Below are 49,815 nucleotides of genomic sequence, written 5' to 3' on the forward strand. Positions count from 1 at the left end.
CGGCCGTCGCGCACGCGGTCAACGCTGTACTCGATGGGCGCATGCTCGCCCGGCAGCAGGAAATAGGCGTGCATGGAATGCACCGGCCGCTCGGCACCCACGGTGAGGCTCGCGGCCATCAGCGACTGGCCGAGCACCTGGCCGCCGAACACGGCGGGCGTGCCGATATCTTCGCTCTGGGCCAGGAAGCGGTCGCCGCCCAGCGGCTCGAGCTGCATGAGCGAGACGAGTTCATCGACGAGGCGGGAGGCGGTGGCGGGATCGGTGGTCATCGGGAAGGCAGGCAAATCGTTCGAAAAGGCAACCCTCGAACATAGCAAAGCCTGCGCCTGACGCCTGTCGCGGGGCTGTCAGCAGCAGCCCGGGGCCGCTACCTGAAGAAGCAGACGTCCATGAAGCGCGCGCGGCAGCTGTAGTCGGTGCCGCCCTGCACCACGGCCAGCGGGGCCCCGCCGAGCACCAGCGAGCCGTCGGCGGCGCGGCCCAGCGGCGTGGGCGCTGCCTTCTCGGCGGGGCCGGTGGCGGTTTCCTCCTCGACGTACTTCAGGTAGTGGGTGCGCGAGAAGTCGACGCCCTCGCCTTCCTTCAGCACGCCGGCCTCGTAGCGCTTGCCCCTGGCGGTGCCGATGTAGCGCAGCGCCGGGCCGGTGCGGTCGCCGTACTTCACCTCGGTCTTCGCGAAGCCGGTCTGCGTGAGAAAGACCTGGTCCTCGGGCGTGAGGTCGGCGTCGAAGGCCATCAGCACGTACTGGCCCTCGAAGCTCTGGTTGCGCGCCACCTTGACTTCGCCGGCCAGCGCCGGCGAGATCTTCGTGCGCCCTTCCCAGCGAAGCATCGAGGCCACGGACGGGTCGCCGTCGAACACGTAGTGGTGCTTCTCGCCGACGATGACCAGCTTGCGGCCGTCCTTGCTGGCCAGGAAGCTCACCATCGCCTCCTTGCCGTGCACCGGCTCGCCCTCCGGCGTGCTCGCGCAGCCCCACAGCATGAGGCCGGGCACGGCGCACAAAAGTGCCAGGAGAGCGCGGCGCGTGGCGGCGGGCAACGAAGTGGCCGGCGGCGAAGGGAGGTTCACGTTGCGTCCGGGGTCGAGTTCATCCTGCCCCGGACTCTAGCGCGCCCCGCCGCTCAGCGGTCGAGGTCGACGCCGTCGGCGGCCAGCTTTTTCTGCAGCGCCGGGATGTCGACCGAGGCGAAGCTGCCCGCGCCCACCGACGCCGCCGCCGTGCCCGCGGCCTGCCCCATGACGAAGCAGCCGCCGCTGGCGCGCGCGGCCGACTGGCCCTCGTGCGTCATCGACGCGCAGCGCCCGGCCACCAGCAGGTTGTCGAGGGTCTGCGGCACCAGCATGCGCCAGGGCAGGTGGTTGTAGGCGTTGTCCTCGTCGCGCGGGAAAGCCCACTCGATGCGGCCGTCGGCGTGCATCTCCATCGGCCATGCATTGAGGCCGATGTTGTCGTCGAACTTCGCCGACCCCAGGATGTCCTCTCGGCCGAGCGCGTACAGGCCCTGGATGCGCCGCGTCTCGCGGATGCCGACCTGCGGCGCGATCTCGACGATGGCCGACTGCGCGAAGCCCGGCACCTCGGCCTTCAGGAACTTGAAGTACTCGCTGATCTGGCGGCGCCCTTCGAGCTCGCCCTCGGAGAGTTCGCGCGCATCGACGCCGTTCATCGCGCGGCCCTGCGAATTGCGGATCTGCGTGACGTTGGCGCGCCACTCGCGCGGGTCCTTGTTGGGACGCAGGATCGCGCCCTCGCGCGGGAACCTGTAGACGCCGGGCTTGTGCTGCTCGGCGCGCGCCATGAAGTCGTTGATGGCCTTGAACTCGCCCACCGCCTCCAGCGCGGCCGGCGCGTCGACCTGGCCGATGCGGAACATGGTGGTCGGGAAGAGTCCGCTGCCGTGGCCGTCGCCCACTTCGAAGGGCACGCCCGCGAAGGCGGCTACGTCGGCGTCGCCGCTGGCGTCGATGAAGGCGTTGGCGCGGATCGCCTGGCGGCCCGACTTGGTCTCGACCACCAGCGCGGCGATGCGCTTGCCCTCGAGCACCACGGCCGCCGCCAGCGCGTGGAACAGCAGCTTCACGCCCGCGTCGCCCAGCAGCTGGTCGGCGGCGAGCTTGTAGGCCGAGGTGTCGTACGAGCGCACGCAGATGCGCCCGCCCATGCCGTTCTGCGGCTGGTTCATGCCGTTGAGCGCGGCGATGCGGTCGATGAGCTCGTCGACGACGCCGCGCACCAGCTGCGTCATCTCGCCCTTGCGCTTGCCGTACAGGCCCGCGAAGTTGGTGACGCCGCCTGCGGTGCCCATGCCGCCGAGGAAGCCGTAGCGCTCCACCAGCAGCGTGCTGGCGCCGTGGCGCGCGGCGCTCACGGCAGCCGCGATGCCGGCGGGGCCGCCGCCGACCACCACCACGTCGTACTCGCCGAACACCGGCAGCGCGCGCGCCGGTTCATGCAATGTGGAAGTCATTCAGATAGGTCCATGGATGTCTGTTCGGGAGACACCGCGGATCCGGCTTTGCCGGTCCGTCGGTGTCGCGCCCTGCAAGGGGGTCGGCGCGGCGACACGAAGTGCGCGGCGCCTGAGGGTGTGCTCACTGCAGCTTGATGCCGCGGGCCGAAATGATCTTGGTCATGATGGCGGCCTCTTCATTGACGCGCGTGCGCATGCCGTCCGGCGAGGTGCCCACGGCCTGCCAGCCCTGCTCGAAGAGCTTGCGGCGCACGTCGGGGTTCTTCATGATCGCCTCGAGCTCGCGGCTGATGCGAGCCTGCGCCACCTTCGAGAGGTTGGCCGGGCCCAGCAGCGCCACCCACACCTCGAGGTTGAAGTCCTTCACGCCGGCGTCCGACAGCGGCGGGATCTCGGGCACCAGCGCACTGCGGCCGCCCGTGAGGCCGATGGCCTTGAGCTTGCCGGCCTTGATCTGCGGCATGGCCACGCCCGGCGGGATCAGGCCCATCTGCACCTGGTCGCCCAGCATCGCGGTGATGACCTGCGGGTTGCCCTGGTAGGGCACGTGCTCGGGCCTGAAGCCGGGCACGCGGGTCTTGAGCAGCTCCATGCCCAGGTGGCCGACAGAGCCGATGCCCACCGAGCCGTAGTTCCACTTGTCGCCGGCCTTGCGGCCTTCGTCGAAGAAGGCGGTGCCCGAGGGCAGGTTGTTCTGCGCCACCAGCACCAGCGGGGCGGTCGCGATCAGCGAAAGGTAGGTGAAGTCCTTGACCGGGTCGTAGGGCAGCTTGGGGTACAGCATCTTCGACGACGTGAGGTTGCCGTTGATGACGATGCCCAGCGTGTGGTCGTCGTTGGCCTTGGCCACCTGGTCGGCCGCGATGTTGCCCGAGGCGCCGGCCTTGTTGTCGACCACCACTGGCTGGCCCAGCGCCTTGGCCAGCGGCTCGGCGATGGTGCGCGCGGCGATGTCGGGCGTGGAGCCGCCCGGGAAGCCCACGAGCAGGCGGATCGGCTTGGTCGGCCAGGCGGCGTTGTCTGCGTTGGCGCTCAGCGGCAGCATGGCGGCGGCGGCCAGGCCGCAGGCGATCAAAAGGGCTCTCTTGGTGGCGTGCATGGAGAAAAAGTGTGAAAAAGTCGTCAAAAAACCAAAGAGGGCCAGCTTAACTGCCGCGCAAGACGCCGGGCAAGACCGAAGTCCGGCGCGCCCTCGCTATTCGAGGCTGATGTTGCCCCTTCGCACCAGCTCGCCATACACCTTCGACTTGGCCTCGGCATTGCGCTCGATTTCCTCGGGCGACCATGCGAGCGGCTCGAAGGCGAAGGTGTCGAAGCGGGCGCGGATCTCGGGATCGGCGATGACCTTGGCCACGTCGGCATTGATCTTCGCCTTGATGGCCGCCGGCACGCCCTTGGGCGCGAGCAGCGACACGAACGAATTGACCTCCAGCGAGGCGGGGCCACCGGCCTCGGCCATGGTCGGCACGTCGGGCATCTGCGGGATGCGCTTGGTGGCCGCCACCGCGATGTAGCGCAGCTTGCCGGCCTTGTAGATGCCCTGGCTCGACGGAATGCTCGCGAAGGCCCACGGCACTTCGCCGGTGCCCACGTTCGAGTAGAGCTGCGACACCTCGCGGTAGGGAGCATGGCGCATGTGGATGCCGGTGAGCGCCTCCAGCTGCTGCGCACCCAGGTGGCCCGGGCTGCCCACGCCCCACGAGCCGTAGACGATGCCGTCGGGGTTGGCCTTGGCCGCGGCGATCAGGTCGCCCATGTTCTTCCACTTGGAGTCGGTGCCCACGGCCACGAAGAAGGGCGTGCGAAAGAGCGAGGCCACTGGGTCGAAATGCTGCAGCGTCACGAAGTTGCGCGACTTGTACAGGTGCGGCAGCGCGGCGATGTGCTCGCTGTCCAGCTGCAGCAGCGTGTAGCCGTCGGGCGCGCCGCGGCGGGCCTGGTCGATGGCGATGAAGCCGCCGCCGCCCGGCCGGTTGTCGATGACCACGCGCTGGTTCCAAAGGCGCGAGAGCTTGTCCGAGACGAGGCGCAGCACCGCGTCGGGGCCGCTGCCGGCGGCGAAGGGCGTGACCAGGGTCACGGGCTTGCTGGGGTAGTCGGAAGCCTGGGCCAGTGCTCCCGTGGTAGCCGTCAGGGCCAGCAGGCCCGTCATCAGTGCGCGCGAAAAGTTCATCTCTCTTGTCTCCTGGGCGTGGACCTGGATGGTCGCCTCGATGGTTATGAATGTTGAAAGAAAACTGCCTCAGTGTCGCGAAAGCACGGCCGCGGCTTCGGCGACGGCCGCGGCCGAAGGACGCAGCGACTCGGGCGCGTCGTCCAGGCAGCGCTCGGGCCGCCAGGCGTAGAGCCACTCGACCGCATCGTAGAAGCGTTCGGGCGTGCGGCCCGGCCACAGGTTGTTGCGCACGAGGCGCTCCACGCCCTTGGCATGGTAGAGGCGCCCCATCTCGCGCACCGACAGCACCACGCGCGCCGTGCGGGCGACCCGAGCCGCCTCGTAGAGCCTGAAGGCGGCGGGCATGTCGAAGCCGCAGGCCTTCACCGCCTCGCCGAGCGTCACGGCGTCTTCCAGCGCCATGCACGCGCCCTGCGCGAGGTACTGCATCATCGGATGGGCCGCGTCGCCCAGCAGCGTGGCGGCGCCTTCGCTCCAGCGCTCGACCGGGTCGCGGTCGGCGGTGCTCCAGCGGCGCCACGAGGTCGGGCGGTCGAGCAGCTGGCGCGGGCGCGCATGCACGCCCTCGAAGTACGAGAGCACTTCCTCCTTGCTGCCGTCGGTCACGCCCCACTCTTCCTTCTCGCGGCTGTGGAAGGTGACGACCAGGTTGTACTGCTCGCCGTGGCGCAGCGGGTAGTGCACCAGGTGGCAATTCGGGCCGGCCCAGACCACGGGCGCGTTCCAGCGCAGGTCGGCCGGCATGTCGGCCGCGGGCACCACGGCGCGATACACCACGTGGCCCGACACGCGCGGCGCGTCGCCGATGAGCCGGCTGCGCACCACCGATTTCACGCCGTCGCAGCCGACGATGGCATCGGCCTTGAAGCTGCGGCCGTCGCGCGTCGTTGCGGTGACGCCCTGCCCGCCCAGGTCGATGGACTCGACCTGCGCCGAGGTGTGGAAGCGGATCAGCGGATGCTGCTTCACCGCCTCGTGGATCGCGCCGTGCAGGTCTGCGCGATGGCTCACCGCATACGGATTCTTGAAGCGCGCACGGAAGGCCTCGCCCACCGGCACCGAGGCCACTTCGCCGCAGTCGACGGCGTCCATCATCACCAGCCGGTCTGTGAACACCGAGCCCCGGCGCACCGCCTCGCCCACGCCCAGCGCGTCGAGCGCCGCGAAGGCATTGGGGCCGAGCTGCAGGCCCGCGCCGATCTCGCCGATGGTGGCGCTCTGCTCGAGCAGGTCGATGGAAACACCCAGGCGCGCGAGCGCCAGCGCGGCGGCCATGCCGCCGATACCGCCGCCGACCAGCAGCACGGTGGGAGGGTTCTTCGATGAAGTCATGGCGGGCCCGTGCTTTCCGGTGGATTCGGTCAGTCGATATGCACAGTCAGCGACGGCAGCCGCTCGATGCTCACCTTGATCGTCTGGCCCGGCTTCACCGCGCCCACGCCCTCGGGCGTGCCGGTGAAGATCAGGTCGCCGGGCTGCAGCGTGAAGAGCGTCGAGAGATTGGCGATGACTTCGTTCACCGACCAGATGAGGTGCGTGATGTCGCTCTTCTGGCGCACTTCGCCGTCCACTTCGAGCACGATGGCGCCGGCATTGATCTCGCCCACGTCGGCCAGCGTGCGCAGCGGCGCGATGGGCGCGGAGAAGTCGAAGGCCTTGCCGATCTCCCACGGGCGGCCCTGCTCGCGCATCTTCATCTGCAGGTCGCGGCGGGTCATGTCCAGGCCCACGGCGTAGCTGTGGATGTGGCTGGCGGCCTGCTCGACCGGGATGTTGGCGCCGCCCTTGCCGATGGCGACCACCAGCTCGGCCTCGTAGTGGTAGTTGCTGGTGAGCGGCGGATAGGGAATGGAGGCGGTCTCGCCCTCGGCCACCGGCACCACCGAGGCGTCGTCGTTGGGCTTGCAGAAGAAGAAAGGCGGCTCGCGGTCGGGGTCGAAGCCCATCTCGCGTGCATGGGCGGCGTAGTTGCGGCCCACGCAGTAGACGCGGCGCACCGGGAACTGCTGGTCGGAGCCGGCGATGGGCAGGCCGACGATGGAAGGAGGCGTGAAGACGAAGGACATGGAAGGCTCCTGCCGCTCGGGGCGGCACACGGTCAGAAAGAAAGAAAAATCGGAACTGCGCGCCCGGGCTTCAGGCGTCTTCGAGGAAGGCCTCGCGCAGGATGCCCATGGCCTGCTGCACGGGGCGGTCGGAGAAGCTGAAGAGCACCGCGTCTCCATCCGGCGACGACAGCTTCAGCGTCGCCCACGAGGGCACCACGAAGGTGTCGCGCGGTCCGAATGAGAAGCGCTGGCCGGCGATCTCGGCCGTGCCGCGGCCCTCGACCACGCTGTAGACGGCGCCGTCGGTCGCGCGGTGCGCCTTGCCGGTGAAGCCCTTCGGCAGCAGTTGCAGGTTGGTCGCGATGGTCGGCATCGGCGAGCCGCCGGTCAGCGGGTTGATGTAGCGCAGCTTGTGGCCCAGCCAGGCGTCGGGCGCTTCCTGCTTCTGCAGCTGCGCCAGCGCCTCGCGGCTGCGCGCATAGGGGTAGTTGAAGATCGGCGAGGTGGCCGATGCGTGGTCGTGCCGCACCGGCACCATGTTGTGGCCGAAGCGCGCGAGGCTGTTGCCCTCGGGGCGCGAGACGTGCTGCACCTTGGAGTCGTCGTTCTCGGCGAAGCCTGCGTCGAAGAAGCGCAGCATCGGGATGTCGAGGCCGTCGAGCCACACCACCGGCTCCACGCTGCCGCCGATGCCTTCGTTGCCATGGTCGTGCCAGGCCCACGAGGGCGTGATGATGAAGTCGCCCGGGTACATGGTGGTGCGCTCGCCGCCCACCGTGGTGTAGGCCCCCTTGCCGTCGACGATGAAGCGCAGCGCCGACTGCACGTGGCGGTGCGAGGGAGCGACCTCGCCCGGCATGATGAGCTGCAGGCCCGCGTAGAGCGACTGCGTGATCGACGAGTTGCCGGGCAGCGCCGGGTTCTCTAGCACCAGCACCCGGCGCACGGCCTCCTCGGCGGTGATGAGGTCGGCCGACTCCATCAGCAGCGGGCGGATCTCGTCGTAGCGCCACAGCGCGGGCACGCACGGCGTCTGCGGCTCGCGCGGCACCAGCGCATGCAGCGACTCCCACAGCGGCGTGAGGTGCAGCGGGCGGATGCGGTCGTAATAGTCGCGGCGCTCGGCCGCATTCGAGGGGGCGGGTTTCATGGGGCGGTGTCTCCGTTGGCGGCATTGTTGGCGCGCACCACTATTTCCTCAAGACCGACAGCCAATACACGGAATTCGAAATTTCGATAATGGTGCCTTTCGCCGTAAGCAGGAGTCCCGCATGTCGAAGCTCGATCTCGAATGGCTCGCCGTGTTCGACGAGGTCTACAAGACCGGCAACGTCTCGAAGGCAGCCGAGCGCCTGGGCATGGCGCAGGCCGCGGCCAGCACCGCGCTGAACAAGCTGCGCACCCACTTCGACGACCGCCTGTTCACCCGCACCGCGCAGGGCATGCAGCCCACGCCGCACGCCGAGCGCATCTACCCGAACCTGCGCGAGGCGCTGGCCCAGATCGCGCAGGCGCAGGGCAACCGCAGCAGCTTCGATCCGGCGCAGGCGCAGCGGCGCTTCCGCATCTGCATGACCGACATCAGCGAGGTGGTGCTGCTGCCCGGCCTGCTCGACCACCTGCGCCAGGCGGCGCCGGGGGTGCACATCGAGACGGAGATCATCTCCACGCTCAGCGGCCGCCGGCTGCAGGACGGCGAGGTCGACCTCGCCGTGGGCTTCATGCCGCAGCTGGACGCGGGCTTCTACCAGCAGACGCTCTTCATGCAGAACTTCGTCTGCCTCGCCGCGAGGAACCATCCGCGCATCGGCACGAAGCTCTCGCGCAAGCGCTTCGAGGCCGAGGCGCACGCGGTGGTGTCGACCTCGGGCACCGGACACGCCATCGTCGACACCACGCTCGCGCGGCTGGGCCTGAAGCGCAACGTGGTGGTGCGGCTGTCGAGCTTCTTGAGCGTGGCGCGCATCGTGGCGCAGACCGAGCTGCTGGTGGTGGTGCCGCGCATCCTCGGCAAGGTGCTGGCCACGCAGGAGCCGGTGAAGCTGCTGGAGCCGCCCTTCGCGCTGTCGGACTATGCGGTGAAGCAGCACTGGCACGAGCGCTTCCATGCCGACCCGGGCAATGCCTGGCTGCGGCGCACGCTGGCGCAGCTGTTCAGCGGGAGCTGAGCGCGCGCGCCGCGACGACCGGCGGCGTCCGCAGGCGGGGTGCCCGCTCGCATAATCGCGGCTCCCCACTCCATAGTCACAGCCCACATTCACCACCAAAGGCGGCCCCCATGTCCTCGATCACCCTGCGTTTTCTCGCCGAGCCCAGCACCGTCAACTTCGGCGGCAAGGTCCACGGCGGCACCGTCATGAAGTGGATCGACGAGGCCGGCTACGCCTGCGCGACCAGCTGGGCCAAGCGCTACTGCGTCACCGCCTTCATCGGCAGCATCCGCTTCCACCGGCCGATCATGATCGGCGACCTCGTCGAGGTGGAGGCTCGCCTCGCCTACACCGGCAAGACCAGCATGAACATCTCCGTGGAGGTGCGCAGCGGCGACATGAAGGGCGGCGCGATGGAAAAGACCACCGAATGCCTGATCGTGTTCGTCTCGGTCGATTCGCACGGCCGTCCCCTGCCGGTCGAGGCCTACGTGCCCGGCACCCCCGGCGAAATGGCGCTGGCCGAGCGCGCCAAGGCGCACCTGGACGCGAGCCGAGCGGCCAGCGGCACGCCCTGAGCCGCCCCACAGCTTCGACCCATGGCTTCGCCCCATAGACGCGAAGCTCTAATGAAGAGGCCCTCGGGCGGCTAGAGTCAGGCGATTGTTTGCACGCAAAGGAAGAAATCGCATGGCTACCCAGGACGACGACAGCAACGGCAAGGCCGCCGACCGCATCAAGGACTCCGCCCAGCAGATCTGGCTCGCCGGCCTCGGTGCCTTCGCCAAGATGCAGCAGGAAGGCAGCAAGGCCTTCGAGGCGCTGGTGCGCGACGGCGCCGGCATGCAGAAGAAGACCCAGCAGGCCGCCGAGGAAACCCTGTCCCAGGCACAGCAGCGCATGGCGGGCTTCGCCAGCGAGTTCGGCACCAAGGCCGCGGGCCAGTGGGGCAAGCTGGAGAACATCTTCGAGGAGCGCGTCGCCCGCGCGATGGAGAAGCTGGGCGCCCCCAGCGCCGCGGACATGGCCGCGCTGCAGGCGCGCGTCGAGGCATTGGAGGCCCAGCTGAAGAAGGCACAGCAGGGCACTGCCGCCGCCGCACGCAAGACCACCGCCCGCAAGCCGGCCGCGCCCGCGGCCAAGAAGACCTTGCGCCGCAGCAAGGCCGGCTGACCCCGAGCGGGCCGTCCGCGTGGCGGCCGCGATTGCGGCACTGCACAAGAGCGGCGGCGCCGCAAATCATGTCCCGCGCCTTCATGGTGCGGTGCACATACGCTAGAGTGTCCCCAAGAGAGACGAACGAGACATCGGGGGCACCGACATGGCAAAGAAGGCGCCACGCCGCACCGCGCAACGCATCCTCGAAGCCGCATTGGACCTGTTCAACCGCTTCGGGGAGCCGAACGTCTCGACCACGCTGGTGGCGGGCGAACTCAACATCAGCCCCGGCAACCTCTACTACCACTACCCGGCCAAGGAAGAGCTGATCAACAAGCTCTACGAAGGCTACGAGGCCGAGCTCGACGAGCTGCTGCACGCCAGCGAGGGCGTGCACGACGTGGAGGACGCCTGGTTCTTCATGCACAGCCTGTTCGAGCTGATCTGGCGCTACCGCTTCCTCTACCGCGACCTCAACGACCTGCTCAGCAAGAACCGCCGGCTGGAGACCCAGTTCCAGCTGGTGCTGAAGAACAAGGCACGCGCCATCCGGCAACTGATCGCCGGCCTGAGCCGCGCCGGCCACCTGGAGATCGACGTGCACGAGGTCGACACGCTCGCGCAGAGCATGGTGGTGGTGCTGACCTACTGGCTGAGCTACGAATACGTGCGCAACCCGCGCGAGGCGCTGGAACCCGAGCATGCGCAGGGGGCGCTGATGCGCGGCGGGCTCCACGCCCTGCACCTGCTCGCGCCCTACCTGGGCCCGGAACAGCGGCGTCACCTGCTGGCGCTGGGCAATGCCTACAACGGCGAAGACCCTGGCGCCGCGGCCACTCCTGTCGACATGGCGGTCTAGAACCATGCCCCATCCCGATTTCAAACCGCTTTCGCTGATGTCCGCCGGTGCGGCCAACACCAACCCCGGCACCGGCACCGAGCCCTGGACGCCCCTGCCCTGGGCCGACTCGCCGCGCTACGACGCGCGCAGCGTGCTGTCGCACTGGCCGCGCCTGCATGCCGGCCACGCGCTGCCGCCGCCGGCCGAGGGATCGACGCTCGCCGAGGGCTGGGCGCTGTACCACAGCGGCGAGTTCGAACGCGCCGCGGCCATCGGCCTGCTGCAGGGCCCGGAGGGCATGGCGCTGGCCAACCAGGCGACCGCGATCTACGCCAACTACCTGGAGCCGCGCGAATCGGCACGGCTCTCGATGTTCCGCCAGGTGATCGAGCGCGCAGGCGCGCAGGCCGAGGCCGAGCCCGACAACTGCCAGGCGCTGTACTGGCAGTCCTATGCGCTGGGCCGCTACAGCCAGGGCATCAGCGTGGCGCGCGCGCTGGCGCAGGGCCTGGGCAGCAAGCTCAAGGGCGCGCTGGAACGCGTGATCGAACTGCAGCCCCGGCACGCCGATGCGCACCTCGCGCTGGCCTCGTTCCACGCCGAGGTGATCGACAAGGTGGGCGCGCTGGTCGGGCGCATGACCTACGGCGTGCGCGCCGAGACTTCGCTCGAACTCTTCGAGCGCGGTCTGGAGCTGCACCCGCAGTCGGCAGCCGGGATGATGGAATACGCCCGCGCGCAGTTGATGCTGCACGGCGAGGCTCGCATGGCCGAGGCGACGCGGCTCTACGAGAAGGCGGCGGCGCTCGTGCCGGCGGATGCGCGCGAGCGACTGGACGTGGAGCTGGCAAGGGCCGGATTGCGGGACTGACCGGTATCGCCGCAGCACCGGCGGGCATCGGTACGTTCGTGTACCGCAGGACTTAAGATGCGGGCTTTCCGCTTCACATCTCCCAGACCGACATGTCCGACCTCAACGCCCAGTTCGAAACCGCCCAGGCCAATTCCAAGCTGCTCGCCGAGCGCCCCGACAACCCGACGCTGCTGAAGATCTACGCCCTGTTCAAGCAGGCCACCGAAGGCGACAACACCGCCAAGAAGCCCAGCTTCAGCGACATCGTCGCCCGCGCCAAGTGGGACGCCTGGACGGCCCAGAAGGGCCTGAGCGCCGACGAGGCCAAGCAGAAATACATCGACCTGATCGAGTCGCTGCGCGGCTGAACGGCCCGGCGGCCGTCCTGCCGGTTCAGGCCGGCAGCTTCGTGTCGGCCAGGCGCCGGATGGGCTGCACGAAGGCGAGGTCCGCGCCGTCGAGCACGTCGCGGCCCTGCAGGCTCTCGAAGCGCAGCCCGGTCTCGGCCTCGATGAAGGCCAGCGGGCGCTGCGAGGTGCCGAAGTCTTCCAGGTCGCGCGCCACGCCCGAATCGAGATAGATGCCCTGGCTCATCAGGTAGGCGATGGCGCTGAGCTCGCCGGTCGCCTCGCTGATGAAAGCGACCACCTTCCAGAAGTCGCGCGGAATGCGGATGCCGAATCGCTCCGCGTCGTCCGCACGCAGGATCGGCCCGGTGAAGACGCTGATGCGCTTGTCGTCGCCCTGGGCGTTGCCCAGCACGTAGTCTTCGAGGTCGCCCCAGAGCCCGTCGTTGAAGGGCTGCCACTGGGGGCAGGCGTTGGTGGCGAAGAAGGTGTCGATGTTGGCCCGCTGCGCCGTCGCGAGCGGGCCCCAGTTCGGGTCCTGCCTGCGCGTCATGTGGCCGCGCGAGAACTTGCCGTCCTGCTGGGGGCCGTAGGCCTCGCGCAGCATCTGGTATTCCTTTCCGATGCGCCCGTCGTAGCTCCAGGTGTCGTGGCGCGGCACGTTCTTCGACTTCGAGCCGTCGATGTTGCAGGCCGAATAGAGCGGCATGCGCCGCGAGATGCACTGCACCGTGCTGAAGTGCTGGTACCTGAGCTCGAAGGAGCCGTCCTCCAGCTTCGCGATGTCGTCCATGGAGATGGACTCGCCGATGGAAGGCAGCGCCACGTGCGCGTCCTTCCCCAGGAAAGCGGGCGAATAGCCCTTGCGGCCCTTGAAGAACTCCGGCGGCTTCGGCGTCGCGGCGACGCTGGATGCCTGCCCATGAGCTGCTCACGACCTGGATGTCTGCATCGGACATGGAGAACCTCCCTCCTGAAAAACACAGGGGCCGATTCCGGCCCCGTCCTGGAATGCGTGCGCGCCGCGCGGCTACTTCGCGAGCTTGGCCCGTGCGTTTTTCAGGTTGAAGACAGGCTTGCGGATTTCCGCGAAGGCGGGCCTGGAGATCGTCCACTCCGGGTTCTGCTCGAGCGCGGCGAGCTGTTCGTCGTCGACCTGGGCTTCCATCAGGGTGCTGGTCTTGGGCGTAAGCACCACGCCGGGAACGCAGCGGCGCAGCCGTGCCTCCGCCGACAACTTCTTGCCGGGGCTGCCTGTGTAGGTCAACACGATGCTGGTCACTTCAGAACTCCAAAACCTTCGTACTCGGCCGGCCAACCCACCTTCTTCGCTGTCTCGGACAGCATCCTGACGATGGCATCGGCCTTCTCGGGGCCCCTGGGCATGTTAAGCAGCTTCCTTTCCCCTGACAACAAGCGGGCTGCCATCCCCGACGAGTAGGGCGTGGCCATCGAAGTTCCGGACATCATGGCGTACCTGTCGCCCGGAAAGGCCGACAGCACCGCCACCCCGGGGCCGATGAAATCGGTGGAGAGACCGTAGTTCGAGAACTCGGCGACGAACTCCTTGCGGCGGCGAATCTCGCTGGCCTGGAAGCTCTCGGGGCAGTCCGCCGGAAAGGTGCCGTCGCGCCCCAGAGCGCCCACCGCCAGGGTGTGGCTGTAGCGGGCGGGATAGCGCAGGAGCGGCTGGCCGTCGTTGCCGGTGGCGGCGAACACCACCACGCCGGCGTTGCGCGCCTTCTCGAGGATGTCGGGCATCTCCGGCATGGGCTCCAGGCTGCCCATGCTGATGTTGACGATGTGGCAGCCGTCGGCGATCGCCCGGTCGAGCGCGCTGGCGATGTCGGTCGACTTGGCCCGCCCGCGCTCGCCGCTCTTCGGGCAGACGCGGTAGGCCATGAGCCTGCAGGCCGGCGCGAGGCCGTAGACGCCGGTGCCCTGTGCCGTGCGGCCCGCGATGATCCCGGCGACGTGCGTGCCGTGGCCGATGCCGTTGTCGAGGAAGTCCGCCGGGTCCTCGCCGGTGACGAAGCAGCCGCCGCCAGCCACGGCGATGCCGGCATGGGGCCCGACGCCGCTGTCGATCACGCCCACCGTCACGCCCTCGCCCGCCTGCGCATCATGGGGCGCGTAGTTGGCCAGCAGCTGGAAGCCGTCGGGCACCAGCGGCGCGGCCGGCACGTTCAGGCGCTTCGGCGCATCGACGCGGTCGAATCCCTTCAGGAACACCGACCAGTGCGTGTGCTCCGGCTCGACCAGGATCATCTCCACGCGCGGATAGAGCACCGGAATGCCCAGGCTCGCGATGCCGTCGGGGCCGGTCACGGCGGGCACGTGCGCGCCATCCCAGTCCACGAGCGCCTTCACGCGCACGCCGGCGACCGGCCTGCCCTGCGGATCGGCAAGCCGCAGCTCGAAGCGCTTGACCTTGGTGCCCGCCGCGACCTGGATCGCGCTGGCTTCCAGCTCGTCGCCCAGCGGACGGATGTACTGCAGGTAGGCCCAGGCGGCCGGTGCGATCCGCAGCCCCGGCGTGTTGCGGCGCATGGCCAGCAGGGCCGACGAGTTGGCGCGCATCACCGACACGCCCTCGACCTGCTTGAGCAGCTTCATCCTCGGCGCGCCGCGGCCGCGCACGCCCTCGCCGATCGCATCCGCCGCGTTGCCGAGGTTGATCGCGCTCAGCGCCGCCAGCTCAGCGCCGCCGGCCTCGGCCGTGCGGGAAGGCCAGACGATCACGTCGTCGGAGAACTTGGGCTCCAGCGCCATGCGGCGCAAGCGCAGCGCTTGCAGCAGGCGCTCCAGCTTCTTCTCGTCCGACGCCGAAAGCTCGCTTCTTGCGGGCGGAAGATTCCCGTCGTTGTCGCGCCTCTGAAGTTCCCGTCGATCGTTCGCTGCTGCTGCTGCCATCGGCTCTTCCTCCTGGTTGCCGCTTTATCGCACGAAGGCTGTTTCGCCCGCGTGAATCTCCCCTGGAGAGCTGGCTACCCCACGATGCCGCGCTCGTGCAGCGCCGCGATCTGCTCGGCGCTCAGGCCGATCTCCTTCAGCACCGCGTCGGTGTCCGCTCCCAGCGCGGGTGCGTTGCGCCGGTGGCTGGCCGGCGTGAGCGACAGCTTGGGCACGAAGCCGGGCACTGCGAGATCGCTGCCGTCGGCCATGCGCACCTGCTGCAGCATGCCGCGCGCGGCGTAGTGCGGATCGGCCGCGATGTCTGCGATGGTGTAGATGCGCCCAGCCGGCACGTGCGCCGCGTCGAGCGCGGCGAGCACCTCGCCCACGGTGCGCTGCGCGGCCCAGTCGCCGATGGCGGCATCCAGCATCTCCACCTGCGCGACGCGGCCGGTGTTGCCGGCCAGCGCCGGGTCGGCGGCGAGGTCGGGCCGGCCGATGCACTCCATGAGCCGGCGGAAGATGCTGTCGCCGTTGCCCGCGACGATGGCGTAGCCGCCGTCCGCGCAGCGGTAGGCGTTGGTCGGCGCGATGCCGGGCAAGGCGCTGCCTGCCGCCTCGCGCACCGCGCCGAAGGCGCCGTACTCGGGCAGCAGGCTTTCCATGCAGTTGAAGACCGCCTCGTACAGCGCCACGTCGACCACCTGCCCGCGGCCCTTCGGATACTCGGCGCTCACCGTCGCATGCCGGTGCTGCATCGCCATCAGCACGCCGATCACGCCGTGCAGCGAGGCCAGCGTGTCGCCGATCGAGACGCCCACGCGCACCGGCACGCGGCCCGGCTCGCCCGTGAGATGGCGCAACCCGCCCATGGCCTCGGCCACCACGCCGAATCCGGGACGGTCGCGGTACGGGCCGGTCTGCCCGTAGCCGCTGATGCGCAGCATCACGAGCGCGGGGTTGGCGGCCAGCAGCTCGTCGGGGCCCAGGCCCCAGCCTTCCATCGCGCCGGGGCGGAAGTTCTCGATCAGCACGTCGGCCTCGGCCGCCAGCTGCCGCACGATGGCCTGCGCCTCGGCCTCGCGCAGGTCCAGCGCCAGCGAGCGCTTGTTGCGCGACTGCACCTGCCACCAGACCGAAGTGCCGTCCTTCAGCAGCCGCCAGGTGCGCAGCGGATCGCCCGCGCCGGGCGGCTCGATCTTGATGACCTCGGCACCGAAGTCGGCCAGCGTGCGCGCGGCGAAGGGCCCGGCGATGAGCTGCCCGAGCTCGATGACCTTGAGGCCGGCCAGCGGGCCTGCGGGGGTGGATGAGGGTGTGCTTGTGGTCGTCGTCATGGCGCCAGAGTGTGCCGCGTCACGCAACCGCCCGCGCTGGCAAACTCGCTGGATTCCATCAAGGTGCTGCTGAAACCGCAGCCCCGACCCCGAGAGACAACCAGCCAGAGGACGACATGAAATACGTGATCGGCGTCGACATCGGCACGCAGAGCACCAAGTGCCTGCTCGTCGGCATCGACGGCAAGGTGCATTCGCAGCACAGCATGGCCTACCAGCCGGAGACGCCGAAGCCCTTGTGGGCGCAGCAGGACTGCGAGGTGTGGTTCGACGCGGTGTGCGAGAGCGTGCGTGCCTGCGTGGCGAAGAGCGGCGTCGCGCCCTCCGACGTCGCCGCGATGTGCGTGAGCAGCCTCTACGGCGGCGCGGGCATCCCGGTCGACGAGGCCATGCGTCCGCTGCATCCGTGCCTGATCTGGATGGACCGCCGCGCCACTGCCGAGGTCGATGCGGTGAACGCCAGCGTCGACGTGCAGCGGCTGCAGGCCATCACCGGCAACGGCGTGGACAGCTACTACGGCTTCACCAAGATCCTGTGGATTCGCGAGCACCTGCCCGAGGTATGGGCGAAGACGCGCCACTTCCTGCCGCCCAACAGCTACATCAACTGGCGGTTCACGGGCGAGCTCGCCGTCGACCACAGCTCGGCCGGCAACATCGGCGGCGTGTACGACGCGGCGCGCCGGCAGTGGTCGGAGGAAGCGATGGGGATGCTCGGCATTCCGCCGAGCATGATGCCGCCGCGCCTGGTCGAATCCAGCGACGTGGTCGGCGGGCTGAGCGCCGGGTGGGCCGCGAAGCTGGGCCTTGCCGAGGGCATGCCGCTGATGGCCGGCGGCGTCGATGCGGCGGTCGCCACCTTCTGCGCGGGCGTCACCGGCAGCGGCGACCACGTGGCGATGATCGGCACCAGCATGTGCTGGGGCTTCGTGAGCCCCACGGTCGATGCGCGGCACAAGCTCATCACCATGCCGCACGTGTACCGCGGCGCGGACCGCAGCTACGTGTTCGGCGGCGCGATCACCGCGGGCGCCGCCGTCACCTGGTTCCGCGAGGCCTTCTGCCAGGCAGAGATCGCGGAGGCCGCGCGCACCGGCGAGGACGCGCATGCCCTCATCGAGCGCAACGCGGTCGACGTACCGCCCGGCGCCGAGGGCCTGGTGTTCCTGCCCTACCTCATGGGCGAGCGCAGCCCGATCTGGGACGCACAGGCCAAGGGCGCGTTCATCGGGCTTTCGCTCGCGCACAGCCGCGCGCATCTCTACCGCGCGGTGCTCGAAGGCGTGAGCTTCGCGCTGCAGCACAACATCGAGGCCGGGCGGCGCAGCGGCCAGCCGCTGGACGAGCGCCTGATCGTGGTCGGCGGCGCCGCGCACTCCGATCTCTGGATGCAGATCGTGGCCGACGTCACCGGCTACCCGGTGTTCACCATCGAGCAGGAAGTGGAAGCGGCGCTGGGCGCGGCGATGCTCGCGGCGCTCGGCGCCGGACTGGTCGATGCGGCGACCGCCGAACGCGGCTGGGTCACGCTGGTGGAACGCGCGCGGCCCGAGCCCCGGGCGCAGGCCGTGTACCGCGAGCGCTTCGAGATCTACAAATCGCTCTACCCCGCGCTGCGCGATGCGATGCAGCGGCTGACATGACGACCTCCTTCGACTTCTCCGGACGCCGCGCCCTCGTGACCGGCGCGAGCAGCGGCATCGGCCGCGCGGTGGCGGTGCGGCTCGCGCAGGCCGGCGCGCAAGTGACGGCCATCGGCCGCAACGCCGCGGCGCTGGCAGCGCTGCACGCCGAAGCCGGCTGCACGCCGCTGGTGCTCGACGTGGCCGACGCGCCAGCGCTGGAACGCGCGCTCGCGCCGCTTCCCGCCTTCGACCTCGTGGTGAACTGCGCCGGCATCGCGCTGCTCGAACCGGCCGCCGAGATGCAGGCCGGCACCTTCGACGCGGTGATGGCCGTCAACGCGCGCGCGGCGGCACTCGTGGCCTCGCGCTGCGGCAGGGCCATGATCGCGGCCGGCGTGCGCGGCAGCATCGTCAACGTGTCGAGCCAGGCCGCGCTGGTGGCGCTCGACGCGCACCTTTGCTACTGCGCCTCTAAGGCCGCGATGGACGCCGTCACGCGATCGCTGTGCCTGGAGTTCGGGCCGCACGGCATCCGCGTGAACAGCGTGAACCCGACCGTCACGCTCACGCCGATGGCCGAGCAGGCCTGGTCCGATCCGGCGAAGAGCGCGGCCGCAATGAAGAACATTCCGCTGGGCCGCTTCGCGCAGGTGGAGGAAGTGGTGGCGCCCATCCTCTTCCTGCTGGACGACGGCGCGTCGATGGTGAGCGGCGTGGCGCTGCCGGTGGACGGCGGCTACACCAGCGTCTGAGCCGGCGCGGCCTCAGGCGAGGCGGGTGCCGCCCCGGGGAGACGATTCGAGCATCGCGTCGAGGTTGCGCGTGATCTTCTGCTCGATCATTTCGCTGAAGCTGCTGAACAGGAAGCCCAGCGTCGCTTCGAGCTTGAAGGTGGTGTCGGTGACCTCGACGGTGCCGTCGATGCCGGCGCGCGTGAAGGTGGCGGTGTCGCGGCCGTCGCCCTGCGTGTAGACGCATTCGAGGCCGAACTCCTGCTCGGCCTGCTGGATCCACTTGCGCGCGACGACGCGCGCGCGTGCGATGCCCAGCGTGTGGTTGCGTTCGATATGGATGTCAGGCACCGCGATCTCCGGTCTTTTCGTGTTCAGGTTTGGTCTGGGTCTGGAGGATACCCGTCGCTGCCTGCAGGGCGACGCGGCGTTCCTCGGAAGTCGGCAGCTTCGCGATGCGCCGCACCTCGGCATAGAAGCGCGGCCAGTCGCGGCCTTCGCGCTCGAAGAGTTTCTCGAAGCTGGGCACGAGGTCGTCGTACGCGCCCTGCGCGCCGAAGGCCGCGTTGTTGGCGCGCGCCACCCAGGCGTCGTAGGCGTTCTGGCGCGGGCCGGACCAGCCGGCCTTCAGCTTCGCATAGCGCTCGCGGAAGTCGCCCATGGCGGCCTGCTTCATGGCCTCCACCTTCGTCCAGTCCCCGGCCTTGGCTTCGGGCGATTCATACACCTTCGTCAGCGCGCGGCGGGTGTCGAGCGCCAGCGCGCGGAACTCCTGGCGCTGCGTGTCGAACTGCGCGTACTCGCGACGCGCCGCGTCGCCGGCCTCGCGCTGCAGCCACATCGCGCCGCCGATGCGCTCGACCGCCGTGGCGTAGGACTCGTTGAAGACCGTGTCGCCCGCCACGTAGAGCACCTGGTGCGCGAGCTCGTGGAAGACGATGCGCGCGAGCTCGCCCTCGGGGTAGCCGATGAAGGTGGACAGCAGCGGATCGCCTCCGGCCCAGTTCATCCAGCCCAGCGTGGAGTACGCGGGCACCGGGTACACGGCCACTTCCAGGTCCTGCTTCTTCTGCTCCTCGGCTTCGGCCTTGGCCGCTTCCTCGCTGTAGTAGCCGCGATAGCCCACGCAGCCCGCCACCGGGAAGCACCAGCTCTTGAGCGTGAGCGAATAGGGCGGCGCCGCCACCACGTTCCACACGGCGGCGGGGCGGTGAAGGTCGGCGTACGACTTGTAGCTGGCGTTGTCGGGCAGGCCGAGTTCAGCGGATGCGAAGCGGCGGATGCGCTGCGTGAGCTCGAGCCTGGCCTTCAGCGCGGCCGACACCGACGGGTCGGCCAGCCACTCGGGCACCGGCTTGGCGGCCCGCATGATGCCGATGTGGCCGCTGGCGGACTGCCAGTAGTAGCCGAGGTCGGCGCAGCCGGTGAGCAGGAGCATCGAGCCGGCCAGCGCAAGGACCGGAAGGCCCGGAAGAAAGCGAAAGCGCCTCACACCTTCTCGACTTCGACCAGGCAGTCGTAGAAGGTCGGCCCGCGGCCGATGTCGGTCAGGCGCTGGCTGGTGAGCTCGTTGACGTTGGTGCCGTCCATGCCGAGCTTGCGCCACCAGATGCCCATGCCGTGCACCACGCCCTGGCGTGCGCGGCGCGAGATCTCGGCGCGGCAGCGGTGCTCGCCGCGCTTGTTGAACACGCGCACCGTGGCGCCGTCTTCGATGCCGCGCGCAGCGGCGTCGGCCTCGTGGATCTCCAGCAGCGGCTCGACCTCGATGGCGCGCAGGCTGGTCACGTTGACGAAGGTCGAGTTGAGGAAGTTGCGCGCCGGCGGCGAGATCATGGCCAGCGGGAACTCGGTCGAACTGCCTGCCGGCTCCCAGTTGGGTACGTGGTCGGGCAGGCCGTCCATGCCCATGGCCTGCAGGCGCTCGCTGAAGAACTCGCAGCGGCCCGAGGGCGTGGGGAAGCCGCCTTCGGCGAACGGCGCCTCGGGCAGCTTCAGGCTGCTGAAGCCCTGCGCGGTCAGCTCGGCGTAGTCGATGCTGCCTTCGGCGAAGGCGGTGCGGCACAGCGTCTCGTCCGAATCTGAGAAACAGGGCTCGGTGAAGCCCATGCGCTTCGCGAGCTCTCGGAACACCCATGCGTTGCTGCGGGCCTCGCCGCGCGGCGCGACGGCCGGGCGGTTCAGCAGCACGTCGGTGTGGCCGTAGCTGCAGTGGATGTCCCAGTGCTCCAGCTGCGTGGTGGCGGGCAAGAGGTAGTCGGCGTAGTCGGCGGTATCGGTGCGGAACTGCTCCAGCACCACGGTGAAGAGGTCTTCGCGCGCGAAGCCCGCCGCCACCTTGGCCGACTCGGGCGCCACCGCCACCGGGTTGCTGTTGTAGACCACGATGGCCTTCACGGGGTTGGCGGTGTCGAGCAGCGCGTCGCCGATGGTGCTCATGTTGACGGTGCGCGGCTTGCGCCCGGCGAGCAGGTCGGGGCGCTGCAGCGCGGCGCGGTCCACCGGGTAGTGGCCGGAGCTGCTCAGCAGCAGGCCGCCCGCGCGGTCGCGCCAGGCGCCCACCAGCGCCGGCAGGCAGGCGACGGCGCGGGCCGCGTTGCCGCCGCCGCGCACGCGCTGCATGCCGTAGTTCAGGCGGATGGCGGCCGGCTTCGTGGTGCCGTAGGCCTTGGCCAGCGAGACGATCTGCTCCTCGGGAATGCCGCAGACCTGCGCCGCGCGCGAGGGCGGCCACTGCAGCGCGCGCTCGCGCAGCCGCTCCCAGCCCAGGGTGTGATCCGCGATGTAGTCGTGGTCGAGCCAGTCGTGCACGATCAGCTCGTGCATCAGGGCCAGCGCCAGCGCGGCGTCGGTGCCCGGCAGCAGCGCGATGTGCTCGTCGCACTTGTCGGCGGTCTCGGTCTTGCGCGGGTCGATGCACACCAGCCGCGCGCCGGCGCGCTTGGCGGCCTGGGCGTGGCGCCAGAAATGCAGGTTGCTGGCGATGGAGTTGCTGCCCCAGATCAGGATCAGCTTCGCCTCGGCGAAGAACTCGATGCGCATGCCGACCTTGGCGCCCAGCGTGTGGACCATGGCCTCGCCGCCGGCCATGGAGCAGATCGTGCGGTCCAGCAGGCTGGCACCCAGCTTGTGGAAGAAGCGCCGGTCCATCGACTCGCCCTGGACAAGGCCCATGGTGCCCGCATAGCTATAGGGGACAATAGCTTCGGGTTTTCCCTGTAATACTTGAAGATTCGCGGCGATGTCGTCCAGGGCGGCATCCCAGCTCACCGGCTCGAACCGGCCGCTTCCCTTGGGGCCGACACGCTTGAGGGGCTGCACCAGCCGTTCCGCATGGTCGTTGCGCTCGATGTAGCGCGACACCTTGGTGCACAGCACCCCGCCCGTATGCGAATGGGCGGGGTTGCCCTGCAGCTTCACCGCAACGCCGTCCCTGACGGTGGTGACCAGCGCACAGGTGTCCGGGCAGTCGTGCGGGCAGGCGCCCAGCACTGTGGTGGTTGCGGGCTGGGAGGGCGCTTCTTCGAGCGAGGTATCCGGTGCGTGGGCCATCGGACAAGTCTAATTTGTGCGCGAGTCAGAGCGCAGGAGTGGGTTTTCGTCATGTTGTTGAATCGACGTCGTTTTTCTCTGGCCGCAGGCGCGGCTGCCACGCTGGGCGGCTTCGGCCTCGCCCGGGCGCAGGACACGCCGCTGGTGCTGGGCCAGTCGGCGGCCTTCACCGGGCCGGCGGCGCAGCTGGGCATCCAGTTCCACCAGGGCGCCAAGCTGTTCCTGGACCAGTACAACGCCCAGCCCGGCCGCCGCAACGTGGTCATCAAGAACCTGGACGACGGCTACGAGCCCGACCGCTGCGCGGCCAACACGCAGAAGCTGATCGAGGAGGACGTCTTCGCGCTCTTCGGCTACATCGGCACCCCGACCAGCCTGGCCGCGCTGCCGCTGGCGGTGAAGGACAAGGTGCCCTTCGTGGCGCCCTTCACCGGCGCGATGTCGCTGCGCGAGCCCTTCCAGAAGAACGTGTTCCACCTGCGCGCCTCGTACAACGACGAGACGGCGCTGATGGTCAAGCAGCTCACCCACCTGGGCCTGAAGAAGATCGCGGTCTTCTACCAGAACGACGCCTACGGCAAGGCCGGCCTCGACGGGGTGACGCTGGCGCTCGCCGAGCAGCAGCTCAAGCCGGCCGCGCTGGCCACGGTGGAGCGCAACTCGGCCGACGTGGCGCAGGCGGTGAAGACCATCGTCGCGGCCCGGCCCGACGCGGTGGTGCAGGTGGGCGCGTACAAGGCCTGCGCGGCCTTCATCCGCGAGTCGCGCAAGGCGGGCTACGGCGGCACCTTCTTCAACATGTCCTTCGTCGGCACGCAGGCGCTGGCCGACGAGCTGGGCAAGGACGGCGCCGGCGTGATGATCACGCAGGTGGTGCCCTCGCCCTACAACCAGGCCAACGCGCTGGCCCGCGAATTCGCCGAGGCGGCGCGCAAGGCCAACGGCGCCAGCATCAACTTCTCGAGCCTGGAGGGCTACCTCGCGGCGAAGGTGCTGGTGGAGGGCCTGCGCAAGGCACCGGGCAAGCCGACGCGCGAGGGCCTGATCGCCGGGCTGGAAAGCATCGACCGCCAGCAGTTCGGCGGCTTCGAGGTGTCGTTCTCGTCCAGGAACCACGTGGGCTCGAAGTTCGTCGAGCTCTCGATGCTGACGGGCGACGGCCGCGTCAGGACCTGAGGTTCTCCCCTCGAATACCGCGGAACCGGCTTCGCCGGGCCGCAGATATTGCCTTCTCGGCGGAGTTGGCGCAGTGACACGAGGTGCGCAAGGCCGGGAAGGGTCAAGCCGTCAGACCGTCCACCGCTTGGAACATGGCCTGGCGCGCCTGGCTCACGATCTGCCCACGCCAGGCGTCGGTGTCCGTGTAGAAAGCCTCCAGCATGCGCGCGCGGATGCCGTCGGCCAGGTCGGCCGGCGCGCCGGGGTGCTTGTGCAGCCAGTGGTCGGCGCGCAGCGCGCCGGTCACTTCGAGGATGGGCAGCGTGCCGTATTCGAGCGCGATGCCGGTGTACTCGGCCTGCGGGCACTCCTCGTACACCGAATCCCACATCAGCCCGCGCAGCAGCGCCGAGGTCGACGAACCGTCGTAGATGGAAGTGACGGGCGCCGCCGGCGTGCCCCACCATGCATTGGCGCGCGCATAGGCGGTCTTGTCGTCGCGGCCCGCGAAGATGCGCTCGCCCAGGCCGTTCGGACCCAGCCCAGTGTGCAGGTCGATCCACGCGATGCGCTTCGCGCGGCCCGCGTGGCGGCGCAGCACCTCGCGGACGGTCCTGTTGCTCCAGGTCGACGCCTTGCCGCCGTAGAACAGCCCGTCTTCGAACTGATACTGTCCGCTGGTCACCGCGGCCTGGTAGGCGGTGGTGCCGTGCTTGCCGATCCACTTGTCGATGGCCGCCTGGTTCTCGGGCGTGGGCGGCCACGTGGCGGGCAGCAGCAGCTCGTGCAGCTTCGCGTAGGCCCCGTTGACCGGCACCGGCTTCGAGAAGTCGATGAAGTTGCGGTTGAGGTCGACGTTCTCGTGCGTCACGCGCCGGCCGTGCGAGAAGCCATGCGGGTTGAGCGCATGCACGTACAGCACCGCCACGCCCTGGGCCTTCGCCTTCTCGCGCCACTCGGCGTCGTGCAGCGCGAACACCTGCACGCCGCTGCCGCAGTGGCCTTCGACGCCGTGGCAGGCACTGCTGACGACCAGCAGGTTCTGCGCGTCGGGGGCGCCGTCGAGCGCCACGTCCATCGAGAGCTCCTCGCCCTCGCGCCCCTTGAGCGGGTGCGCATGCGGCTCGACCGTGAGGCCGGCGCTCACGCAGCCCTGCAGGAATTTCTGGCGCGCCTGCGAATAGCGCGGCGAAAAGGCTTCGGCGATTCCGATCATGTGGCGCGGGACCTCTCTGGATGGATCAGGCGATCAGGCGTGAATCAGGCGACGGCGCGTCAGGCGGCGCTGCCGCCGGGCTTGAGGAACTGCTCCGCGATCTGCACCCAGCAGGTCGCACCCAGCGGGATCAGGTCGTCGTTGAAGTCGTAGCTGGCGTTGTGCAGCGTGCACGGGCCCTCGCCGTGGTGCACGTCGCGGTGCGAGCCGTCGCCGTTGCCGATGAAGGCGTAGGCGCCCGGCTTGGCCTGCAGCATGAAGGCGAAGTCTTCCGAGGTCATGGCGGCCTCCTGCTTCAGCACGTTCTCGGGGCCCACGACCCCGGCCATCACGCGGCGGGCGAAGTCGGCCTCGGCCTCGGTGTTGATGGTGGGCGGGTAGTAGCGCTCGAAGCGGAACTCGCAGGTGGCGTCGTGCGCGGCGCAGATGTGGTCGCAGATCTGCTTCATGCGCGCCTCGATCATGTCGAGCACCTCGATGGAGAAGGTGCGCACCGTGCCCGACAGCTCGCAGTTGTCGGGGATCACGTTGTTGGCTTCGCCGGCATGGATGGTGGTGACCGAGATCACCGCCGAATCGGTCGGCTTCATCTTGCGCGTGAGGATGGTCTGGAAGGCCTGCACGATCTCGCAGGCGATCGGCACCGGGTCGATGCCGGTCTGCGGCAGCGCCGCGTGGCCTCCCTTGCCCACCACGTTGACGAAGAACTTGTTGCCCGAGGCCATCACCGGGCCGGGGCTCACCGCGAACTGGCCGGCCTTCATGCCGGGCCAGTTGTGCATGCCGAAGACGGCATCCATCGGGAATTTCTCGAAGAGCCCTTCCTTGATCATCTCGCGGGCGCCGCCGCCGCCCTCTTCGGCCGGCTGGAAGATCAGGTAGACGGTGCCGTCGAAGTTGCGGTGCTTCGCGAGGTGCTGCGCCGCCGCGAGCAGCATGGCCGTGTGGCCGTCGTGGCCGCAGGCGTGCATCTTGCCGTGGTGCTTGCTGGCGTGGGCGAAGGTGTTGAGCTCGGTGACGGGCAGTGCGTCCATGTCGGCGCGCAGGCCGACGGCGCGGTTGCTGGTGCCGTTCTTGACGATGCCCACCACGCCGGTGGTGCCCAGGCCGCGGTGGATGGGGATGCCCCATTCGGTGAGCTTGCCTGCCACCACGTCGGCGGTGCGGACTTCTTCGAAGCAGAGTTCGGGGTGTGCGTGCAGGTCACGTCGGACGGCGGCGATGCCAGCCGCCTGCGTGACGATCGAGTCGATGAGTTTCATGGGGATAGACCGTCTCAAAACGCCAGTCTATCCACTCTGGCACCGAGAGGCACCTCGGAAGACACGCAGCCCGAGTGGCTGCAGGGGCCGTTCCCCGGTTCCTCAGTGCGCGCCGGTCCAGAAGCCCACGTGCGGCGCCGCGGCTTCCTGCTCGAGCAGCGGCCCGACCACCTCGACGCGCCGCTGCCCGCGCGCGAAGACTTCGCGGCACGGAAGCGAAAAGGTCGGGTTCTCGGGATGATCGCCGGTCAGGCCCAAAAGCGCGTGCTCGGAAAGCGCGTAGACCACGCGCCCGATGTTGGTCCAGTAGATCGCGCCCGCGCACATGCAGCAGGGCTCGGCGCTGGTGAAGAGCGTGCAGCGCGCGAGCTCCTCGGGGGTGAGCAGCTTCGCGGCCTGCGCGGCGGCCACCAGCTCGGCGTGCTGCGTGGGGTCGCCCTCGGGCGGCATCGAGTTGTTGCCCGCGGTGACGACGACCTCGCCGTGCTCGTTCGCCACCAGCGCGGCGAAGGGATGGCGCCCGCGCGCCTTCGATTCATCCGACAGGCGGATGGCCATGCGAAGCAGTTCGAGATCGCGCGGGGAGAGGTCGTCGGTGGTCATTTGCGCACGATAACCCGGTCGATCAGCGGCCGATGCTCTTGAGGTAGTCGGCGCGCGCGGCCAGCGCGGTGTCGGTGAAGTCGGTGAACACGCCGTCCACGCCGAGCTTGTAGTACACGCCGTATTCGTTCTTGCCGTCCTTGTTGTAGTCGGAGGCCAGGCGGCGCGACTCGTTGCGGAAGGTGAAGGGGTGCACGAAGAGGCCGGCCTTGTGCGCGTCGGCGATCAGCGAGGTGGGCGCCATGGAGGTGGCATCGGCGTCGTTGATCTTGCCGTCCTTGTTGACGTCCACCGGCTTGCCGTCCGCACCGATGGTGCCCTTGATGCTCACGATGTAGCGCTTCCAGGGGCCGATGCCGTCGGCGTAGGTCTTGATCTCGGCCAGGCCCGCGGGCGTGACCATGGCGTCGAAGTTGCGCTTGTCGCCGGCCTTGGTCCAGTCGTAGGGGCGGTCGCTGGGCACGGCGAAGGTCACGGCGCCGGTCTTCAGGTCGACGCTGTCGCCGTCGATCAGCTGGATGAGCCTGGTGTTCAGGCCCTTGCTCTTCATGTACTTGAGGCTGCCCGGCTCGAAGGACTGCACGTAGATGGGCGCGGTCTTGCTGTTCCAGCCGGCCGCGTTGATGGCGGCGATGACCTTGTCCTCCATCGGCAGGCCGAGGTCGCGGAAGTAGGTCGGGTTCTTCGTTTCGGGGTAGATGGCGATGGTGCGGCCGGTTTCCTTCGACTTGGCCTTGGCGAAGTCGATGATCTCCTGGAAGGTGACGACCTTGTACTTGCCGTTGAATTCCTGCGGGCGCTCGGCGTCGGTGGAGATGGCGCCCAGGGTCTTGATCTCGGCCAGCGTGAAGTCGTTGCTGAACCAGCCGGTCTGGGTCTCGCCGTCGACCTTGATGGTCTTCTTGCGCGAGGCGAAGCGGGGGTGCTTGGCCACGTCGGTGCTGATGGCGAGGTTGGGGTCGTGGCGGGCGATGAGCACGCCGTCCTTGGTGGAGATCAGGTCCATCTCGATCACGTCGGCGCCGAGCTCGATGGCGCGGGCATAGGCTTCGAGAGTCTCTTCCGGCAGATAGCCCGATGCACCACGATGGGCAATGACCAGCGGCGGGTTGCCGTCCAGCGTCAGCAGCTTGCTGCCGCCGCCGGAAGGTCCGGTGCTGCTGCAGGCGGCCAGTGCGAGGGCTGCGGTGGCGGTCAGGGCGATCTGAAGAGAGGTGCGCATGGTCGAGGTTCTCCGTCCGGAATGAAGAGGCGCAGGGTACCCGTTTCGCGTGACAGCTTCGACATCCGCGCACGCGCGGCGCCGACTTCCGGGAGAATGTGTTGCATGCCCCATACGCTTTCCCCCCAAAGCCTGCTGATGGCCCAGACGCTGGTGCGCATGAACACCGTCAGCGCCAACAGCAACCTCGAACTGATCGACTTCGCCCAGAGCCACCTCGCGGCCCTGGGCGTCAGGAGCCGCATCACCTACAACGCCGAACGCACCAAGGCGAACCTCTTCGCCACGCTGGGCGAGGGAAAGCCGGCCGGGGTGATCGTCTCGGGCCACACCGACACGGTGCCCTGGGACGGGCAGGACTGGAGCGTCGATCCGCTCTCGGCCGTGGTGCGCAACGAGCGCCTCTACGGGCGCGGCTCGGCCGACATGAAGAGCTTCATCGCCGTCGCGCTGTCGAACGCCAGGCGCTTCCTGGAGAGCGACTCGCCCTTCGCGGTGCACTTCGCCTTCAGCTACGAGGAGGAGATCGGCTGCTTCGGCGTGAAGGAGCTCATCGCCGACATGCGCGACACCGGCATCAAGCCCCTGGCCTGCATCGTGGGCGAACCCACCAGCATGGTGCCCGCCATCGCGCACAAGGGCGTGTACCGCTACAAGTGCTGCGTGCGCGGCAAGGAGGCGCACTCCTCGCTCACGCCGAAGTCGGTCAACGCCATCGAGATGGCTGCGCGCGTGATCGGCAAGGTGCGCGACATGGCCGAGGGCTTCGAGCGCAGCGAGCCGCGCTACGAGGGCTTCGACGTGCCCTTCAGCACCGCGAGCGTGGGCCAGTTCCACGGCGGCATCGCCGACAACGTGGTGCCGCGCGACGCCGAGTTCCGCTATGAATTCCGCGACCTTCCCACCGCCGACGCCGGGAAGATGCAGGCCGAGGTGGTCGCCTACGCGGGCAGCCTCGAGCCCGCGATGAAGAAGGTGGCGCCCGACGCGGGCTTCAGCTTCGAGACCATCTGCGAGATCCCCAGCTTCCTGGGCTCCGCCAACGACCCCATCACGCTGCTGGCCCAGCGCCTGGCGAGCGAGGAGCGCACCACGCTGGTGGCCTTCGGCACCGAAGCGGGTCTCTTCAAGAACGCCGGCATCCCCACCGTGGTGTGCGGCCCCGGCAGCATCGAGCAGGCGCACCAGCCCGACGAGTACGTGAGCCTCGAGCAACTCGCGCGCTGCGAGCTGTTCATGGAGCGCCTGGCATCCACGCCGAGCATTGGCTGAAGCCGGCAGCAACGACGACGCATCGCGGCGCATGAAGCGCGTCGCGCTCGGCCTGCTGTGCGCCGCCGCGCTGCTCTATGCGGTGGCGAGCGTGCTGCATGCGAGGCATCCGGCCTGGGGCTACGTGGCGGCCTTCGCCGAGGCCGCGATGGTGGGTGCCATCGCCGACTGGTTCGCGGTGGTGGCGCTGTTCCGCCATCCGCTGGGCCTGCCGATCCCGCACACGGCCATCATCCCGAGCAACAAGGACCGCATCGGCGCCAAGCTCGCGGGCTTCATCTGCGACAACTTCCTGAGCACCGCCCAGGTGCTCGGCAAGCTGCGGCAGTTCGACGCGGCCGGGCGCATCGCCGACTGGCTGGCCCGGCCCGCGAGCGGCGAGAAGCTCGGCGAATGGGGCGTGGCCGCGGCGCGCTACGGGCTCTCGGCCTTCGACGACGAGCGGGTGCGCGACTTCATGGGCCGCGCCGCCGCAGCCGGCCTCGCGAAGATCGACCTCTCGCGCCTGACCGGCCAGGCGCTCGACGCGCTCACCGCGGGCGGGCGCCACCAGGCGCTGCTCGACGACGTGCTGCAGCAGGTGGCCGGGCTGCTCGAAGGCGAGGAGGTGCAGGCGCACATCACCGAGGCGATCGCGCGCGAGATCAAGACGCTGCGCTACGTGGGCCTCGACCAGGTGGCTGCCAAGCTGGCCACGCGCAAGATCGTCGCGGCCGTGGCGCGCACCATCGGCGAGCTCGCGGCCGAGCCCGACCATCCGATGCGCAGGCGCTTCGACCATTTCGTCGACGACTTCGTGGTGCGCCTGAAGCTCGACCCCGAGTTCCAGCAGCGCGGCGAGCAGATCCGCGCCGAACTGGTCGCGCACCCCGCGCTGGGCGACTACCTGCACGGGCTGTGGGGCGAGCTGCTCGCGTGGCTGCACGACGACCTGGGCCGCGGCGATTCGGCCATCCGCCAGCGCATCGCATCGATGGCGGGCGCACTGGGCGCGCGGCTGCAGGGGGACGAGGCCATCCGCCGCTGGATCAACGAGCAGATCGAGGCGGCCGCGCCGCTGGCCGTCGAGCGCTACCGCGAGGACATCCGCCGCTACATCGAGGAGCGCGTGGGCGAGTGGAACGCGCAGGAGATGACGGTCGAGCTCGAACGCCACATCGGGCGCGACCTGCAGTTCATCCGCATCAACGGCACGCTGGTGGGCGGGCTGGTGGGGCTGCTGATCCACACGGCGACGCAGCTCCTGCGCGGCTGAGCCTGTGCCGAGCCCCGGCAGAAGGCCGCGGGTAATCCACAGCGGACGAAAGTCCGCATCCTGTCCCCGGCGGGACTCGGCGGCCCCTGCGCGCTCCTAGACTGCTTCGCGCATCAACAAGAGGAGACGCCAACCATGCCCCGTCGACGCAGCCTCGGCGCCATCGCGCTGACCGCCACCCTCGCCCTGCTGGGCGCCTGCAGCAGCCTCGCGCCGCCAACGTCCACCAGTCCGCCCACCCGACCTGCTTCCTGGGCCGCGCCCGAGGCGCTGGTGGCGCCATCGGCCTTCGCCGGGGTGCACGGGCTGGCCATCGACGCCAAGGGCCGGCTGCTGGCGGGCTCGGTACTGGGCAACACGATGTGGGAGGTCGACCGCAGCACGGGCGCTGCAAAGGTGTTCATCGACGCGCCCGAAGGCCAGGCCGACGACATCGCCGTGGGCCCGAAGGGCGAACTCGCCTGGACCAACTACCTCATGGGCATGGTGCGCTACCGCGAGAGCGACACCGCCCCCATGCGCGTGCTGGCCAAGGACCTGCCCGGCATCAACTCGCTCGACTTCGACCGCCGCAACGGCAGGCTCTACGCCTCGCAGGTGTTCCTGGGCGACGCGCTGTGGGAGATCGACCGCGAGGGCCAGAAGCCGCCCAGGCTCATCAGGAAGGACATGGGCGGCTTCAACGGCTTCGAGGCGGGGCCCGACGGCATGCTCTACGGGCCGCTCTGGTTCAAGGGCCAGGTGGTGAAGATCGACCCGGCCAACGGCAACATGACCGTGATCGCCGACGGCTTCAAGATTCCGGCGGCCGCCAACCTCGACGGCAAGGGCAACCTCTGGGTGGTCGATGCACGCAGCGGCGAGCTTGTGCGGGTGGAGCTGGCCACCGGCCGCAAGACGGTCGCGAAGCAGCTGCGGCCCTCGCTCGACAACCTCGCCATCGCCAAGGACACGCCCGACGGGACGATCTACGTCTCCAACATGGCCAACAACGAGGTGCAGGCCTTCAACCCCGCCACCGGCGAGCTGCGCACGCTCACCAGCGGCAAGGTGGCGGCGCCGGCCGGCATGAAGATCGACGGCAACGACCTCTGGGTGGCCGACGTCTTCGGCTTCCGCCAGGTCGACGTGCGCAGCGGCGAGGTGCGCGACGTGTTCCGCATGCAGCGCGACCCGGAGCTCGACTACCCGTTCGCGGTCGGCCTGTCGCCGAAGCTCTTCGCGCTGAGTTCGTGGTTCACCGGCACGGTGCAGCTGGTCGACCGGCAGACCCTGAAGACGGTCGAGACCATCCACGGCCTGAAGGCGCCCTTCGATGCCATCCCCATGCCCGACGGCAGCGTGATCTATGCCGAGATCGCCACCGGCAGCATCACGCGCGCCAGCGGGCCGAAGTTCGCAGAAAAGTCAGTGCTCGCCAGCGGCCTGAACGGCCCGGTGCAGATGATCGTCGGCCAGGACGGCGCGCTCTACGTGACCGAGGCCGCCGGCCGGCTGCTGCGCATTCCGCTGGACGCCAGCGCCCCGCTGCGCGCGGTGGCAGAGGGCCTGGCCCTGCCCGAAGGCGTGGCTCAAACGCCCTGGGGCAGCTTCATCGTGGCTGAGAGCGCGGCGCGCCGGCTCGTGGAGATCGCACCCGACGGCAGCCGCCGGACCGTCGCCGAGAACCTGCCGATCGGCCTCGCGCCCGGCCCCGGGCTGCCTCCGCCCTACGTGGTGACGGGCGTGGCGGTGGGCCGCGACGGCACCGTCTACATGGCCGCCGATCGCAACAACGCGATATATCGAATCCGTCCCGTAAGGTAGCGTAACAATAAGTGTAAATTTCAGTTTACTTTTACAAACAAACATTACAGACTGCGCGGGACGCCTTGTGGCGCCCCGTCCGCATCCCGCGAGCGGGAGTCCGCGAGGCGCTCTTTTCTTGACCTGAAAGGGACATCGCATGACTCCGCTCGTCGTAGGCCAGATCCTGTCGCCCGAGTACTCCCCGGGCATGGTGGCGCTCTCCTTCCTCATTTCCTTCGCGGGCTCGCTCGTGGCCCTGATCTGCGCCGGCCGGATGGTCGGCCCGGACGGCAGGCCCAACCTCGCGGTCGTGACCTGCGCGGCGGTCGCGCTGGGCGGCATCGGCATCTGGTCGATGCACTTCATCGGCATGCTGGCGTACCGGCTGCCGGTGGCGATCTCGTACAACATGCCGCTGACGGTGGTGTCGCTGGTGGCGGCGATCCTGATCTCGGGCATCGCGCTGTACATGGCGGGCGGGCAGCGCAAGTTCAGCAAGCCGGGCTGGCTCGCGGGCAGCCTGCTGGCGGGCATCGGCGTGTGCGTGATGCACTACATGGGCATGTTCGCGATGAACATGCGCGCCTCGATGAACTTCGACCTGGCGACGGTCGGGCTGTCGGTGCTGATCGCCGTCACGGCGGCCGGCGCCGCGCTCTGGCTGGCCTTCAACCTGCGCAAGTTCACGCACAAGGTCGCGGCCGCCGCCGTGATGGGCGTGGCGGTCTGCACCATGCACTACGTGGGCATGAGCGCGGCCAGCATGGTCTGCACCGCCGCCGCGCCGGTCGACGCGCTGGCCATCGGCGGCAGCTACATGGGCCTGACGGTGTTCGGCACGGCCGGCGCGGTGCTGATCTTCATCTACTGGGTGGTCACGGGCAGCAGCCTCGACGCGCCGGTCGCGCCCCGGCGCGCCCGCGCGGGCTGAGCGCCCGGCGGGCATCAGCCAGTCAGCGCAAGCGGGCGCCGCGCCCGCGACCTAGAGTCCGTGCAGAACGAAGAAACAAGCGATCTGCACGGACTCTTTTCATGCCAGTCATCGAATCCCGGCTGCAAGCGGCCAGCGACACCTTCCAGGCCAACCGGGCCAGCATGCTGGCGCTGCTCGGCCAGGTGCGCGAGCACGAGGCCCGCGCCGTCGCGGCCTCCGCAGCCTCGGCAGAGCGATTCGCCAGGCGCGGCCAGTTGCTGCCGCGCGAGCGCCTCGCGCTGCTGCTGGACACCGGCGCTCCGTTCCTGCCGCTGGCCTCGCTCGCGGGCCTCGGCCAGGACAACCCCGATCTTTCCAGGAGCGTGCCCGGCGGCGGCCTGATCTCCGGCATCGGCTACGTCGCGGGCGTGCGCTGCATGGTCAACGCCTCCGACTCGGGCATCGACGCCGGCGCGCTGCAGCCCATGGGCCTGGACAAGCAGCTGCGCGTGCAGGAGATCGCGCTGGAGAACAGGCTGCCCTACGTGCAGCTGGTGGAAAGCGCGGGCGCCAACCTGATGCAGTACCGCGTGCAGGACTTCGTGCGCGGCGGCAACATCTTCCGCAATCTCGCGCGGCTGTCGGCCGCGGGGCTGCCGGTGGTGACGGTGACGCACGGCTCCTCGACCGCGGGCGGCGCCTACCAGACCGGGCTTTCCGACTACATCGTGATGGTGCGCGACCGCACGCGCGCCTTCCTCGCGGGGCCGCCGCTGCTGAAGGCCGCCACCGGCGAGATCGCCACGGAAGAGGAACTGGGCGGCGCCGTGATGCACACCCACATCTCGGGCCTGGGCGACTACCTCGCGGAGGACGACCGCGACGCCATCCGCATCGCCCGCTCGATCCTCGGCGGCATCGACTGGGCGCGCGACGAAGCGCCGCGCAGCTTCGCACCGCCGCGCTACGACGCCGAGGAACTGCTGGGCATCATGCCCAGCGACGGCCGCCGCCCGGTGGACATGCGCGAGGTCATCGCGCGCATCGCCGACGGCTCCGAGTTCCTGGCCTTCAGCGAGCACTACGGCAGCGCCACCGTCTGCGGCCACATCCGGCTCGAAGGACATGCCGTGGGCATCATCACCAACAACGGCCCGATCGACTCCGACGGCGCCACCAAGGCCACGCACTTCATCCAGGCCTGCTGCCAGTCGCGCACGCCCATCGTCTACCTGCAGAACATCACCGGCTACATGGTGGGCCGCGCGCACGAGGAGGCCGGCATCATCAAGCACGGCGCGAAGATGATCCAGGCGGTGTCGAACGCCACCGTGCCGCAGGTCACGCTGCTGTGCGGCGCCTCGTACGGCGCGGGCAACTACGGCATGTGCGGCCGCGGCTTCGCGCCGCGCTTCTGCTTCAGCTGGCCCAACGCGCGCACCGCCGTGATGGGCGGCGAGCAGGCGGCGAAGACCATGGCCATCGTGATGGAGGCCGGCATGGCACGAAAGGGCGCGGTCGACCAGTCGAAGATCGACGCGATGCAGCAGCAGGTCATCGAGCGCTTCGACCGGCAGATGAGCGTGTTCACCACCAGCGCCCTGCTGCTGGACGACGGCGTGATCGACCCGCGCGACACCCGCGCCGTGCTGGCCGAGGTTCTCTCGATCTGCCGCGACGCCGACACGCGCACGGCGCAACCCATGCAGTTCGGGGTGGCACGTCCATGAGCAGCGGCAACACCAGCATCACCACCAGGTTCCGGAAGATCCTGGTCGCCAACCGCGGCGAGATCGCGGTGCGCGTCATGCGCACGGCCCGCGCCATGGGCTTTCGCACCGTGGCCGTGTACTCCAGCGCCGACGCCGGTTCGCAACACGTGCGCTTCGCCGACGAGGCGGTGCACATCGGCGAGCCGCTGCCCGCGCAGAGCTACCTGAACATCGCCGCGATCGTCGAGGCCGCGCGCACCAGCGGCGCCGACGCGGTGCACCCCGGCTACGGCTTCCTCGCCGAGAACGCGGCCTTCGCGCAGGCCTGCCGCGATGCCGGCCTGGTCTTCATCGGACCTTCGCCCGAAGCCATCCGCGCGATGGGCGACAAGGCCGGCGCCAAGCGGCTGATGCAGGCGGCGGGCGTGCCCTGCATTCCGGGCTACCAGGGCGAGGACCAGGGCGAAAGAACGCTCGCTGCCGAAGCCGCGCGCATCGGCTGGCCGGTGATGATCAAGGCCACGGCCGGCGGTGGCGGGCGCGGCATGCGGCTCGTCAGCTCGGCCGCGAACTTCGCCGAGCAGCTGCGCAGCGCGCAGTCGGAGGCGCTCAATGCATTCGGCGACGCCACCGTGATCCTGGAGCGCGCCATCGTCGCGCCGCGCCATGTCGAGGTGCAGGTGTTCGCGGACCGGCACGGCAATGCCATCCACCTCGGCGAGCGAGACTGCTCGGTGCAGCGCAGGCACCAGAAGGTGGTGGAGGAAGCGCCCTCGCCCGCCGTCTCGCAAGCGCTGCGCGAACGCATGGGCGCCACCGCCGTCGCCGCGGCGAAGGCCATCGGCTACGAGGGCGCGGGCACGCTCGAATTCCTGCTCGACGCCGAGGGCCGGTATTGGTTCATGGAGATGAACACGCGCCTGCAGGTGGAGCATCCGGTGACGGAAGCCGTGACCGGACTCGACCTGGTCGAGCTGCAATTGCGCGTCGCGGCCGGCGAGCCGCTGCCGGTCACGCAGCAGGACGTGCACTTTTCCGGCCATGCGATCGAGGTGCGCCTGTGTGCCGAAGATCCGCAGCAGGGCTTCATGCCGCAGAGCGGCACGCTGGCCGGATGGCGCCCCAGCCCCGCGCTGCGCACCGAGCATGCCCTGCGCGACGGCGCCGAGGTGCCGCCCTTCTACGACTCGATGATCGCCAAGCTGGTCGCCCACGGCCGCACACGGGAGGACGCGAGGCAGCGGCTCCTGGCGGGCCTGCAGGACACCGTCGCGCTCGGCATCCCGACCAACCAGCAGCTGCTGGAGCGCACGCTGTCGCATGCGGTGTTTGCAAGCGGCGAGGCGACGACCGCCTTCGTGGCCGACCACATCGGCGCGCTGCTCGCCGCCGACGAAGCAGGTCGCAACCGCGCAGCGCTGCTCGCCGCGCTGCTGCTGCAGCTCGGCGAACGCGGCTGGCCTTCGCCGCTGGCGCACACGCTGCCCAATGCCCTGCGCTTCGAGCTCGACGGCACGGTGCACGCCGCGCGCGTGACGCCGCGCGGTGCCGGCCGATTCGGCATCGCGCTGGACGGCCAGGGGCCGGTGCAGCTCGCGCTGCTCGACATGCCCGGCGACGGCAGCCTGCGCTTCTCGTGCAATGGGCTCGACGCGCAAGCCTTCGTCGCGCGGCACGGCGGCCGCGTGCTCTTCCACCACGACGGACAGGCCCACCGCCTCGACGACCTCACCCACGCCCCAGCCACCCGCGCCCATGACGACGGCGGCGACGGCCTGCTGCGCGCCTCCATGAACGGCCGCGTGATCGCGCTGCTGGTGGCCGAGGGCGAGGCCGTCGCCGCGGGCCAGCCGCTGGTCACGCTGGAGGCGATGAAGATGGAGCATGTGCACTGCGCACCGCGCGCCGGACGTGTCGCCCTGCATGTCGCGGTCGGCGCGCAGGTGGCGGCGCGCCACGTGGTCGCGCAGGTCGCCGATGCATGACGGGGACCGACCCCGCGCCTTTACCGAAGCCAACCGCATGAACTCACCCTCTTCCCACTACCGTTCCGTCTTCGCCCCCGGCCTGTTCGACGGGCAGGTCGTCGTCGTCACCGGCGGCGGCTCCGGCATCGGCCGCTGTACCGCGCACGAGCTCGCCTCGCTGGGCGCGCAGGTGGTGCTGGTCGGACGCAAGCCCGAGAAGCTCGACGCGGTGCGCGCCGAGATCGAGGCCGCCGGCGGCAAGGCTTCCACGCAGGCCTTCGACATCCGCAACGAGGACGCGGTGCGCGAGGCCATCGCCGCCGTCGTCGCCGCGCACGGCCGCATCGACGGTCTGGTCAACAACGCGGGCGGCCAGTACATCACGCCGCTGCACGCGATCTCGGCCAAGGGCTGGGAGGCGGTGATCCACACCAACCTCACGGGCGGCTTCCTGGTCGCGCGCGAGTGCTACCTGCAGAGCATGCAGGCCCAGGGCGGCGCCATCGTCAACATCGTGGCCGACATGTGGGGCTCCATGCCCAACATGGGCCACAGCGGCGCGGCGCGCGCGGGCATGGTGAGCTTCACCGAGACCGCCGCGCTCGAATGGGCCGCGAGCGGCGTGCGCGTGAACGCGGTGGCGCCGGGCTACATCGCATCGAGCGGCATGGACCACTACCCGCCCGAGGCCGGCGACATGCTGCGCGCCATGCGCAAGACCGTGCCGGCCGGGCGTTTCGGCAACGAGGCCGAGACCTCCGCCGCCATCGTCTTCCTGCTGGGCCCGGCCGCGAGCTTCATCAGCGGCAGCGTGCTGCGCGTGGACGGCGCGCGGCCGCAGGTGCGCATGGGCTGGCCGATGGCGATTCCCGATGCGCAGGCGCAGCAGCGCCGCGCGGTGAAGCCCTTCGACGGCTTCCACCTGGCGCAGGCGCCGCGCGTGTTCCAGGACGAGTAAGACGAGAGACAAGGAAAGACCGGAGACCACCCCATGCAGTACAGCCACGAACACCTCGAGATCCAGAAGACCCTGCGCCGCTTCATCGACGACGAGATCAACCCGCACGTGGACGAGTGGGAAGAGGCAGAGATCTTCCCCGCGCACGAGGTCTTCAAGAAGCTCGGCAGCCTCGGCATGCTGGGGCTGAACAAGCCCGAGGCCTTCGGCGGCGCGGGCCTGGACTATTCGTATGCGATGGCCATGGCCGAGGCGCTGGGCCACATCTCCTGCGGCGGCGTGCCGATGGCCATCGGCGTGCAGACCGACATGTGCACCCCTGCGCTCGCGCGCTTCGGCAGCGACGAGCTGCGCCGCGAGTTCCTGGCACCCGCCATCGCGGGCGACATGGTCGGCTGCATCGGCGTGAGCGAGCCCGGCTCGGGCAGCGACGTGGCGGGCCTGAAGAGCCATGCGCGAAAGGACGGCGGCGACTACCTCATCAGCGGCCAGAAGATGTGGATCACCAACAGCCTGCAGGCCGACTGGATGTGCATGCTGGTCAACACCAGCGACGGCCCCGTGCACCGCAACAAGTCGCTCGTGATGGTGCCGATGGACAGCCCCGGCATCGAGAAGGCGAAGAAGCTGCGCAAGATCGGCATGAATTCGAGCGACACCGGCCTGATCTACTTCGACAACGTGCGCGTGCCGCAGCGCTATCGCATCGGCGAGGAGGGCCAGGGCTTCGTCTACCAGATGCAGCAGTTCCAGGAAGAGCGCCTCTGGGCCGCCGCCAGTTCGCTGGAGCCGATGGAGGACTGCATCGCGCAGACCATCGAGTGGGCGCAGCAGCGGCAGATGTTCGGCTCCACGCTGGCCGACCAGCAGTGGGTGCAGTTCAAGCTGGCCGAACTGAAGACCGAGGTGGAAGCGCTGCGCGCGCTCACCTACCGCGCCTGCGACCTGCACGTGAAGGGCGAGGACGTGCTCGAGCTCGCGTCGATGGCCAAGCTCAAAACCGGCCGCCTCACGCGCCAGGTGGCCGACACCTGCCTGCAGTTCTGGGGCGGCATGGGCTTCACGCTGGAGAACCGCGTCTCGCGCCTGTACCGCGACGGCCGCCTGGGCTCGATCGGCGGCGGCGCCGACGAGGTGATGCTGGGCATCCTCGCGAAGACCATGGGCATCGCCAAGCGGCCGCCGCGCTGAGAGGTTTGCGGGCTTGGTCGTGCCGTCTGGAGACGGGGCCGTCGAACAGCCGGACGCCCGCTTTCGACACCACCCATTTCCCCTGAAGGAGACAGCAGGATGAATGCAGAACTGGCCGCGGACCGCCAGGTGCTGGCCGACCTGGTCCGGCGGTTCGCCGGCGACGAGATCGCGCCGAACGTGCAGGCCTGGGACGACGCGGGCGAGTTTCCGCGCGGGCTCTACGCGCGCGCGGCCGAGCTCGGCCTGCTGGGCCTGGGCTATCCGGAAGAACTCGGCGGTACGCCCGCCTCGTACTCGCTCAAGCTGCCCGCCTGGGTCGCGCTCGCACGCCATGGCAAAAGCGGCGGCGTGCTCGCGAGCCTGTTCTCGCACAACATCGGCCTGCCGCCCGTGGTGCTGCACGCGAGCGACGCGGTGCGCAGCGAGGTCGTGCCGCCGGTGCTGCGCGGCGAGAAGATCGCGGCGCTGGCGATCACCGAGCCCGGCGGCGGCTCCGACGTGGCTGCACTTCGCACGACGGCACGGCTCGACGGCGACCACTACGTCGTCAACGGCGAGAAGACCTTCATCACCTCGGGCATGCGCGCCGACTGGATCACCGTGGCCGTGCGCACCGGCGAGGGCCGCGGCGCGGGCGGCATCTCGATGCTGCTGGTGCCGGGCGACGCGCCGGGCCTCACGCGTACGCGCCTCTCGAAGATGGGCTGGCTATGCTCCGACACCGCCACCCTGCACTTCGACAACGTGCGCGTGCCCGCGCGCTACCTGCTCGGGCACGAGGGCGAAGGCTTCCGCATGATCATGGGCAACTTCAACGGCGAGCGCATCGGCCTTGCCGCGGGAGCGCTGGGCTTCTCGCAGGCCTGCCTCGACGAGGCCCTGGCGTGGGCGCGCGAGCGCAAGGCCTTCGGCACCGCGCTCGTCGAACACCAGGCGGTGCGCCACAAGCTGGTCGACATGCAGATGCGCATCGCCTCCACCGAGGCGTGGATAGAGGCCGTGTCGGCTGAAGGCGATGCGCTCGAAGCGGCCGGCCGCCACAACGCACCCGAGTGGGTCGCGCAGATCTGCCTGCTGAAGAACCACGCGACGCAGACCATGCAGTTCTGCGCCGACCAGGCGGTGCAGATCCTCGGCGGCATGGGGTTCATGCGCGGCACCGTCAGCGAGCGCATCTACCGCGAGGTGAAGGTGATGATGATCGGCGGCGGGGCCGAGGAGATCATGAAGGAGCTGGCGGCCAGGCAGATGGGGTGGCTGTAGAGGCTGCTCCTGCTGCTCTTCACCGGCGCGCCTGCGGATTGCGCGGCATCAGGTGGGTCACGCGGCGGGCTGATCGGCACCGGCCCGCGCGAGTCCGATGCAGAACTCGCGCACCAGCCGCAGTGCAGGCGCCTCTGTCCTGCCGTCGAGGGTGACGAAGGCGAACTGCGCACTGATTCCCGCGGCAGGCTCCACCTTCAATTCGGCCAGTTCGCCGCTGTCCTGCAGCGCGCGCGTGGCGGCGAGCACGCCCAGGAACACGGCGTCGGTGTTGCGCACGGCCTCGATCAGCGTGCCGATGTCTTCCGACGACACATGCAGCCAGCGCTGCGGGCTCGCGTCGCTGCCATAGCGCTCGACCAGGATGCGCGCCACGTCGTCGCTCACCATGGTCGAGATCACCGGGTGCTGCGCCAGCTCTTCGAAGCGCACCGGCTTGCCGCCCCCCTGCTTCAGCAACGGATGGTCGCACCGGCAGACGAAGCCTGAGCGCATGGTCGGCAGCACCTCGATGTGCAGGTCCTCGCGGGGTGCCACGGCGCGGTAGGTGAGCACCACTGCGTCGAGGTTGCGTGAGCGCAACGCCGCGAGCTGCAGCTCCGGTCCGCCGCCGTGCAGCTGCAGCCCGACCTTCGGATGGTTGCGCAGCATGTGGATCAGAAGCGGCGACGAGAACAGCGCGCCCGGCGCCGCGCCCAGCCCGAGCCGCACCGATCCGGCCTGACCCTCCGACAGCAGCGCCGCCGCGCGCTTGAGTTCGTGCGCTTCAGTGGAGATGCGCTTGGCCCGCGCCAGCACCATCGCACCGAAGGGCGTGAGCTCGTTGCGCTTGCCGATGCGATCAACGAGCTGCATGCCCAGCTCCTGCTCGAGCATCTGGATGCTGCGGCTCAGCGCGGGCTGGGTCAGGTGCACTTTCTCCGAGGCCCGGCTGAAGGAGCCGGTTTCGGCGAGCGCGAGCAGGTGGTCGAGTTGCTGCAGATTCATGGCGGGTCGCGGCTTCGGCCGTCGTCATATGCATGAGATGTACTCATGATAATTACAAAAACAATGCATTGGACAGATGAACCCTCGATTCCTAGCATCCATCGCGTACTACTTTGGACCAAGGAATTCCCATGAACCGGTTCGGTCAATGGCTCGGCGCGCTGACTTTTCTAGGTTGCGCCGTGGCGACCACGACGACGGCGATAGCGCAGGCCGCCTACCCCGCGAAGGTCGTGACGATGATGGTTCCTTACCCGGCCGGCGCGGCCAGCGACTTCACCGCACGGGCGCTCAACGATCTGGTTGGCAAGGAGCTGGGGGGGCAGGTGATCGTCGAGAACCTCGGCGGCGCGGCGGGCGCCATCGCGGCCAACAAGGTGCTGGCAGCGCCGGCCGACGGCCACTACCTGTTCCAGGGCTCGCCCAACGAGTTGATCCTCGCGGGGCTGGTCAACAGGAGCACGCGCTACAGGCCTGAAGACTTCCAGTGGATCGCGCCTGTGGCCACTTCGCCGCTGGTGCTGGTGGTGAACAGCGCCCTGCCGGCCCAGACGCTGGACGAGTTCGTCGCGCTCGCGCGTTCGCGCAAGGACGCGCCGCTGAGCTATGGCACGCCGGGCGCCGGCACGCTGTACCACCTGCTGGGCGAACTCTTCACTAAGCGCACCGGAGCCGCCGTCACGCATGTGCCCTACAAGGGCGGCGCGCCGATCATCCAGGACTTGATCGGCGGGCAGATCGACTTCGCCTTCATGCCGTACCAGGCCTTCTATGCCGACTACGTGAAGCAGGGGCGGCTTCGCGTGATCGGCTCCCTCTCGCCGGGCAGGCGCCTGCCGCCGCCCTTCGACACGCTGCAGACCAGCGCCCAGAGCCGGGACATGAAGGACTTCGACTTCGGCATCTGGACTTCGTACATGGTGCGCAAGGGCACGCCGCGCCCCATCGCCGAGCGGCTCAACGCAGCCATCGGCGCGGCGCTGAAGAACCCGCACGCACGGACGCAGCTGGAATCGCAGGCCAAGACCGTGTTCGAGCCGATGAGCCTCGAAACGGGCGAGAAGTTCTACGCGGCGGAGATCGCCCGCTACCGCGACCTGGTCAAGACCATCGGCTACGAGTCGCCCTGACTGCGCCACGGCCTGCTTGCCTCCATCTCTCTCTTTCCTCGATTCCAACCATTCGAAGAGGTGCTTCCATGAAGACGAGAAAAACCCGTTGCCTGGCACTGCTGGTCGCGCTGTCGCTGTCCGCCTGCGGCGGTGGCGGCAGTGGAGGCGGCGCGGCATTCGGCGGCATCGTGCCGACGCCGACGCCGACGCCGACGCCAGCCCCTGCCGCGAGCCCAGCTCCGGCAACGCCGCCTGCCGCGCAGGACACGACGATCGCAGTGACGACCGAAGGCAAGGTAGCTGGCACGGCGGGCGCGGACACGGTGTCCTTCCTCGGCATTCCCTATGCACGGCCTCCGGTGGGCGCGCTGCGCTGGGCACCTCCGCAGCCGCCGGCCGCGCACGACGCTCCGCTGCAGGCCAGGGCCTTCGGCAACGCCTGCCCGCAGGCGCCGGGCGCGGTTTCTTCGGCGATCGCCGAGGACTGTCTCTACATCAACGTATGGAAGCCTGCCGGCACGCAGCTGGGCGCCCGGCTGCCGGTAGTGTTCTACATCCACGGGGGCGCGTTCACGCTCGGGTCCGGCGAGATGGGCCCGAGCCCGCTGGCTAGCCAGGGCGTGGTGGTCGTGAGCTTCAACTACCGGCTGGGTGCGCTCGGCTACCTGGCGAACAAGGCGCTGCGCGCGGCCAACAAGGACGGCAGCCTCGGCAACTTCGCGGTGATGGACCAACTGGCCGCGCTGGGCTGGGTGCAGAAGAACATCGCGGCCTTCGGTGGAGACGCGGGCAACGTCACGCTGTGGGGCACCTCGGCGGGCGCGACCCAGAGCTTCTCGCTGCTGCAGTCGCCCAAGGCCAAGGGGCTGTTCCAGCGTGCCGTGATGCAGAGCGGGGGTGCCGCCGAGTATTCGAACCCGAGCATGGACGCGTCCCTCGCGGTGGGCGACACCGCGGTGACCAACCTCGGCTGCTCGGGCGCGGCCGACGTGGTGGCCTGCCTGCGCGCGCTTCCGGTGTCCGCGCTGCTCGCGCAGGGCGGGCTCAAGTGGCGACCGACTGTCGATGCGCAGGTCATCACGCAGGTGCCCGCACGCGCATTCGAGAGCGGCAACTTCAATCAGGTGCCGGTGATGATCGGCGGCGTGTTCGACGAGGGCACGCTGTTCGTCGACACGAAGCTCAGCGCCGCCTACTACCCGCTGTACCTTCGCGGCCTCGCTCCTGCCGGCTACGACACCACGGCCATCGAGGCTGCCTACCCGATCGGCAACTACGCGGTGCCGGCGCAGGGCATCGCGCGGGCCATCGGCGACGCGATGTACGCCTGTGGAAACAGCGCCCGCCGCGACGCGCTGTCGGCGTGGGTGCCTGTGTATGGCTGGGAATTCACCGATCCGCAGCTGTCGTTCCCGTCGAACCCATCCGGCTTCTACTACGGCACGGCCCACGGCATGGACAGCTACTACTTCACCGGCACCGTCGACGCGCTGGCCGGCTATCCGTATTTCGATCCAGGCAGTGCGAGCACGCCGGATGCCGCGACCACCGCCCAGCGCAAGACGCTCGCGACGCAGATGCGCAGCTACCTGCTCAACTTCGCGAAGACCGGCGATCCGAACGGCGACGGCCGCAACATCCCCACGCGCTGGCCGCGCTTCACAGGGCCGGCCGAGCGGGCGCTGATCGACTTCAGCTACCCCGCGGTCAAGGTGTCGAGCAATGCGTTTGAGCACACGCACAAGTGCGACACGCTGTGGGGACCGGCCGTGTTCCCGCCGATGTACTGATGCAGGGACGCAGCCGAGCCACGCCCATGGACGAACAACAGCAGATCATCGACCACCTCGAAGCGCACCAGGCCGAGATCGTGGACTGGCTCAAGGCCTTCCTGCGCATCCCGAGCGTGAGCGCCGACCCCGCCTTTACCCAGGGCATGCACGAGGCGCGAAGCTTCCTGGTCGAGCGGCTGCGGCGCATGGGCCTCGCCGGCGTGCGCCTGCTCGACGGCGACGGCGAACCGGCCGTGTACGGCGAATGGAACGGCGCACCGGGGCGCCCCACGCTGATGGTCTACGGCCACTATGACGTGCAGCCGGCCGACCCGCTCGAGCAGTGGCGCACGCCGCCGTTCGAGCCGACCGAGATCGACGGCAAGCTCTACGGCAGGGGCACCTCCGACGTGAAAGGCTCGACCGCCATCGCGCTCGAGGTCATCGCCGCCTTCCTGTCAGTGCACGGCCGCTGCCCGGTGAACATCAAGGTGTTCCTCGAAGGCGAGGAAGAAACCGGCAGCCCGTCGCTGCGGACCATCGTCGCACGGCACCGCGACCTGCTGCAGGCCGATGCGGTGCTCTCCGCCGACGGCGGCCGCGCAAGCGCCAGCGTGCCCACCATCAACACCGGCGCTCGCGGCAACGCGCAGCTCGAAGTTCGGCTGCGCACCGCCCTCAAGGATCTGCACTCGGGCCGCTACGGCGGCGGCGTGCGCAACGCGTTGCACGAGATGGCGCGGCTGGTCGCATCGCTGCACGATGCGGACGGGAGCGTGGCGGTGCATGGCTTCCACGACGGCGCGTCGCCTCCCACCGACAGGCAGCGCGCCGACACTGCGGCGCTTACGTACGACGAGGCCGCATTCTTCTCCGACGTGGGCGGCAGCCCGCACGGCGAACCCGACTACACCGCGCGCGAACGCATCACCTTGCGGCCCGCGCTCGACGTGAACGGCCTCTGGGGCGGCTACACCGGCGGCGGCGGAAAGACCATCGTGCCCTGCGAGGCGCAGGCCAAACTCACCGCGCGCGTGGTCGCGGGGCAGGATGCAGGCGCGGTCATCCGCTCGGTGCTGAGCCACCTGCGCCGGCACTGCCCGACCGGCTGCACACTCGACGTGGTCGCCATCAACGACGGCTCCCCCGCATCGACCCTCGCGCCCGGCCATCCGCTGGTGCGCGCGGCCGAGGCGGTGCTGGAACGCGAGACCGGCATGCGCCCCATCCACGTCCGGCTGGGCGCGAGCGTGCCCGTCACGTCGATTTTCAAAGAGACGTTGGGCATCGACACGCTGATGTTCGGCTTCAACCTGCCCGACGAGGACGTGCACGCGCCGAACGAGTTCTTCAGGCTGCAGTCGATCCGCGAAGGCACGCGCGCGTGGACACTGCTGCTGGCGGAACTGGCGAGGCATTCGCCTGCCGAGTTCCATGCCGCACCAGACGGGTCAGTCGGCACCTGAGGTTTTCGCTGCTGCTGCCGCCGCCGCCGCAGCAGCAGCAGCAGCAGCCCGCAGCTTGTCCTTCTTGCTCGGCCTCTTCCCCTTGATCCCGCCCGTGCCCGAGGCATCGACCACCGGCGGTGCGGTTTCCGTCGGCTCGAAGCCTTCGACGCGCTCGCGCGCAAGCCTCAGGCCGTTGCGCTTCTCGATCAGGCGGAAGTGGGCCTCGGTGGCCGCGCTCACGAAGCTGATCGCCAGGCCGCTCTCGCCTGCGCGGCCGGTGCGGCCGATGCGGTGGATGTAGTCGGTGGGCGAGCGCGGCAGGTCGTAGTTGATGACCACCGGCAGCTGCGCGATGTCGATGCCTCGCGCGGCGAGGTCGGTGGCGACGACCACGTCCCATCGGCTCTGCTTGAACTGCGAGAGGATGTCGCCGCGCGTGCCCTGCGCGATGTCGCCGTGGAAGGGCACGGCGTAGATGCCGTTGCGGTAGAGCTTCTCGGCCACGGTCTGCGCCGCGTGCTGCGTGGCGACGAAGACCAGCACGCGGTCCCACTCGTGCTCGTGCTGCTTGAGCAGGTGGCGCAGCAGCTGGGTGCGGCGGCCGGCGTCGACCTCGATCACGCGCTGCACGATGTCGGGCGCGGTGCCGGGCTCGCCCTGCACGTCGACGATGGCCGGCTCCTGCAGCATGCGGTCGGCCAGCGCCTCGATGGCCGGCGGGAAGGTGGCGGAGAAGAACAGGTTCTGGCGCCGCTTCGGCAGCAGTTCGAGGATGCGGCCGAGTTCCTCCGCGAAGCCCAGGTCGAAGAGGCGGTCTGCCTCGTCGAGCACCAGCATGGCGACGGCGTCGAGCCGCAGTGCGTTGTGCTCCACCAGGTCGAGCAGCCGGCCCGGCGTGGCGACGACGATGTCGGCGCCGCCGCGCAGGTTCATCATCTGCGGGTTGATCGACACGCCGCCGAAGACGGTGACGATCTTCGGGCGCTCGGGCAGGTCCTGGGCCAGTTCGTACATGGTGCCGCCCACCTGGGCCGCGAGCTCGCGCGTGGGCACCAGCACCAGCGCGCGCACCCGGCGCGGGCCTTGGGGGCGTTCCGGCTGCTGCGAAACCAGGCGCTGCAGCAGCGGCAGTGAAAATGCGGCGGTCTTGCCGGAACCGGTCTGCGCCGAGCCCCGCAGGTCGCGGCCTTGCAGAATCGAGGGAATGGCCGCGGCCTGGATGGGCGTCGGCGTCGAAAAGCCGCATCGGACGGCAGCTTGCACGAGCGCGGGGGCCAGGCCCAGTGAATCGAATGGCATGTGTGTGATGGGCGAGCGCGGCGGGCGAAGAACGGGAAACCGGCGAAAGAAGGAAATTGAGAAGAGGCGTATCGGATGTCGACGATGAAACAGCAGCGCGCCGGCCAGTCCGGCGGCAGCACCCTGGTGTATTCCACCGACGGCGGCGGACGCATGTGCCCCGGCTGCGGCGAGCCAGTGGCCCGTTGCCGCTGCAAGGAACTCGAGAGGGCGCGCAGCGCGCCGGCCACGGACGGCATTGTGCGCGTGTCGCACGAGACCAAGGGGCGAAAGGGCAAGGGCGTGACCGTCGTCAAGGGCGTGGCGCTCGAAGCGGCGGCGCTGCTGGCGCTGGGCAAGCAGCTCAAGACCGCCTGCGGTACGGGCGGCACGGTGAAGGACGGCACGATCGAAATCCAGGGCGACCACCGCGAAACCGTGATCGCGGCGCTCGCGAAGCTGGGCCACACGGTCAAGCGCGCCGGAGGCTGAGGCTCCCATGAAACCCGAAGACCTGCAGCGGCTGGTGACGCTCGAAATGCCCTTCGGCAAGTACAAGGGCACGCTGATTGCCGATTTGCCCGGAAATTACCTGACCTGGTTTGCACGCGAGGGTTTTCCCTCGGGCGAAATTGGCCGATTGCTCGCCCTGATGCATGAAATAGACCACAACGGGCTTTCCGGACTGCTGAAACCGTTGCGAAACCGCCCGCCGGAACGAGGAGTTTCCCGATAAGGGGCGATTTCGCCACATATTTTTCGAATTCGGGCCGGATAATGCTCGCTACGTGTCAGCGGGCCTTGCGGCTCCCGTGCACGTAATTCGGTGATCGGTCAGTTTCGCGCCACAGCGCAGTTCTTGTTTGTTGTGATTCTGGGACTCCATCGCTTTTTGTCTTTTTGTTGGTTTGAATCAGGAGTCCCTTGATGGGCAAGAAACTTTATGTGGGCAACCTCGCCTACTCGATCCGCGACAACGATCTGGAGCAAGCCTTCGGCGAATTCGGCTCGATCGTCAGCGCCAAGGTCATGATGGAACGTGACACCGGCCGTTCGAAGGGCTTCGGCTTCGTCGAAATGGGTACGGATGCCGAAGCACTGGCAGCCATCGAAGCCATGAACGGCCAGCCCCTGCAGGGCCGCGCCCTGACGGTGAACGAAGCCCGTCCGATGGAAGCTCGTCCTCCCCGCACCGGCGGCTACGGCGGCGGCGGCGGTGGTGGCGGCTACGGTGGTGGTGGCGGCGGCTACGGCGGCGGTGGCCGCAGCGGCGGCGGTGGCGGTTACGGCGGCGACCGTGGTGATCGCGGCGGCTACGGCGGCGGCGGCGACCGCAGCGGCGGTGGCGGCTACGGCGGCGGCCGCGGCGGCTACTGAGCCCTTCCCCCCTTCCGGGGCCTTCGGGCCCCTGAACCAAAAAGCTCCTTCGGGAGCTTTTTTCGTTTCCGGGCGCGCCTGCCCGAAGGCCGGGCCCCTGGGAGAACCCTTGCCCTGCGGTACGCACTTGTTCGTACCGCACCGGTCAGCCCACCGTCAGGCGCGCAGCCCGACCCTCGTTTCCCCCAACAAAGAGGAGCGAGACATGCGCATCAAGAGTCAGGCCGACTTCTTCTCAGGAGTCATGTTCACGGCCGTGGGCGGCGCCTTCGCCATCGGCGCCACCACCTACACCATCGGCGACGGCGCGCGCATGGGACCGGGCTACTTCCCGCTCATGCTGGGGATCCTGCTGGCGGTGCTGGGCGCGATCATCATGTTCCAGGCGATGGTGGTCGAGACCACCGACGGCGACCCGATCGGCAAGTGGGCCTGGAAGCCGCTGGCCTTCGTGCTCGGCGCGAACCTGGCCTTCGGCGTGCTGCTGGGCGGGCTGCCCAGCATCGGGCTGCCGGCCATGGGCATGATCATCGCGATCTACGCGCTCACCATCATCTCGAGCATGGCGGGCGAGCACTTCAAGCTGCGCGACGTGCTGATCCTCGCGACCATCCTGGCGGCCGGCAGCTACGTGGCGTTCATCTGGGCGCTCAAGCTGCAGATCCAGGTGTGGCCCACCTTCATCGCCGGTTGAACGAGGAGCACGCCGCCATGGAACTCTTCAACAACCTCGCGACCGGCTTCGGCGTCGCGTTCACCTTCACCAACCTGCTGTACTGCCTGATCGGCTGCATCCTGGGCACGCTGATCGGCGTGCTGCCGGGCATCGGGCCCGTCGCGACCATCGCGATGCTGCTGCCGGCCACCTACGCGCTGCCGCCGGTGTCGGCGCTGATCATGCTGGCCGGCATCTACTACGGCGCCCAGTACGGCGGCTCCACCACGGCCATCCTGGTGAACCTGCCGGGCGAATCGTCCTCGGTGGTCACCTGCATCGACGGCTACCAGATGGCCCGGCAGGGCCGCGCGGGCCCGGCGCTCGCCGCCGCCGGCCTGGGCTCGTTCTTCGCGGGCTGCGTGGGCACGCTGATCCTGGCCGCCTTCGCGCCGCCGCTGACCGAGCTGGCCTTCAAGTTCGGCCCGGCCGAATACTTCTCGCTGATGGTGCTGGGCCTGATCGGCGCGGTGGTGCTGGCCTCGGGTTCGCTGCTGAAGGCGGTGGCGATGATCGTGCTGGGCCTGCTGATGGGCATCGTGGGCACCGACGTCAACTCGGGCGTGGCGCGCTACAGCTTCGACATTCCGGAGCTCACCGACGGCATCGGCTTCGTCGTCATCGCGATGGGCGTGTTCGGCTACGGCGAGATCATCGGCAACCTCTCGCAGCCGGACGACGAGCGCGAGGTGTTCACGCACAAGGTCAAGGGCCTGTGGCCCACCAAGGACGACTTCAAGCGCATGCTCCCCGCCGTGCTGCGCGGCACCGCGCTGGGCTCGGCGCTGGGCATCCTGCCCGGCGGCGGCGCGCTGCTGGCCTCGTTCGCCTCGTATGCGCTGGAGAAGAAGATCCGCATGCGCCCCGGCGAAGTGCCCTTCGGCAAGGGCAACATCCGCGGCGTGGCGTCGCCGGAATCGGCCAACAACGCGGGCGCGCAGACCTCCTTCATCCCGCTGCTGACGCTAGGCATCCCACCCAACGCGGTGATGGCGCTGATGGTGGGCGCGATGACCATCCATAACATCCAGCCGGGCCCGCAGGTGATGACCAGCAACCCGGAGCTCTTCTGGGGCCTGATCGCCTCGATGTGGATCGGCAACGCGATGCTCATCATCCTGAACCTGCCGCTGATCGGCATGTGGATCAAGC

47 protein-coding genes (1 of these 47 running past the window's edge) are annotated in these 49,815 nt (G+C 69.2%); 26 read left to right on the plus strand and 21 right to left on the minus strand.

Translation table 11 applies throughout. The annotated features are described in order from the left end of the window. The 8 genes from ACTJLF_RS15595 to gtdA all read right to left on the minus strand — a co-directional run. A protein-coding gene (locus tag ACTJLF_RS15595; protein WP_019655497.1) for an acyl-CoA thioesterase crosses the window boundary here: on the minus strand, window positions 1–272 show its beginning. The gene continues 628 nt to the left of window position 1, outside the view; 272 of the gene's 900 nt are visible here — the first part of the coding sequence; it begins with the start codon at window positions 270–272; its stop codon lies beyond the left edge, outside the window. 98 nt (window positions 273–370) lie between these two features. Further along, complete coding sequence (locus ACTJLF_RS15600) at window positions 371–1,075, minus strand: hypothetical protein (RefSeq protein ID WP_126184062.1); 705 nt, start codon at window positions 1,073–1,075, stop codon at window positions 371–373. A 53-nt stretch (window positions 1,076–1,128) separates the two neighbouring features. Beyond that, window positions 1,129–2,475 carry an FAD-dependent oxidoreductase gene (locus ACTJLF_RS15605; RefSeq protein WP_132751951.1) on the minus strand — a complete coding sequence of 449 codons (1,347 nt, stop codon included), beginning with the start codon at window positions 2,473–2,475 and terminating at the stop codon, window positions 1,129–1,131. Between the two features lie 124 nt (window positions 2,476–2,599). After that, window positions 2,600–3,577, minus strand: a complete 978-nt coding sequence (locus ACTJLF_RS15610; protein ID WP_440883401.1) for a Bug family tripartite tricarboxylate transporter substrate binding protein — start codon at window positions 3,575–3,577, stop codon at window positions 2,600–2,602. 96 nt (window positions 3,578–3,673) lie between these two features. Then, window positions 3,674–4,651: a Bug family tripartite tricarboxylate transporter substrate binding protein gene (locus tag ACTJLF_RS15615; RefSeq protein ID WP_019655493.1), complete on the minus strand. Its 978-nt coding sequence runs from the start codon at window positions 4,649–4,651 to the stop codon at window positions 3,674–3,676. A 69-nt stretch (window positions 4,652–4,720) separates the two neighbouring features. Then, complete coding sequence (locus ACTJLF_RS15620; RefSeq protein ID WP_440883402.1) at window positions 4,721–5,986, minus strand: 3-hydroxybenzoate 6-monooxygenase; 1,266 nt, start codon at window positions 5,984–5,986, stop codon at window positions 4,721–4,723. A gap of 29 nt (window positions 5,987–6,015) precedes the next feature. Continuing rightward, a complete protein-coding gene (locus ACTJLF_RS15625; protein WP_126184067.1) occupies window positions 6,016–6,720 on the minus strand; it encodes a fumarylacetoacetate hydrolase family protein in 705 nt (234 codons plus the stop codon). 70 nt (window positions 6,721–6,790) lie between these two features. Further along, on the minus strand, window positions 6,791–7,852 hold the full coding sequence (gtdA, locus tag ACTJLF_RS15630) for a gentisate 1,2-dioxygenase (RefSeq protein WP_126184068.1): 1,062 nt from the start codon (window positions 7,850–7,852) through the stop codon (window positions 6,791–6,793). A 121-nt stretch (window positions 7,853–7,973) separates the two neighbouring features. Here gtdA and ACTJLF_RS15635 point away from each other — a divergent pair, with 121 nt between their 5' ends. The 6 genes from ACTJLF_RS15635 to ACTJLF_RS15660 all read left to right on the plus strand — a co-directional run bounded on the left by ACTJLF_RS15635 (window position 7,974) and on the right by ACTJLF_RS15660 (window position 12,072). Further along, on the plus strand, window positions 7,974–8,870 hold the full coding sequence (locus ACTJLF_RS15635; RefSeq protein ID WP_440883403.1) for a LysR family transcriptional regulator: 897 nt from the start codon (window positions 7,974–7,976) through the stop codon (window positions 8,868–8,870). Window positions 8,871–8,980: 110 nt separating this feature from the next. Beyond that, entirely contained in the window at window positions 8,981–9,430 is a 450-nt protein-coding gene (locus tag ACTJLF_RS15640) for an acyl-CoA thioesterase (RefSeq protein WP_019655488.1), read from the plus strand. A 112-nt stretch (window positions 9,431–9,542) separates the two neighbouring features. After that, a complete protein-coding gene (locus tag ACTJLF_RS15645; protein ID WP_132800019.1) occupies window positions 9,543–10,025 on the plus strand; it encodes a phasin family protein in 483 nt (160 codons plus the stop codon). A 148-nt stretch (window positions 10,026–10,173) separates the two neighbouring features. Next, on the plus strand, window positions 10,174–10,869 hold the full coding sequence (locus tag ACTJLF_RS15650; protein ID WP_019655486.1) for a TetR/AcrR family transcriptional regulator: 696 nt from the start codon (window positions 10,174–10,176) through the stop codon (window positions 10,867–10,869). A gap of 4 nt (window positions 10,870–10,873) precedes the next feature. Continuing rightward, a complete protein-coding gene (locus tag ACTJLF_RS15655; protein WP_440883404.1) occupies window positions 10,874–11,722 on the plus strand; it encodes a hypothetical protein in 849 nt (282 codons plus the stop codon). A gap of 92 nt (window positions 11,723–11,814) precedes the next feature. Continuing rightward, entirely contained in the window at window positions 11,815–12,072 is a 258-nt protein-coding gene (locus ACTJLF_RS15660) for an acyl-CoA-binding protein (RefSeq protein WP_019655484.1), read from the plus strand. Window positions 12,073–12,097: 25 nt separating this feature from the next. Here ACTJLF_RS15660 and ACTJLF_RS15665 read toward each other — a convergent pair whose 3' ends face one another. From ACTJLF_RS15665 to ACTJLF_RS15680, 4 genes are all read right to left on the minus strand, one after another. Continuing rightward, window positions 12,098–12,877 (minus strand): DNA/RNA non-specific endonuclease, encoded by a 780-nt coding sequence (locus ACTJLF_RS15665; protein ID WP_440883405.1) that lies wholly within the window; start codon window positions 12,875–12,877, stop codon window positions 12,098–12,100. A gap of 204 nt (window positions 12,878–13,081) precedes the next feature. Then, window positions 13,082–13,333 carry a hypothetical protein gene (locus tag ACTJLF_RS15670; RefSeq protein ID WP_019655482.1) on the minus strand — a complete coding sequence of 84 codons (252 nt, stop codon included), beginning with the start codon at window positions 13,331–13,333 and terminating at the stop codon, window positions 13,082–13,084. Beyond that, complete coding sequence (locus ACTJLF_RS15675) at window positions 13,330–14,964, minus strand: S8 family peptidase (RefSeq protein ID WP_440883406.1); 1,635 nt, start codon at window positions 14,962–14,964, stop codon at window positions 13,330–13,332. The genes ACTJLF_RS15670 and ACTJLF_RS15675 overlap by 4 nt, the downstream gene beginning before the upstream one ends. A gap of 74 nt (window positions 14,965–15,038) precedes the next feature. Further along, complete coding sequence (locus ACTJLF_RS15680) at window positions 15,039–16,283, minus strand: CaiB/BaiF CoA transferase family protein (RefSeq protein ID WP_019655480.1); 1,245 nt, start codon at window positions 16,281–16,283, stop codon at window positions 15,039–15,041. A 116-nt stretch (window positions 16,284–16,399) separates the two neighbouring features. Here ACTJLF_RS15680 and ACTJLF_RS15685 point away from each other — a divergent pair, with 116 nt between their 5' ends. Both ACTJLF_RS15685 and ACTJLF_RS15690 read left to right on the plus strand, forming a co-directional pair. Further along, a complete protein-coding gene (locus ACTJLF_RS15685) occupies window positions 16,400–17,926 on the plus strand; it encodes an FGGY-family carbohydrate kinase (RefSeq protein WP_440883407.1) in 1,527 nt (508 codons plus the stop codon). Further along, a complete protein-coding gene (locus ACTJLF_RS15690; RefSeq protein WP_440883408.1) occupies window positions 17,923–18,660 on the plus strand; it encodes an SDR family oxidoreductase in 738 nt (245 codons plus the stop codon). Before ACTJLF_RS15685 ends, ACTJLF_RS15690 begins: the two co-directional genes overlap by 4 nt. 12 nt (window positions 18,661–18,672) lie before the next feature. Here the strand turns inward: ACTJLF_RS15690 and ACTJLF_RS15695 are convergent, their stop codons facing one another. The 3 genes from ACTJLF_RS15695 to ACTJLF_RS15705 are packed head-to-tail and all read right to left on the minus strand — an operon-like array spanning window position 18,673 to window position 22,191. Next, window positions 18,673–18,990, minus strand: a complete 318-nt coding sequence (locus ACTJLF_RS15695; RefSeq protein ID WP_019655477.1) for a polyhydroxyalkanoic acid system family protein — start codon at window positions 18,988–18,990, stop codon at window positions 18,673–18,675. Continuing rightward, window positions 18,983–20,077, minus strand: coding sequence for an aminopeptidase (locus tag ACTJLF_RS15700; protein ID WP_440883409.1), 1,095 nt, complete (start codon window positions 20,075–20,077; stop codon window positions 18,983–18,985). Before ACTJLF_RS15700 ends, ACTJLF_RS15695 begins: the two co-directional genes overlap by 8 nt. A 50-nt stretch (window positions 20,078–20,127) precedes the next feature. Further along, window positions 20,128–22,191 carry a molybdopterin-containing oxidoreductase family protein gene (locus tag ACTJLF_RS15705; RefSeq protein WP_440883410.1) on the minus strand — a complete coding sequence of 688 codons (2,064 nt, stop codon included), beginning with the start codon at window positions 22,189–22,191 and terminating at the stop codon, window positions 20,128–20,130. 51 nt (window positions 22,192–22,242) lie between these two features. On the opposite strand from ACTJLF_RS15705, the gene ACTJLF_RS15710 reads away from it, so the two are divergent. Then, entirely contained in the window at window positions 22,243–23,367 is a 1,125-nt protein-coding gene (locus tag ACTJLF_RS15710; RefSeq protein WP_164713502.1) for an ABC transporter substrate-binding protein, read from the plus strand. 103 nt (window positions 23,368–23,470) lie between these two features. Here the strand turns inward: ACTJLF_RS15710 and ACTJLF_RS15715 are convergent, their stop codons facing one another. From ACTJLF_RS15715 to ACTJLF_RS15730, 4 genes are all read right to left on the minus strand, one after another. Then, a complete protein-coding gene (locus ACTJLF_RS15715) occupies window positions 23,471–24,565 on the minus strand; it encodes a M14 family metallopeptidase (protein ID WP_440883411.1) in 1,095 nt (364 codons plus the stop codon). A 59-nt stretch (window positions 24,566–24,624) separates the two neighbouring features. Continuing rightward, on the minus strand, window positions 24,625–25,827 hold the full coding sequence (locus tag ACTJLF_RS15720; protein WP_019655472.1) for a M20 aminoacylase family protein: 1,203 nt from the start codon (window positions 25,825–25,827) through the stop codon (window positions 24,625–24,627). Between the two features lie 102 nt (window positions 25,828–25,929). Further along, window positions 25,930–26,430 carry a nucleoside deaminase gene (locus ACTJLF_RS15725; RefSeq protein WP_019655471.1) on the minus strand — a complete coding sequence of 167 codons (501 nt, stop codon included), beginning with the start codon at window positions 26,428–26,430 and terminating at the stop codon, window positions 25,930–25,932. 22 nt (window positions 26,431–26,452) lie between these two features. Next, a complete protein-coding gene (locus ACTJLF_RS15730; protein WP_132751938.1) occupies window positions 26,453–27,652 on the minus strand; it encodes a glycerophosphodiester phosphodiesterase in 1,200 nt (399 codons plus the stop codon). 105 nt (window positions 27,653–27,757) lie between these two features. Between ACTJLF_RS15730 and argE the strand changes: the two genes are divergently transcribed. From argE to ACTJLF_RS15775, 9 genes are all read left to right on the plus strand, one after another. Further along, on the plus strand, window positions 27,758–28,924 hold the full coding sequence (gene argE / locus ACTJLF_RS15735) for an acetylornithine deacetylase (RefSeq protein ID WP_440883412.1): 1,167 nt from the start codon (window positions 27,758–27,760) through the stop codon (window positions 28,922–28,924). Then, entirely contained in the window at window positions 28,917–30,179 is a 1,263-nt protein-coding gene (locus ACTJLF_RS15740) for a DUF445 domain-containing protein (RefSeq protein WP_440883413.1), read from the plus strand. Before argE ends, ACTJLF_RS15740 begins: the two co-directional genes overlap by 8 nt. Window positions 30,180–30,314: 135 nt before the next feature. Next, on the plus strand, window positions 30,315–31,985 hold the full coding sequence (locus ACTJLF_RS15745) for a hypothetical protein (RefSeq protein ID WP_440883414.1): 1,671 nt from the start codon (window positions 30,315–30,317) through the stop codon (window positions 31,983–31,985). A gap of 139 nt (window positions 31,986–32,124) precedes the next feature. Further along, a complete protein-coding gene (locus tag ACTJLF_RS15750) occupies window positions 32,125–32,898 on the plus strand; it encodes an MHYT domain-containing protein (RefSeq protein WP_019655466.1) in 774 nt (257 codons plus the stop codon). Between the two features lie 101 nt (window positions 32,899–32,999). Then, entirely contained in the window at window positions 33,000–34,610 is a 1,611-nt protein-coding gene (locus tag ACTJLF_RS15755; protein ID WP_440883415.1) for an acyl-CoA carboxylase subunit beta, read from the plus strand. Further along, on the plus strand, window positions 34,607–36,577 hold the full coding sequence (locus ACTJLF_RS15760) for an acetyl/propionyl/methylcrotonyl-CoA carboxylase subunit alpha (protein ID WP_440883416.1): 1,971 nt from the start codon (window positions 34,607–34,609) through the stop codon (window positions 36,575–36,577). Before ACTJLF_RS15755 ends, ACTJLF_RS15760 begins: the two co-directional genes overlap by 4 nt. A gap of 37 nt (window positions 36,578–36,614) precedes the next feature. Beyond that, window positions 36,615–37,517: an SDR family oxidoreductase gene (locus tag ACTJLF_RS15765; RefSeq protein WP_126184083.1), complete on the plus strand. Its 903-nt coding sequence runs from the start codon at window positions 36,615–36,617 to the stop codon at window positions 37,515–37,517. 33 nt (window positions 37,518–37,550) lie between these two features. Continuing rightward, window positions 37,551–38,708, plus strand: coding sequence for an acyl-CoA dehydrogenase family protein (locus ACTJLF_RS15770; RefSeq protein ID WP_440883417.1), 1,158 nt, complete (start codon window positions 37,551–37,553; stop codon window positions 38,706–38,708). Between the two features lie 99 nt (window positions 38,709–38,807). Beyond that, a complete protein-coding gene (locus ACTJLF_RS15775) occupies window positions 38,808–39,974 on the plus strand; it encodes an acyl-CoA dehydrogenase family protein (RefSeq protein WP_440883418.1) in 1,167 nt (388 codons plus the stop codon). A gap of 57 nt (window positions 39,975–40,031) precedes the next feature. On the opposite strand, the gene ACTJLF_RS15780 is transcribed toward ACTJLF_RS15775, so the two are convergent. Continuing rightward, window positions 40,032–40,961, minus strand: coding sequence for a LysR family transcriptional regulator (locus ACTJLF_RS15780; RefSeq protein WP_440883419.1), 930 nt, complete (start codon window positions 40,959–40,961; stop codon window positions 40,032–40,034). 131 nt (window positions 40,962–41,092) lie between these two features. Here ACTJLF_RS15780 and ACTJLF_RS15785 point away from each other — a divergent pair, with 131 nt between their 5' ends. From ACTJLF_RS15785 to ACTJLF_RS15795, 3 genes are all read left to right on the plus strand, one after another. Beyond that, entirely contained in the window at window positions 41,093–42,091 is a 999-nt protein-coding gene (locus tag ACTJLF_RS15785; protein WP_132751932.1) for a tripartite tricarboxylate transporter substrate binding protein, read from the plus strand. A gap of 68 nt (window positions 42,092–42,159) precedes the next feature. After that, window positions 42,160–43,863 (plus strand): carboxylesterase/lipase family protein, encoded by a 1,704-nt coding sequence (locus tag ACTJLF_RS15790; protein WP_440883420.1) that lies wholly within the window; start codon window positions 42,160–42,162, stop codon window positions 43,861–43,863. Window positions 43,864–43,889: 26 nt separating this feature from the next. Next, a complete protein-coding gene (locus ACTJLF_RS15795) occupies window positions 43,890–45,311 on the plus strand; it encodes a dipeptidase (protein WP_132752526.1) in 1,422 nt (473 codons plus the stop codon). On the opposite strand, the gene ACTJLF_RS15800 is transcribed toward ACTJLF_RS15795, so the two are convergent. Next, the gene (locus tag ACTJLF_RS15800; RefSeq protein WP_440883421.1) at window positions 45,297–46,592 is read right to left on the minus strand and encodes a DEAD/DEAH box helicase; all 1,296 of its coding nucleotides are present in this window, start codon (window positions 46,590–46,592) and stop codon (window positions 45,297–45,299) included. The two genes, ACTJLF_RS15795 and ACTJLF_RS15800, sit on opposite strands and share 15 nt — an antisense overlap. Window positions 46,593–46,667: 75 nt before the next feature. Between ACTJLF_RS15800 and ACTJLF_RS15805 the strand changes: the two genes are divergently transcribed. From ACTJLF_RS15805 to ACTJLF_RS15825, 5 genes are all read left to right on the plus strand, one after another. Further along, complete coding sequence (locus tag ACTJLF_RS15805) at window positions 46,668–47,063, plus strand: translation initiation factor Sui1 (protein WP_440883422.1); 396 nt, start codon at window positions 46,668–46,670, stop codon at window positions 47,061–47,063. 7 nt (window positions 47,064–47,070) lie between these two features. Continuing rightward, the gene (locus ACTJLF_RS15810; protein ID WP_019655454.1) at window positions 47,071–47,307 is read left to right on the plus strand and encodes a DUF3820 family protein; all 237 of its coding nucleotides are present in this window, start codon (window positions 47,071–47,073) and stop codon (window positions 47,305–47,307) included. Between the two features lie 191 nt (window positions 47,308–47,498). After that, window positions 47,499–47,948 carry an RNA recognition motif domain-containing protein gene (locus tag ACTJLF_RS15815; RefSeq protein WP_132800069.1) on the plus strand — a complete coding sequence of 150 codons (450 nt, stop codon included), beginning with the start codon at window positions 47,499–47,501 and terminating at the stop codon, window positions 47,946–47,948. A 205-nt stretch (window positions 47,949–48,153) separates the two neighbouring features. Beyond that, window positions 48,154–48,642: a tripartite tricarboxylate transporter TctB family protein gene (locus ACTJLF_RS15820; RefSeq protein WP_019655452.1), complete on the plus strand. Its 489-nt coding sequence runs from the start codon at window positions 48,154–48,156 to the stop codon at window positions 48,640–48,642. Between the two features lie 17 nt (window positions 48,643–48,659). Further along, window positions 48,660–49,815: tripartite tricarboxylate transporter permease (locus tag ACTJLF_RS15825; protein ID WP_440883423.1), on the plus strand; the 1,156-nt coding region annotated here is incomplete at its 3' end.

The sequence above is a fragment of the Variovorax sp. 22077 genome, from assembly GCF_052044195.1.
GTDB lineage: Bacteria > Pseudomonadota > Gammaproteobacteria > Burkholderiales > Burkholderiaceae_C > Variovorax > Variovorax atrisoli.

Coding starts and splice junctions, on each gene's coding strand:
- ACTJLF_RS15605 (WP_132751951.1), bottom strand. CDS start 2,475: ATGACTTCCACATTGCATGAACCGGCGCGCGCGCTGCCGGTGTTCGGC.
- ACTJLF_RS15610 (WP_440883401.1), bottom strand. CDS start 3,577: ATGCACGCCACCAAGAGAGCCCTTTTGATCGCCTGCGGCCTGGCCGCC.
- ACTJLF_RS15615 (WP_019655493.1), bottom strand. CDS start 4,651: ATGAACTTTTCGCGCGCACTGATGACGGGCCTGCTGGCCCTGACGGCT.
- ACTJLF_RS15620 (WP_440883402.1), bottom strand. CDS start 5,986: ATGACTTCATCGAAGAACCCTCCCACCGTGCTGCTGGTCGGCGGCGGT.
- ACTJLF_RS15625 (WP_126184067.1), bottom strand. CDS start 6,720: ATGTCCTTCGTCTTCACGCCTCCTTCCATCGTCGGCCTGCCCATCGCC.
- gtdA (WP_126184068.1), bottom strand. CDS start 7,852: ATGAAACCCGCCCCCTCGAATGCGGCCGAGCGCCGCGACTATTACGAC.
- ACTJLF_RS15635 (WP_440883403.1), top strand. CDS start 7,974: ATGTCGAAGCTCGATCTCGAATGGCTCGCCGTGTTCGACGAGGTCTAC.
- ACTJLF_RS15640 (WP_019655488.1), top strand. CDS start 8,981: ATGTCCTCGATCACCCTGCGTTTTCTCGCCGAGCCCAGCACCGTCAAC.
- ACTJLF_RS15645 (WP_132800019.1), top strand. CDS start 9,543: ATGGCTACCCAGGACGACGACAGCAACGGCAAGGCCGCCGACCGCATC.
- ACTJLF_RS15650 (WP_019655486.1), top strand. CDS start 10,174: ATGGCAAAGAAGGCGCCACGCCGCACCGCGCAACGCATCCTCGAAGCC.
- ACTJLF_RS15655 (WP_440883404.1), top strand. CDS start 10,874: ATGCCCCATCCCGATTTCAAACCGCTTTCGCTGATGTCCGCCGGTGCG.
- ACTJLF_RS15660 (WP_019655484.1), top strand. CDS start 11,815: ATGTCCGACCTCAACGCCCAGTTCGAAACCGCCCAGGCCAATTCCAAG.
- ACTJLF_RS15675 (WP_440883406.1), bottom strand. CDS start 14,964: ATGGCAGCAGCAGCAGCGAACGATCGACGGGAACTTCAGAGGCGCGAC.
- ACTJLF_RS15680 (WP_019655480.1), bottom strand. CDS start 16,283: ATGACGACGACCACAAGCACACCCTCATCCACCCCCGCAGGCCCGCTG.
- ACTJLF_RS15685 (WP_440883407.1), top strand. CDS start 16,400: ATGAAATACGTGATCGGCGTCGACATCGGCACGCAGAGCACCAAGTGC.
- ACTJLF_RS15690 (WP_440883408.1), top strand. CDS start 17,923: ATGACGACCTCCTTCGACTTCTCCGGACGCCGCGCCCTCGTGACCGGC.
- ACTJLF_RS15700 (WP_440883409.1), bottom strand. CDS start 20,077: ATGCTCCTGCTCACCGGCTGCGCCGACCTCGGCTACTACTGGCAGTCC.
- ACTJLF_RS15705 (WP_440883410.1), bottom strand. CDS start 22,191: ATGGCCCACGCACCGGATACCTCGCTCGAAGAAGCGCCCTCCCAGCCC.
- ACTJLF_RS15710 (WP_164713502.1), top strand. CDS start 22,243: ATGTTGTTGAATCGACGTCGTTTTTCTCTGGCCGCAGGCGCGGCTGCC.
- ACTJLF_RS15715 (WP_440883411.1), bottom strand. CDS start 24,565: ATGATCGGAATCGCCGAAGCCTTTTCGCCGCGCTATTCGCAGGCGCGC.
- ACTJLF_RS15720 (WP_019655472.1), bottom strand. CDS start 25,827: ATGAAACTCATCGACTCGATCGTCACGCAGGCGGCTGGCATCGCCGCC.
- ACTJLF_RS15725 (WP_019655471.1), bottom strand. CDS start 26,430: ATGACCACCGACGACCTCTCCCCGCGCGATCTCGAACTGCTTCGCATG.
- ACTJLF_RS15730 (WP_132751938.1), bottom strand. CDS start 27,652: ATGCGCACCTCTCTTCAGATCGCCCTGACCGCCACCGCAGCCCTCGCA.
- argE (WP_440883412.1), top strand. CDS start 27,758: ATGCCCCATACGCTTTCCCCCCAAAGCCTGCTGATGGCCCAGACGCTG.
- ACTJLF_RS15745 (WP_440883414.1), top strand. CDS start 30,315: ATGCCCCGTCGACGCAGCCTCGGCGCCATCGCGCTGACCGCCACCCTC.
- ACTJLF_RS15750 (WP_019655466.1), top strand. CDS start 32,125: ATGACTCCGCTCGTCGTAGGCCAGATCCTGTCGCCCGAGTACTCCCCG.
- ACTJLF_RS15755 (WP_440883415.1), top strand. CDS start 33,000: ATGCCAGTCATCGAATCCCGGCTGCAAGCGGCCAGCGACACCTTCCAG.
- ACTJLF_RS15760 (WP_440883416.1), top strand. CDS start 34,607: ATGAGCAGCGGCAACACCAGCATCACCACCAGGTTCCGGAAGATCCTG.
- ACTJLF_RS15765 (WP_126184083.1), top strand. CDS start 36,615: ATGAACTCACCCTCTTCCCACTACCGTTCCGTCTTCGCCCCCGGCCTG.
- ACTJLF_RS15770 (WP_440883417.1), top strand. CDS start 37,551: ATGCAGTACAGCCACGAACACCTCGAGATCCAGAAGACCCTGCGCCGC.
- ACTJLF_RS15775 (WP_440883418.1), top strand. CDS start 38,808: ATGAATGCAGAACTGGCCGCGGACCGCCAGGTGCTGGCCGACCTGGTC.
- ACTJLF_RS15780 (WP_440883419.1), bottom strand. CDS start 40,961: ATGAATCTGCAGCAACTCGACCACCTGCTCGCGCTCGCCGAAACCGGC.
- ACTJLF_RS15785 (WP_132751932.1), top strand. CDS start 41,093: ATGAACCGGTTCGGTCAATGGCTCGGCGCGCTGACTTTTCTAGGTTGC.
- ACTJLF_RS15790 (WP_440883420.1), top strand. CDS start 42,160: ATGAAGACGAGAAAAACCCGTTGCCTGGCACTGCTGGTCGCGCTGTCG.
- ACTJLF_RS15795 (WP_132752526.1), top strand. CDS start 43,890: ATGGACGAACAACAGCAGATCATCGACCACCTCGAAGCGCACCAGGCC.
- ACTJLF_RS15800 (WP_440883421.1), bottom strand. CDS start 46,592: ATGCCATTCGATTCACTGGGCCTGGCCCCCGCGCTCGTGCAAGCTGCC.
- ACTJLF_RS15805 (WP_440883422.1), top strand. CDS start 46,668: ATGTCGACGATGAAACAGCAGCGCGCCGGCCAGTCCGGCGGCAGCACC.
- ACTJLF_RS15810 (WP_019655454.1), top strand. CDS start 47,071: ATGAAACCCGAAGACCTGCAGCGGCTGGTGACGCTCGAAATGCCCTTC.
- ACTJLF_RS15815 (WP_132800069.1), top strand. CDS start 47,499: ATGGGCAAGAAACTTTATGTGGGCAACCTCGCCTACTCGATCCGCGAC.
- ACTJLF_RS15820 (WP_019655452.1), top strand. CDS start 48,154: ATGCGCATCAAGAGTCAGGCCGACTTCTTCTCAGGAGTCATGTTCACG.